We start from the raw sequence: 57,671 nt of genomic DNA, 5'->3' as shown, positions 1-57,671 counted from the left end.
TCTGAACCTATGCCTCCCATAGCAACACCGATATCTGCTCTTGCTAATACTGGAGCATCATTTATTCCATCACCTACGAATATTACTTTTCCTTGAGATTTATTACCATTAATTATCTCTTCTACTTTATCTACCTTATCACCTGGTAATAACTCTGCATATACCTTATCTACACCAACTATTCCTGATACTTTTTCAGCCACTGTATTATTATCACCAGTTAGCATTACAGTTTGTGTAACTCCTATTTCTTTTAATGCTTTTATTGCATCTTTAGAACCTTCTTTGATTTCATCAGAAATAACTATATTTCCTTTATATTCATTATTAATAGCTATATGAACTATAGTTCCAATTGTATCAACATTTTCATACTTAATATTGAATTTCTCCATTAGTTTATAGTTACCAACTAATATTTCTTTTCCTTCTAATAGAGTTTTTACTCCATGTCCAGAAATTTCTTCGTAATTAACTAATTCTTTTGAATCTACTTCTTTTCCGTATTCCTTAATTATAGATTGTGCAATTGGATGGTTAGATAAACTTTCTGAAATTGCAGCTATTCTTATAAGTTCTTCTTTATCTATATTAACAGTATTTACTTCTGTTACTTTAAAAACTCCCTTTGTTAAAGTTCCAGTTTTATCAAATACAATTGTATTAACATCCTTTAATGCTTCTAAATAATTTCCACCCTTAACTAATATACCCTTTCTTGATGCTCCACCTATTCCTGCAAATAATCCAAGAGGAATAGATACTACTAAAGCACAAGGACAAGATACTACTAAGAAAATTAATGCTCTAGATAACCACTCATTAAAGCTTCCATTATTTAATATAAAAGGTGGTATTACTGCTAAAGCTATAGCTGAGAAAACAACCACTGGAGTATAATATCTTGAAAATCTAGTTATAAACTTTTCTGTTGGTGCCTTTTTATTAGAAGCATTTTCAACTAATTCTAATATTCTTGATACTGTAGACTCCTTAAAGTTCTTAGTTACTTTAATATTTAAAACACCATTAGTGTTAATAAAACCTGCTAAAATATCATCGCCTTTAAATACTTCTCTTGGTACTGATTCCCCAGTAAGAGCTGATGTATCTACAAAGCTACTTCCATTTACAATTATCCCATCTAAAGGAACTCTTTCACCAGGCTTTACAAAGATTATTTCATCTATATTTACTGTTTCTGGATTTACCTTTTCTTCTCTTCCATTTCTTATAACATTAGCATAATCTGCTCTAATATTCATAAGAGATGTTATTGATTTTCTTGATCTATTAACTGCATAAGATTGGAATAACTCTCCTATTTCATAGAATAACATAACTGCTACACCTTCTGGATATTCACCAATAAAGAATGCACCTAAGGTTGCAATAGTCATTAAGAAATTCTCATCAAAGACTTCTCCTCTTAATATATTTTTAACTGCTGTTAAAATTACATTTCCACCTATTAATAAATAACTTACTATAAATAAAGCTAGTGTTACCATAGATTCTCTATCTAAAAATACTGCTACTGCAAAAATTATAGCTCCAATTATTAATCTTAAGTTTTCTTTTAAAGTAATAGCCTCACTATGTGAGTGATCATGAGAATGTCCATGAGAGTGTTCATGTGAATCTTCATGAGAATGTTCATGGCTATGAGAGTGTTCATCTTTGGAAGTATGTCCATGTTCTTCATGTGAACTATGATTTTCTACTGAACATGCTTTACTTGTACATATATTTACATTTTCAACTACTACATTTTCATTATCTTTATGGAATACCTTAACTTCTGGCTCTAATTTCTTAATTATTTCTTTGGCCTTTAAAATAATATCACTTAATTCTTTATTTCCATCTCCTTCTATAGTTAAAGTAGATGTGGTAAAGTTTAAATTAGCTTCTTTAACTCCTTCTAAATCATTTACCCTAGTTTCTATTTTATTAGCACAACTAGCACAAGTTAATCCTGATAAAATTAATTTTGTTTCATTTTTATTCATAGTTATCACCACTTTCTATTCTAAAATATGCTTAAATCCTTCATTAAAGATGTGTTTTATATGATCATCCGCTAAGGAATAATATATAACTTTTCCATCTCTTCTAAACTTAACTAATCTATTACCTTTTAATACTCTAAGTTGATGAGAAATAGCTGATTGAGTCATATCTAATAAAGCTGCTAAATCACATACACACATTTCTTCTTTAAATAAAGCATGTAGTATTTTTATTCTAGTTGAATCGCTAAAGGCCTTAAATAGGTCTGCTAAATCATATAGAATTTCTTCGCTGGGTAAACTTTCTCTAACCCTTTCAACAATATCTTTATGAATTACAGTACAATTACAACTTTCAACTTTATTTTCTCCCATTTCTATTCCTCCATTCACTGAAACATATGAATAATTGTTCATATGTTTCTTTTAATATTATTATATGCTTATCCTAGTGTTTTAGTCAACAATATTGAAAAATTTTTATAAATTCCTATAAAACAAAAAAGGAGTTATGTTATAACTCCTTAAATTTTCTATATTACTAGTGCAATATTTTCTTTAATCTTTTGATTTAAGACAACTTCATCTAAAATTAAATTGATTGTTGTATTACATATATGGCTTGCATATTGTAAATCTTTTTCATAAGAAACTATTCCGCTATACTCCTCTTGTAGATCATCTATATATTTTCTTATATCATCACCATTTAAAGAAGTGTTTATTTCCTTCTTGAGATTATAAGATTTATTATACTTATTTAAATCATTTTCATATAAAACATGATCCTTAACTGCCCCAGGACTTTTAAATTCCCACCTTTGATAATGAGGTACACAAAAATAATCACATAAGAAGTGGCATACAACACCTAACTCTTGATTAAATTTACCTACAGTATATCTTATAAATATATCATCTACGGTCATTGAAGATAGAAACAATATTTTGTTTACTATCATGTTAATACTTTCATCAAAATAATGCTTTTTGAACTTATATTTTGATACTGAATCTGGCTTTAGATTTCCCCATACAAAATGCTTATCATTAATTAAAAACTTTTTATCTAATTCAACATTCTTAATAAAAGAAACAGCTAAAGACTTGTGAGTATTCATCATCATAAATTCCTCACCTCATTTCTTTCATAAATTAATAATATAATTTTTTGCTTTAAAAAACAAATTTATTTATTTCATCTTTTACCTTATTAAACAAATAAGGTTGTATATTAGGATAAGTTAAATTATTTGGTATATCTTCAAATTCTCTAATTTCTCCAATTTCAAAATCTGGTAACTTACCTAAAGTATATATATCTGCATAAAATAATGCAGCGTAACTTTTTTCTTCTCCTAATGTTATTGAATAATCATTAACATATGTGATTTTAAAATCCTTTGCTCCTGTTTCTTCGAACAATTCTCTTTTTGCTGTATAATCTATATCCTCATTTGGTTCTCTATGCCCAGCTGGAATCTCCCATGTATCTCTTTCTTTATGCTTAACAAATATCCATTTGTCTTTATATCTAGATACAACTATGGCATAAAGTAACTTATCATTATTCACTATATTTTTATCATAAAATTCTATTTCCAATTTTTATCTCCTGTGTTTTTACTTTATTATTTTAATTTTTCCACTATCATTTAAGTTTTTCAATATTATAACTATAATTGGTAAAACAAATATTCCTATAAATCCAAATAATCTAGCTCCAATAAAGATACAAACTAACATAATTATTGGATGTAAGCCTACTTGCTGACCAACTATCTTTGGCTCAATTATATTTCTAATAACTGTAATAGTAACATAAACTATAGTTAATCCTATTGCAAATGGTATATTTCCTTTAAAAAGTTCTATAAATATCCAAGGTATTACTATTCCTCCTGTACCAAGAACAGGCAATATATCTACACAAGCAATTAAAAGGGCAATAGTTATTGCATTTTCTACTCTTAATATTGAAAGTCCAATGGATAATTCTATAAAGGTTATTGTAATAATTATTGAATATGCCTTTACAAACTTAAATAATGTTCCAACAATGTAATCTTTGACTTCAAAGAAAATACTTCTCATCTTAGGTGAAAATTGCTTTGTTATAAATCCTGTAATCTTCACATAATCCATTGCAAAGAAAAATGAAGATATAATTGTAAATATTATCATAATAAAGAAGCTCGGTACCATTGAAACTGCTGCAGAAACAAAAGTCACTACTCCTGATGATATGCTAGATACAATTGTTCCTAAGGATTTAGCTATAGATGATATCATTTCTCTAATAGTTTCAGTTAGTGTTGGATCTAATTTAATTATCCAAATATCAATGTTATTGGAAATATTAAAAATAGCTGGTTCAATACTATTTTTATACACCTCTGGAAGCTGTATAAATACTTCCTTTAATGCAATAAATACTTTCACTATAATTAATGTAAATAATGCACCTACTGTTGCATAAAACAATAGTACAGTAAGCCCTGCTACTATTTTTCTATTTATTTTTAATTTCTTAGTTATTACATTAATAAGAGGTTTTAACATAAAAGCTATACCGAAGCCTAGTACAAATGGTAAGAACCATCCAAGGGCATATTTTATAGTTATATAAATTATTGCTGCGATTATTAAAAAGTAAATTACATTTATTATAAAATCTCTTTTTCTCTCAACATTCATAGCCTTTTAACTCCTACATTGTTTTCTTTGATTATACACTAAAAAACTTTAAATTAATATTTATAAAAGAAAATTTAATTTAATATTCAGAATTTATTAATTTTTATCGAAATTAAAACAAAGGTGTCAATAAAATACCTTTGTTTTAAATCTATTTATTAAATTTTTAGTCCCATTCTATATCCATAAAGCTATTAAATTTCTTATTATTACAAATAGGACAACTGCTAATTTTTACTTCTTCTAAAGTTATGGGCTCATATTTGCCTTCGCATACATGACATTTATTATCTAATGTAAAAATCTTGTCCTTATCATATTTAATTTTCACATAATTTATTGTAGATAAGTCTCCGCACTTATTACATTTTCCATATGCATTATGATAAATTCTTTCTTCTGTAGTACCTTTGTTTATTATATAATTTATAAATTCTTTATCTCTTTCCTTAAAGGTATTAATGAATTCTTCAAACTCTTTAGTTCTGCTACCTACTCCTTCAAAGATAGTAGCACTATATCCACACTTTTTACATTCAAGACTAATTCCTTTACCCAAAGGTACTTCCCTCCCATTTATAATATTATTATAAATATATTTTAACATATCCTATATAGAATATGTTTATAGAAAATAATAATTTATAGTTAATGTTTCTACAATTAGAAAGAATTGAAAATAAAGATTACCTCATGAATTTTATTAAATTAAGATTACATAGAAAATGAACTATCCTAATTAAAATAGACCCTATATTTTAGACACTCATCATGAAGAGTATTTTATATAGAGTCTTTATATAAGATAACTCATTTCAATTCTACTTCTATTGCTTCATCAAAAATATATTCTCTATTTGCTATCATTTCATCAATAGATTCATATTTTTTATCAGGCACCTTATAGGGAACAATCATTAATTTATCTTCTACTTCAGTATTAAGAAACATATTAGCTTCCATATCTCCAGTTGCCATATTCCCAGTTGAGTTACTTCCATTTTCTTTAACTATAATATTTTTATTAATATCCATAACAGTAAATTGAATATCTCTTGTTCTATCATTACCATTAATTATTTTTTCTTCATACATTAAATCACTATTATATTTTAATGTTATATCTATTGGAGATACTGTTACATTATTTATGTTATATATATATCCATCTCCAAAATCAATAGTCTTATTTATACTTATTTCCTTAGTTTTCTTCATTATTTCTTCTCCGTCATAATTAAAACTAAATGTCCAATTCCCCCATATTCCCTTTTCTATACCATACTGCTTATATTCTCCCCCTAAATACTCTATATCTATATTGGAAATTTTACTTAAATTTAAATCTTCTACATTAACTAAATGGAGCATTTCGTAAGTACCATCTTCATTATAATTAAAGTTTGTTGACCCACCTTCACTCACTTTTTTACCATCTACATATATACTTGGGAAAATTGTAATTACTTGATTATTTTTAAAGTCTCTAGTATCTACCTTTACATTAATTATTGCTTTATCTTTCTTTATTAAAACCTCATTTAAGGTAAATATAATTTTCTTATCTTCTATACTAGTTCCTATAGTTTTTTTGTAGTCATTATACTCTTTATTTTCACTTACTCCAAAGAATTGCTCCAATTTATTTGTTAATCCTTCTATAGCTGCTTGTACTGGTAATGTATTAATGCTTATTCCAGCAATTATTAGTAATGTTGATGCAGCAATTATTATTTTTTTAGTAGTTTTCTTTTTAACATTTATTTTAGATTTTAATCTATTTTTCATTTTCTTCTTTTCCAAATCATTGAGTTCAATATTATCATAATTATCAAAATCAACTTTTACTTCATTTAATAATTCATAATCATTTTTCATGAAATAATCCTCCTTTATTCAATAGTTGCATTCCTATATTTTCTTCTTAATTTTTTACGTCCTCTCGATATTCTGTTGTAAATTACCTCTTCTTTAATTCCTGTTTCTAAAGCCACTTCTTTCATAGATTTTCCTTCTATATATCTTTTTATAAAAACATCCTTATCTTCTTGTTTCAAACAACACAATAATTCTTCTATATCACTTCTAAGTTCATCTTCATTAATAATATTGTTTAGATAAAGTTGATTTTCAACTTGGCTTATATCAACTTCTTCATTAAGTAATCTTAAATACTTACGTTTATAATCAATAGCTCTATATTGAGATATTGCTGCTATCCAATTTTTAAGTGTATTTTTTGAGCTATCAAAACTATCAATGTTATTCCATATAGATAGAAAAACATCATCAATACATTCCTCTTGTTTATCGTAAAGATTATATAAATGTTTTTTTATTATAGAGGTTATTAATCCACCATAATAATCAATTAATAGTTCTAGACCCTTCTCATTTCTTTTTTTTATGAAATATACTATCTTATCATCCATATCTTTCCTCCTGTAAAAGCTTTTACACTTACTAATACGATTAATTAATCCTCTTTCTATCAAGTTCGAATATTATCTCAAATAAATATTGTACAATTTATATATACTTTTAATTATATATCTTAAAATTAAAGTTCCTCTATAAATTTCTAACAAAACTTTTAGTTAGATGTTACAACATACTGTACATATTTTTTAATAATGGATAAATTAAATTAAGGCTGTGATTTAAGTGAAATACTTAAATCACAGCCTTGAATTTCAAAAATTATTAATTAGAATTACATTAAAATGTTATTTATGTTCTTCTATAAAGTTCTTATACCATTGATAACTATCCTTCTTATAGCGTTTATATGTTCCATTGCCTTCATTATCAGCATCAACATAAATTACTCCATAACGTTTTTTCATTTCCACACTTCCTGCAGAAACGATATCGATAATTCCCCACATAAAATATGCTCTAACATCTACACCATCTTTTATGGCTTCTTCAATTTGAGTAAAATGTTCTTGTAGGTATTGAATTCTATAATCATCATGGACAGTTAAGTCTTCATTTAATATATCTTGAGTTCCTAATCCATTTTCTGAAACAATAACTGGCTTTTGGTAACGGTCATAAACCTTATTAAGAGTAGTTCTTAATCCAATAGGATCAATTTGCCAACCCCATTCTGTTGCTTTTAAATAAGGATTTTTAACTGTTGCAACTAAGTTCCCTGCTGTTTGCTCAGCATCTTCAATAGTAACAATACTAGATGAATAGTATGAGAATGAAACAAAGTCAGCAACATTATTTCTAAGAAGTATATCATCTCCCTCTTCCATATTCACTTGAATATTTTCTTCTTCAAAGAAACGATTCATATATGATGGATAGTATCCTCTTGCTAATACATCTGCACAAAACCATTGATTTACGTTTTCATCATGTACTAATTTAAAATTATCTTCTGGTCTAGGTGTTAATGGATAATAGCAGAAACATGAAATCATACATCCAAATTTACCCTTACAAATATCTTTTCCATACTCTATTGTTTTTGCACTTGCTATAAATTGATGATGTAATGATTGAAAAACAAGGGATTGATCATATTTTTCATTTTCTTCTTTAATAAGTCCAACACCATTATAAGGAGAAAAATAACCTGCATTTATCTCATTAAAAGGAAGCCAAAAATCAACATCATCTTTCCAACGATTAATAACAACCTTGGCAAATTTAAAATAAAAATCAACCATTTTTCTATTACTCCATCCACCATATTTCTCTACAAGATGCAAAGGAACTGCATAGTGATTCATTGTAATAAATATTTTAATATTTGCTTTCTTTAACTCTTGAATTATATGATCATAAAATAATAAACCTTCTTCATTAGGAGTCTCTTCATCACCTAAAGGGAAAATTCTTGCCCAAGATATAGAAAAACGATATACATCTAATCCAAGTCCCTTTATTAATTCTAAATCTTCATCAATATGACTGAATCCTTCTACCCCTCTACGGAAAGCATAGTTACCTATATCCTTACAGTTTTTAGCTTCTTCAACAGTATCAAAACTTAGGAGTCTTGTTTTTGTAGTTGCTTGAGAAGTACGTGGTAAGTATGGACGGCAATCTTGTGTATCTAGTCCCTTACCACCTTCATTAAAACCACCTTCATATTGGCTAGCTGCTGTTGCTCCACCCCATAATATTTTCTTCATAGTCTTCTTTAGCATAGTCTAATTAGAATTATTTTAATTTTACACTTCTAATTTCTTTATGCTTTCTCCTTTCTAAAATTTCATTATGTAATTTGCACTTTAATTATTACTAAAAGATTTACTTCCTTAAGTAGTTTATTACTAATTTTATATCTAAATCATTTTAGTAATTTTCTTTCATTAAATTATAACTTAAATGAAATTTTATTTCAAATATAATTCTACTTTATATCCTTTTATTTTCTATTTATCTGTGATATAATTTCCCCTTGTAGGGAATGAAGTTCTCCCTTGATATTTATCAAAACCGCTTATTATAGCTAATGACTTCTACAACTCTTTTTGTTGTAGAAATTATTAGCTTTTTTTATTTTTTAAATATCATTACTTATATTAGTCTACAGGAGGCTTAACAAATGAATGTTTTAGTAACTATTTTAAGTTTAATATTTATAGGACTATTAGCAAATTATACTGGTAAATTGGTTGAGTTTATAAAACTACCCTCACTTATAGGCATGATTTTATTAGGAATGTTTATAGGACCTGCTTTTCTTAATGTTGTTCCAGAAGCTATTTTAAATATTTCTACATATATTAAGGATATTGCTTTGGTAACAGTTTTATTTATAGGTGGTCTTGGTATAAGCTTAGAGCAAATGAAGGAAATAGGTAGGCCAGCAGTTTTATTAAGTATTGTACCTGCAACCCTTGAAGGATTGGCAATTGCATTTTTATCTATGGTATTTTTAGACTTCTCCTTTGTCCAAGGAGCCATATTAGGCTTTATAATAGCTGCAGTAAGTCCAGCTGTTTTAGTACCTTCTATGGTAGATTTAATTAACAGAAAAATTGGGCAAGATAAAGCAATTCCACAAATGCTTTTAGTTGGGGCTTCAGCTGATGATACAGTAGCCATCACTTTATTCACTACTTTTATAGGTATATATATGTCTAGTATTAGTGGTGAATCTATATCTATTGCATCAGAATTAATTTCAATACCTATAGCAATAGTTATGAGTATATTAGTTGGCTTCGTCCTAGCATACATAACTAAAGGGATATTAATAAAAATTAATAATAACAGCCTTAGAGTGATTTTTTCTTTAGGAATTTGTATAGCAATTAGATATGTAGAAAATGAATTGCATTTATCTTCCTTTAATTCATTATTAACTATAATGATTTATGGCTTCTTCTTAAGAACATTTTTAAATGATTTAGCTAAGAAAATTCAAGATGGAATAAATGTAGTTTGGAAGTATGGCAAATTATATCTTTTTGCCTTTGTTGGAATGGCTATAAATCCATCACTAGTGGGTGAATACTTATGGATAGGTGTAGTAATGCTTATAATTTCATTAACTATTCGTTCTATAGGTGTTTCAATTTCTTTAATAGGTACAAATTTAACCTTAAAGGAAAGAATCTTTTGTATAATAGCTTATTTACCTAAGGCCACCGTCCAGTCTGCTAAAGCTGGAGTTCCACTTCAAATGAACATAGTTGGTGGAGAAATAATGCAGGCCATAGCAATCTTAAGTGTTTTAATAACTGCACCAATTGGAGCTATAGGAATAAAGCTTACTTCTCCAAACTTATTAAATCAAGGTTATATAGAAAATGAACTAACCTAATTAAAAAAGGCTCTATATTTTAGCCACTCATAATGAGAGTCTAATATATAGAGCCTTTTTTATACAATATACCTATAAGATAACTTATTTTAATATTACTTCTATTACCCCATCAAAAATATATTCCTTCTTACTTTTACTTATTTAAATTATATATTAGATAACTTTTCTACCATAAGTTTATATTCATTATAAGTATCATCAAGCTGTTGATTTTCTATTAAAGTACAGCATTTATTAACTATAGAGTATATATAGTCATAGTATTTATTTTTAAGATTTTCATCCAACTTGTTTATTTTATCTACTATTCTTGGAGCTACCTGGTAATATTTATCTATATCAGTAGAGCTATTATTTTTCATATAATTATCTCTAAAGTTTCTTAATAATGTAAGCTCCTTACAATTATCTGATAATCCTTTGTATTCCACACATGCTGTTGTTAAATAACACCCATTAGAAGAATCTTTCTCGGAGTGCCCCTTGTAGTTATAATTTTCATCATAGCATCTACCATCTTCATCAGTATGACCCTTGTAATTATAATTCTCATCATAGTATCTACCGTCTTCATCAACATGTCCCTTGTAGTTATACTTTTCGTCATAGAGTCTACCATCTTCATCAATATGGCCTTTGTAGTTATAATTCTCATCATAAAATTTTTTCATAGCAATCCCCTATTCACATTTTTCTATTTATTATTATAATATTGGATCGCAAAAATTACAATAAATGGAATAATTAATTATATATAGAGTTATGTTAATATTTTATGGTCTTTTTCACTTTATTAATATTTTTCAAATTAAATTAAGGCTATAACTTAAGTAAAACACTTAAATCATAGCCTTAATTTTTACAAACCATTATTCTCTATAATGATTTTATTTACATAAATTCTCCATACCTTCGCTCATTAACTATATCATTTAATAGATGCTTTATTTCTTGCTCTTTATTTTTATCCATAATTAAGATAACATCTCCAGCATCTACAACTATTAAATCCTTTAGTCCAAATCCAATAATTAGGTTTTTCTCTCCAAAAACTGCACAATTTTCACTATCTTGAAGGTATACATTATCGCTTACTTTATTATTTTTATCTTCTTCTAAATACCTACTTAAAGCTGAAAAGCTTCCAATGTCATCCCATATAAAATCACTTTTAATAACGTAAGCTTTTCTTGTTTTTTGCATAACACCAAAGTCTATAGATATACCATCTATTAAAGAGTATTGCTCTCTAATAACTTCGTCTTCACTTTCTTCTCCTATATGCTTATATATTTCCATTAATGATTTATATAATTTAGGAAGGTATTTTTCTATTTCTCTTAGTATTACATCTGCTCGCTTTACCCCTTTGAGATGCTTGTACACTTAGAATTTAATCTCTTCCAAGAGGCTAATAGACTCAATCTTTACGAAAAGTATTTTGATAAAGCTTCTGCTCTTGGAGTAACATTAGAAGAATTTTATCATGGAGTAAATATATTTCTTAATAAAAATCAGAATTTAGAATTTGATGAAGGGTATTTACGACCTCATGACTTCTTAGAATTTTGTACCCTTATAAAAGTTCCACCTAAGAAGCTCTATGATAAATATTATAGATTTGTACTGGGTAAAGATTTTTCAAATATAATACTTAACCATAGATTATCTTTTAATTTTAATCAAAAGGAATTTGCTAAACTTACAAGACTCAGTCCAGTTACAATAGGATTAATTGAAAACAATAAAAAATATCCTACTAGAAAGCAATTTTATCAATTAATAAAATATATTCAAAATAACTGTACATAATTAACTTTTATCTTTTACTACTATACTTAATATAACTTTTAAATATAAAGCTTTGTTTTAAAGTAGTGTTGAAATTAGTATGACATGATAGGATATCCGTTTAGACATCCTATTTGAAATGCAATATATATTCAGCTAATATTTATGTAATATTTTAAATCTTATGGAATTATATTGAAGGACTGATGTATAATAAAAATATATTATTACACAATTGTAATATATCACGACTTATTAATATAATTGGAGGATAATAAAATGAAAAAAATTATTATTGTACTTTTGGCATGCATTATGATTATGGCGGTAGTTGGGTGTAGTACAAATTCAAATAAACATGAAGGAGAAGCAAAAACTCCATCAGGTTCAAGTGTTCAAAAAGGCAGAGATTATAATGAGGTTGTTGATGACTTTAAATCAAAAGGATTTAAGAACATCAAAATAGAAAAGATTGAAGATTTAATTACAGGTTGGGTTACAAAAGATGGAGAGGTTGAAGAAGTATCTGTCGGTGGTGATGCTGATTATTCCGCAGATGAATGGGTATCAGAAGATATAGAAGTTATTATTAAATATCATACATTCAAAGAAAAAGATACTGAAAGTGCAACAGAACCTAAGGTAAAAGATACTGAAAATACAACAGAACCTAAGGTAGAAGATGATTTAGATGTAAACAAAACGTCAGAAGAAATATTAACCGTAGATAATTGTAAAGATTTATCAGACATTCTTAGTACAAAAGATGAGTTTGATTCTCGCATTAAAGACTTTGCTCAGAAATATGAGGGGAAAACCATTGAGTTTGACGGTAATACTGCTTATGTAAGTAAACACGGAGATTATAAAACAAGATTTGACTATTTAATTTATGCTGGAGATTATAGTGAAACTACAGCATCAGGACCTTCTTTTCAATTTAGCAATGTTAATTATTCTGATTTACATCTTACTGGAGACAATGTTCCTGATACTTTTGGAGTGGGACTTAATATTCGTATTGTTGCTGTCGTTGGAGAATATGATGAAAATTCTGGTCTTTTTCAACTCAAGCCACTTTCTATTAAAATGAGATAATTTTGATTTAATATATTAGTAATAGAAGTTGGTAAATAAAATAGTATGGTTGCGGTAATTTATAATTTTTAAACTACTACGAATTAAAAGTGGATAAATTTATCCACTTTTATAATTTTTATTTATCAACATTATTTTAAAACAGAGCCAAATATAAAAATAGGGCATATATAATTTACCTTCTTATATATGCCCTATTTTATTAAAGTTTTTAATTATTCATACATCCATCTTTTCGGGGTCATAAATCCCCTTAATAAAAATGCAATAAAAAATCCTATTACTCCACCATACCATTTACCAATATTGTTATAAAAAATTATAGATTGCCCAATAATAAACGAAACTTGAGTAATCATTATAATTCCATCTAAAATTCTTCTTTCATTATTTTCTCCTAATGGTTCTGCTGAAATCATTGTATTTCCAAAACCCAAGATAATCGGAAAAACAATAACTGGCAACCACCATTTATAATTGTATGAAATAATGCTCAAAACAACCGAAATAATAACCTCTAATATTAACGCAATCATATAAATCTCCCTTAAATTTTCCACATTTTACTTATTATGTTAACATGCAGTTATATATTATTCAATATTTATACAATAAAATCCAAAAAGATTTTTTTATTTTAGGTAATTGAGTGGTTGTGGTATACCACAACCACTCAATTGCCTAATTTATATTTATATTTATATTTAATCTTACATTTCCAAACTTTAGAATTTAATTAAATACTTATTACAAACTTAAATTATCAAGAATATGATAAATTGTAGATTTTAAAGTCTTTTTATAACTTATTGAACTAATGGGCTCCCCCTTATTATTTTTCCTATATCCACTTGCACCGTAAACAATATAATCTAATCCATTGACATTAATAGTCTCTTTTCCTGCACCGTCATTCCATTCTAATGCAGCCATTCCCATTTCATAAGTTGGTGACTCCCATAGCAAATAATTATTCGCTCCTACTTCAGATTCTGGAGCTAAAATAATAAAAACTTCACTTGGAGTAATTTTCTCTGTTAAAATTCCACCATCTTTATTTCCATATCTCTCAACATATTTATTAATATCGCAATCAACCTCTAAATACTTATTAAAATCAATATCATAGAATCCTATATTATGCATATTACTATCAGAATAAAGCACCATTAAAACTTGATTTCTATCTCCTGGATATATAAATACATGTTCCTCTCTATCTTCTATATTTAATGCTTTTTTAATTCTAGGAATTCTTTCTTCTAGGTTATCATTATTTCTATCATAATACACCCTTTCTAAATATACATTATACTCTCTTGTATAATCATTAATATTTATAAATAGTGGATTTATTAAATTTAATACAATCCATCCTATTACAGAAAAACTTATTGTATTTTTTAATAAATTTTTCTTACTTTTGACACTAGCTTTGTTACTATCATTCTTCATCTCATTAATATATCCCTCATTTACCACTTTAGTTTAAATTCTTCTAAAATAACCTATTATTCCATTATTTTTTAATAGTACGATTTAATGCTGACATTCATTACTTATAATATTTCATAACAATTTTAAATCCCATAATTATCCAACAACCTTTTGTACTAATTATAAATCCATTCTTATCCCATAATCCCTAAGCCATTCTTTTCTACTTTCATAATCACTCATAACAGAGGCTACTAAATCCCAAAACTCCTGTGAGTGATTCTTGTAATACATATGACACATCTCATGCACCACAATATAATCTATAGCAGTAGCCTTTGCCATTCCACATCTCCAATTAAATAAAAGTTCATTCTTTGATGTACAGCTAGCCCATCTTTTCTTCTGCTCCTTAACCTTAATATCACTTGGTTTTTTTTCAAAAAACTTCTGATAATACTTAATTCTTTTTCTGACCTGTTCTTCAGTCTTTTCTCTATACCAAGTTTCCATGGCTTCTTTAATAAGCTCATCACTTTTCTCTTTAACATAAACATGGAACTTACCTCTAAAGAGCTTAACTTTAAAGTTATTCTGTAAAGTCTCATCTACATGTATTTGTAAAGAATAATTTCTCCCTAAATACATAAAAGATTCTCCATTTACAAACTCTCTATTAATTCTTTTAGCCTCTATGTTCCTAAACTCAAAAAGCTTTTGAACTATCCATCTACCTCTTGATTTTACTATACTTTTAATGTCTTCTTCTAGCGTTCCAATAGGAGCTACAACTAAAATATCGTTAGGTGGCTCTACTGAAATACTCATGGTATCTCTATTTTTAAATTCAACTTTAAATTCTAATTCTTTAGTTCCATATTGCACTTTAAGTTTCATTTTTTACTCCACTTTTAACAAATTGCTTAAGTTTTTTCTTGAATAAATCATTCTCATTTTCCATCTTATTACAATTACCATTGTAAAGACTTTTGTTCTCATAAATTTTATCTAATTTTTCTTTCAGTATTTGGGCTTCATAATTATTTCTTAAATTTTTTTTATATTTTTTATTAACACTTGAGCTACCATAATTGCATCCACAACTTTTACACCAACTACATTTAAGCCATCCACATCTAATACAAAACTCATCAGATGAATCTATGCCTTCCTTACAAGTAAAACAATAATCTTTATAGTTTTTATCTATTACTAAATCCTTAAGTTTTTTTAAGTATTTTTCTCTTGCACTATCTAAAGTTTCAATTTTCTTTTTTAAAATACTAATTTCATAATTATTTAAAGAAATATTATATTTTAACGTTATAATTTCTTTTGATAGCATATTACAGAAACCTTCTTTCACAAAATAATTTTTATGTTATCAATTAAGATAATACATTAAAGTGTATCTTAGCCAAATTAAGCAATGGCTCCATAATTCTTTCTCTAACGCTCTTAGGTAATTTCTTAGAATACTTTCTAATTAGCATAAGCTTTATTGCTCTTTGGATATCATTAGTTTTAGTAGGGTTAGTAACCCAATCTATCATATAATTATCTTTAACTACATTCTTAACATCTCTAGCTATTTCTTTGGATAATTCTATAGTTTCATCACTTACATAAGCTTCTCCATCTTCATTTACAACAAAATCTACTTCTCCATCACTATCTTCATCTAGGTATTTTTTCACTACCTTAAAGAAAGCAAATTCTTTCTCATCAAGTCCTAAATTACTAGCTTCATCTGTAGCTCCTTGTTCTACATCATTATTAATAAACTCTTCAAGCCTTTTCTTTCTTTCAATCCAATTAATTTTAGTTTCATCTAATATCTTCTGAAGTCTTTCCAATAATGACTCATAATAAGCTGGATTTTCCTTCATTCTAATATTTATAGTATGTTTTATAGCATGTTCCATAGCTGATGCTTTAGCTTCATCTGATTTAAGCGTACTAATCTTAGCCTTAAAATCATTTTCAAATAAAGTTATTGGTCGAATCCATGATTGAACTCCTAATGACTTTAAATGACTTTCTATTATTTCTCTAACTTTTTCTCCACAATCAGAAATATCTATTGAATCACTTGGATTAAATTTAGCTTTAGCAGCTGCTCTAATATATGAAATCCATTTTAAATCATTTAATATACTTGTCTCTATATGTCTAGGTAATAAACTTTCTACTGCTCCTGAAAACTTTTTATACATAAGCTCAAATTCTGCTCTTTTATCCTCTGGCTCAATTTTATTAACTAGCTCATCTAAGTTATTTTTGTTTATCCCTCTAAACATGTTCATTATAGCTTCTCTATAGGATAACATCTCATTATATAAATCATCTAATGAATCCATAGGCTTACCTAAGTCAGCTTTATCAAATATAGCTAGTGCATCTTCAAGGTAATTTGATATTCCATAGTAATCAACTACATACCCACATTGTTTTGTGATACTTTCTCTTACTACTATACTAGTATCTAGTGTTCTTTCTACTTCTTTAGTATAGGTCCTATTAACTCTTGCTATTGCTTGTAATAGTGTATGTTCCTTAAGTGGTCTATCAAGATACATAACTTGTTCAATAGGAGCATCAAAGCCTGTTAATAACATATCCTTAACTATTAGAAAGCTTAATTTATCTTTGTCTATAGGTTGCTTAAATCTATTAATTATTGCATCTTGTTCTGATTTTGTAGTAAAGTGCTTCTTTAAATGTGGTAGGTCATTATTATTACCTGAGAATATTACCTTAGCTTCAAAGCCTTCCCCTAATATATTTTTCATATGCTTATTTAAAGCATTATAATACTTAACACAAGCTTCTCTTGATACACATACTATTTGAGCTTTAAATCCATTAGGTAGTATTTGCTCTTTGTAATGATGTAGTAAATCTACTACTATATCATTTATTCTTTCTTCTGATTGTACAATAGCTCTTTTGGTAGCATATTTTTGCTTTATAGCTGCTTTTTCATCATTACTTCTATCTGCGAAGGCTTCATCAAATAAATCTTCTAAGGATTCACCAACTATCTGTAAATCTGGTCTTCTCCCTTCATATACAATCCTTACTGTAGCACCATCATCAACTGCTTCTTTAATAGAATATTTATCTATATACCCACCAAAAGTTCTTGGTGTTGATTTATCTTCTTTATCTATAGGAGTTCCTGTAAATCCAATAAAAACTGCATTTGGCAATGCAACTCTCATATTTGACGCTGTATCTTTATATTGACTTCTATGAGCCTCATCTGCCAGAACAATAATATTTTGCTTTGTACTTAAAACAGGATACTTAACAGCATATTTTTGAATAGTCTTCTCACCTTCAAATAACACTTCTTTTTCTTCAGTTTCATTTTGGAACTTCTGAATGGTTGTCATTATTATTTGTGGCTGTGGATTAGATAATAAACTTTTCATATACTCAATATTATCTGCTCTAACTGGCGTTGTAATCTTAGATAAAGTTCTATTAAAGGTTCCAAATATCTGCTTATCAAGGTCTATTCTATCTGTAACTACAACTACAGTAGAATCCATTAATCCCTTAGTTCGTTTAATTTTTCTAGCTAAGAAAACCATAGTTAATGATTTACCTGAACCTTGAGTATGCCAAACAACTCCACCTCTTGAAAGCTTATCTTTTCCGCTAACAATTCTTTCTATAGCTTTATTAACAGCTCTAAATTGCTGATATCTACAAACTTTTTTAATAACAGCACCATTGTCAGCTTCAAAAACAATAAAATTTCTCATTAAATCAAGTAAGTTTTTCTTTTCTAGAAATCCTTGAAGAAATATATTTTGTCCACAATCTTTATAACCATCAATTTTATCTTTCTTAAATGGATATGGGTCCTTCCATTGTAAGTAATGATTATACTTTGAGCTTATTGTTCCAACGTAAGCGTTATATCTATTTAAAATTCCAGTAAAGAAATTGCTATAAAATAATCTTGGAGCTCCTTCCCCTAAGTCATTATCTCTAACATTCATATATCTTCTTAATTGCTCAAAGGCTTGCTTCTTTCCGATACTTTCATTATTACTTTTTTCTAAAAATGGAGACTTAGCTTCTAAAACTACAACAGGAATTCCATTTACAAAAATAATTATGTCTGGGAAAATAGATTTTCCACTTAAGGTTTGAACTTCAAATTGACGAACTACTAAAAAATCATTATTATAAGGATCTTCCCAATCTATAAATTGAACAGTATGATACTTCTTTTGACCATCACCATTTAAGTCTTGTTCAACTGTAAAGGTTAAATCTACAAGAGTTTCATAAATTTTTTCATTTATTTCTAATAAACTTGTTCCTAAACTATCGGATCTACTAATATATCTTATTGCTCTATCTAAATTACTTTCATTTATCCAAGGATTAAGCTTTTTTACTGCTTTCTTTAATCTATCTACTAATACAACATCAGCTAAGGATTCTCTCACTCCACTTTCAGGAATTAATTCTTTTCCATGAATGAAATTGTAATCTAATTTATCCTCTAAATATTCAATTGCTGGTAATTCTACTAAGGTTTCTTCGTTTCCTAAGTATGGCATTTTTATCCCCCTAAACTCTTATAATCTTAATTAAATTATACACTATTTTACAATTAGCAACCTTATTTATATATCAAAAAAGCCATAGATTTCTCTATGACCTTATATTATTTTTTAATTTTCTTTTCTAAATCGCTTTCTCTCATTTTATATTAAATAAAATTCTTTCATAATTACCTAACTATTTATAATGTCCATTAAATTGAAAACTAATTATTTTTTACTATCTGACTTACTGATTACTCGACTATTTTTTAGTTATTTTCCATAACTTTCATAACATTAAATTTATTATAATAACATAGTTGTATTAATATTTATACTAGTTTTAGCATTCTTATATTTAATAAGTTAAATATATTAATTCCTTCTATTCTATCTTTAGTGTGCCCAGAATTTAAATTGGCATATATTTTAATCATTTATTTGTTTTATTTATTCTAAAAAATATACTTTTATTAATTCAAATAATTGTGGATTTTCTATAATAGCATTTTCATCACAATTTTTTATGTAATTATTAGCTAATATAAACTTAAATCTATTATCATTCATATATTTATAAATTAAATCTCTATTTTTAAGACTATCCATATCTTTTGGATATAAAATTGAATCACTAAGTTCTCCTTTAATCCTTGATACAATAGTCTTTTCATTAAATTCAAATCCATTAAAAATATTAGTTAGTTCTTCATTACCATAATTTTTTATAGATTCTGATAAAGCTTCATATAAAACCTTAGGAATTAAACAATCCTCAATCTCCGTTTGATTATGGTATCCATCTCCGCCTATTTTTTTTAATTCAATTTTATTTTCCCTATTGTGTTGAATTCTGCATATTCTTAACTTTTTATTTCTAGTTTCACTTGGTAAATCAATAGTTTTCACTTCATCATCAGTATCAATTATGCATAATACTTTACTATCCAAGGCATTCCCCTCATCCTTTTCCGAAAAAGGTATGTACAGATATTGATATAACTTAGTAACATTCCCACACCCACCAACACTTAGTAGCTTCAAATTTGGTATATCTTTTAAATAATGCTTTAGGTATAATTTATCATCACTACCTTCACATATTATCCAATTAGTATTATCAGCTCTCATAGAACTTAGAATAGATGATGCTAATTCAAAATAGCTTTTTAGCATTAAATCATTAGGTAAACTCCTTCTATTTTCAAAATAGTTATTAAAATTGAAATACGATATTTTAATTTTTCTATCCTTTTCTAAATATTGCAGATTCCCGTTTGTTGTGACTGGTAATGCACCATACCAGTGTGTTGTTATTACTATTTGATGCTTACTGCTTAAGCCTTCTAACCTTTCAAACTGATTAAAAGCCTTAGATATATGTAAAGAATTTTCTGGTTCATCAATTGCAAAAATAATCTTTTTATCAGTTTTATCATTATGCAATAAAAATGCTGTTGCAATATCAATTATTGCTATCCGTTGTTCTCCTGAACTTAATTCATTTATCTCTTGCTTATCCTTTTTTAATGTTCTAATTGAAAAATATGCTTCTAATATCTTCTTTCTTACATCTGAAGAAGTCAAGTTCTTTTTATAAGCTCCTTCAACCTTAAATGCATACTCATTATCAATATTTTGAATTACATCATTCACTGAATCCATATACTCATTTAGTGAATCATTAATAAAATCTATAACACTAAATTTTCTACGCCCTTCTTCAAACTTTTTGTTATTCAAAATATTATCTATTTCATTTAATACATCTGTATTCATTAAATTTTGAATTTCTTTACTTTCTATTCTTAAAATTTCACTTGGTGTCGTATGAATAGGAATATATATGTATGAATAGTACTCCCTTATTTTCTCTAAGATTATATCATAATTAAAATTTTGCAATTCTTCTGGTATTTTATTTATAACATCCTTATTGAATGTTATAAAATAAAGCTTATTTTTACACTCATATTGAACTCCTAATACAAGTAAATAATATTCTTCTTGTGAATATTTCTCTTTCATAAACTCTTTATACTTAAAAAAGTTAATAAATTCATCAGACTTTAGATTTGAATTTATATTTTCATCAGATTCCCAAAAATAACCACTCAGAAACTCAACAAACTCTTTCTCTTTCGAATTATTACCTAGCACCTCATTTAACTCTTCCTTCTTAACGAGAAAGACTGGGGCTATGAAAGCCTCATCTTTCTTTCCATTCTTATTTTTGTTCCAAGATGTATTATTAAAAAACGTATCAAGTGCCTCTAATACTGAACTCTTACCAACTCCATTATTGCCTATAAGTGTAGAGTATTTATTATTATAATCATTACAAATAGGTATAAAATATAATCCTTGATAAATCTTATAATGTCTAACAAATAGTGCTGTAATCATATTAATCCCCTTTACATACCCTTATTTTTCCTGTTAACAATTGTTGCATTAATCCTTTTTTAATTTCTTCTAGCTTTTGCTTCTTATTTTCATATTCTTCTATCTTTTCATCAACTTCTGATAATATTAATTCTATTTTTTCTTGTTCATTTATTGAAGGTAAACTTATCATTATTGATTCAATCTGATTAGAACTTATATTAGGTTGCCCTGTTGTACTACAAAGTTCACCTACCTTATTTATAAAATAATCTGAGAAACAATATTGATATAAATATTTCCCACTAACCTTGTCTGAACAAATAAATCGTCCGACTCTTTGATTTAATAATGATGGAATATCTGTTTCTTTAACTTTACATACTTTTATCCCCGATGAAATAATTGGACGTGTCATAGCAATTACCACATCACCAAAATTCAGTCTGTACTCTGAATATTTATATAAAAATTCTTTAGGTAAAAAATTTGTATCACTCCATATTAAATCTTTCTGTTGCACATTAGTTATCTTAACTAAATTAATTCCATTATCTATATAGTCACTACTTTTAAAAGCATATCCCCCTTGAAACTTTGCAATATCTCCTATTCTTAGTACTTCCCACGCCTCAGGAATCTCCCCAATTTCCGTCTTCTTAAACTTTGTATGTCCAATTCCCTTAGTTAAAAGTTGTTGCATTAATCCTTTTTTAAGTTCCTTATTTTTTTCAATAAGTTCATCAACATTATCTATTTGCTCATCTACAGTTGTAAGAATTGAAGCTATTTTTCCTTGCTCTTCATAAGGAGGGATTGCTATTGAAATTGTATTTAAATTAGAAACACTTAAACTTGGTACTCCTGTAGCTTCATTGTACTTTTTCAAATCTATATTATCTAAGTAATAGTAAAACCATTTTGCTAAAAAATCATCATTTAATTTAGTGTAAAATAATGTATCTACTGTCCAAAACGGCTCCTCTATATATTGTGGTTTGTCAATAGTTCCCTTTCTACCTATTAGAACTGATGGCTCATTCCAAAGAAAATCATTTGTATATCCAATTATTCCACCTGTTCCTAGTATTTTATATTTTCCATTATCGACCTCAACTTCTTTTTGAGATTTTCCATAGCATATATTAGCAATATCCTTTAACTTCTTTACTTCCCATTCACTTGGTATCTCCCCAAGTTCAGTCATCTTATATCCTTCTTTAATCTTCTTCACTAAATCACCACCTTACACTACATCAAAACCTAATTCTTTTAAATATTCATTAAGCTTCTCTTTAGTCTCAGCTTCCTTCTTTTCTAGTTCAACTATTTCTCCTAAAACCTTTTGAATATCAACTTCTTCTTCTTCTTCAGTAGTATCTACATATCTACTAATATTTAAATTACAATCATTTTCTTTAATTGTTTCAATATCAACAACAGATGCATATTTTTCTACATCTTCAAAAGCATCAAATGCTTCTACTATCTTTTCTATATCTTCTTCTCTAAGTTTATTTTTATTTCCATCCTTAACAAAATCATTACTTCCGTCTATAAATAAAATTTTACCTTTTCTTTCTTCTGATTTAGATTTATTTAAAACAAGTATAGCTGCTGGAATTCCCGTTCCATAGAATATGTTTTGTGGTATTCCTATTACTGCTTCTATTAAATCATCATTAATAAATCCAGTTCTTATTTCCCCTTCAGATGAACCTCTAAATAATACTCCATGTGGTACTACAGATGCCATTTTCCCTTTCATATTTAAGCTTGATAACATATGCTCAACAAAAGCTAAATCTCCATAAGACTTTGGTGGAATACCATAATTAAATCTATGGAAAGCATCACTTTGAGCTTCTTCAACTCCCCAGTTCTTTAATGAAAATGGTGGATTAGCAAGTACTTTATCAAAAACTTTTAAAGCTCCACCTTCTGTATGTTTTGGTTCTCTTATAGTATCACCTTTTTGTATATCTGCACCTTTAGCTCCATGGAATAACATGTTCATTTTGCATATCGCCCATGTAGAAAGGTTTATTTCTTGACCAAAAAGACTTAAGTTCTTTGGATTCCCACCATGTTTTTTAACATACTCTATACTTTGAATTAACATACCACCTGAACCACAAGTAGGGTCATAAATTCTATCTCCTTCTTCTGGCTTTAATATGTTAACTAATACTTTAACTACTTCTGTTGGAGTATAGAATTCTCCACCTTTTTTACCACCTTGGTCTGCAAATTGTTTAATTAAATATTGATAAGCATCTCCTAGCATATCATCTGATTCTAAATTTGAGTTTGCTAAGTTTATTGTACTAAATAGTATCAAAAGTTGAGATAATTTCTTATCTGGAACCTTTTCTTTATCATTATAGTTAGTTGTACTTAGTACTCCAATAAGCTCTGAATTTTTTGGTTCATCTTCAATAGCTTTAAAAGCTTTATCTAGTTCTGGTCCTATATTTAATGTTAAATCCTTAAGTTTTGCCCATCTTGCTTGTTCTGGAACAAAAAAGCTTTCATAAATAGATGAGTCTTCTAAAAGTTCTTGTATTTCGTCTTCATCCAAACCATCTTCAGTGAATTCTTGTTTTCTAGCTTCTCTTTCTTCATCAAATTCATCATTTATCCTCTTTAAAAATAACATACCAAATATATAATCTTTATATTCTGCACCAGTTAATTCACCTCTTAATATATCAGCACTTTTCCAAAGAGTTGATTCTAATTCTTGTAATGTAAGTTTAGCCATAATTTCATCTCCGTTACCTTTATTTCTTCATCTTAACTGTATAATATATTGAATTCTCAATTAATCTCTAATAATATATTATGTAAATATATCCTTATATATTTTACCATATTAAAACATAAATTTAGCAAGTTAAAAATCTTATATTATATATATTTCCTTTCTAATTAACTTAAGGATGTAATATAAGTAATTAACTTACATCACATCCTTAAGTTTTACAAAACATTATTGTAAATATTTTTTAGATTTTAAATAATTAATTGCTTAATTAAACATTTTATTTTAAAAATTCAAATTCAAATAGGAATGGTACTATTTCCTCTAAATAATAGTTTTTAACTAAAAATGATAATGCAGCAATCTCTCCGTTCAATACTGGATAATCATAGATAATTTCACCTAATTCGTTTTTATGATGTGTATTTAATTCATCTTTTATTTGATAAATCCCATATGTTAGTTCTTGATTATAGTTTAAAGTTAATTTAGCTTCTTTTAATATTTCATTCCACAAATCTATTAAGACTTTTTCCTTGTTCTTTACTTTTAATTTATTCAAATCTATGCTTGCAATAGTTTCTCCATTAGTTGTATCAAGGCATATTTCATTTCTATAAAATATGCCGTTTCTTATCATAAAACTTCTCATATGATTCTGACTTTCCAATACACAGAATAAAAGTATTTTAAGTAAATCTTGCTTACCTATTGATGTAACTATATGTTTAAAAAATCTTGCTGAACCATCAGCTGATTTCATAATTCTAGATCTTTCGGTCCAGCTTGCATTATATCTAATATAGCGGCTAGCTGCAAACATAGGAAGCTTTTCTAGATAATTATCTTTTCTCAAGAAAAACCCATTACCATTATATCTACCTGCCACCAACAGACTAGACTTCGTATCTGGGTTATCAAAACCTGAGCTATCAGCTACAAGATATCCAATAATATTCTTATCATACAATGGTCTTATTCTTTTTTTAACACTATCAGGTGCCTCAAGTCCATTTAAACCTACCAAAATCCCCTCTTCTTTTTCTGTAGTTAATTTTCTGTTATCATAATAAACATTACTATATTTAGTTAAAATCTTCTTTATATCAATATTTCCACAATAAACTAGCTTATTATCCTTTATATCATAAGCTTTTAATTCAAAAGAATTTTGTAATGTACAATTCTCATTAGACCATAACGCAACCATAATACAAGCATTTATTTTTGTATGAAAATGTTTCCTATTAAAAGCGTATCCATCTAAGAATTTTTTAGAAATCAAATGCTGAGTTTTCCAATACTTCACAGGTGAAAAAACTATATAACTATCTGTTGGTTGTCTCAAATAATATTTAAAAGCAGACCATATGAATACATTTCCTAAATCATTTATAGCTGTACCTTTAATTTCTTTTTTCATCTGCTCTACAACAAAACTTTTCTTCCAAATAGACGATGTTTCAGCTTTACTCTTTTTTTGATGCTCTATAGATGTAGTTTCTGCATATGGAGGATTTTCAAAAATAATTATTGTACACTTATCATCTTTTATATATTTTTCAATTAATTCATTATACACATAATCTTTACTAAGAGCATTTGCACTTTTAACAAACCCTTTATCGTAAGTTTCGTCAGTTTCTATTGGTGGTATAATAAATCTTACTTTATCTGCTAATCTCTCACAAAGAACCTTATACTCATAATATTCATAGGTTGATAGAATGCAATGTGATAGCTCAACATCAGTTAAAAATTCCTCTAAATTACCTGTTCCAGCACATCTATCTATAATAACGTAATCATTATCTTTTGGAACTCTTTCTATAGCTTTTCTAACTAATTCTATTGCTTTTTTACAATATAACTCTGGTGTATAAAATGCTCCCAAATTCTTTTTATTTAAATCGTCATTTAATCTATCCATTAAATATTTAAACTTCTCATTTGTTTTCTCATTATATGATAATATGTGCCCTGCAAAATGCTTAGGTTGTCGGATTTCACCAATAATTTTTACTCTTCCCTCTAAATCTCCAAGAAAATCTCCTTTATTGGCATTAGGGTTTTCCTTATAATATCTTTCAGCCCATCCTACTATGCAATTTTCATCAATATTAATAGGCATATAATTTCTTGCTCTAAGTATTTGAATCATATCTACTTGTCCACGTTGTATTGAATAATCAATTATTTTTACATATGATTTAGTCATAATAAAACCATCATTATTTTTACTAGCAGATCCATAGTATATTTTATGAATATCATCAAAATAATCTTGACTGTTAAAAATATAGCATTTTTCTTCATTAAGAGATATCAATAGTATATTTGCTGGTACAGATCTTCCCTTAACTCTCATTACTGATAAATATTTAATTGCTTGTAACAAAGTTTTGCTAACATCATTAATATTTAATTTAAACTCTAACAAATTCCCTTTCCAAACGCCATCTGTATTCTCAATTAATACATCATTATTTTTATAGTCTATTCTAAATGTTTTAAAAAAATCTATTTGTCCTTCCTTTTCAATCCTATATTCTCTCAAAATAAATCTCTCCCCAATTATATTATTAGTATTATTATTAAATTGTTTTTTAATATAATATATTGGATGCCTTAATTTCTTAGAATAATATATTGATAATTTATAGGGTAATATGCAGTATATATAAGAAACTTTCAACTAAATATTTGTCATCTAATTCTTTAATTCTACTATGAAGTACGGCTATATACTAAATGTTAAATACACACTATTTTATCTTTTCTATAATAACCCTATCCAATTAAATTAAGGCTATAACTTAAGTAAATACTTAAATTACAGCCTTAATTTTTACAAACCATTATTATCTATAATGATTTTATTTACATAAATTCTCCATACCTTCGCTCATTACTTATATCATTTAATAGATGCTTTATTTCTTGTTCTTTGTTTTTATCCATAATTAGAATAACGTCTCCAGCATCTACAACTATTAAATCCTTTAGTCCAAATCCAATAATTAGGTTTTTCTCTCCAAAAACTGCACAATTTTCACTATCTTGAAGGTATACATTATCGCTTACTTTATTATTTTTATCTTCCTCTAAATATCTACTTAAAGCTGAAAAGCTTCCAATGTCATCCCATATAAAATCACTTTTAATAACATAAGCTTTTCTTGTTTTTTGCATAACACCAAAGTCTATAGATATGCCATCTATTAAAGAGTATTGCTCTCTAATAACTTCATCTTCATTTTCTTCCCCTATATGCTTATATATTTCCATTAATGATTTATATAATTTAGGAAGATATTTTTCTATTTCTCTTAGTATTACATCAGCTCTAAATATAAACATTCCAGAATTCCATAAATAGCTTCCCTTTAGCAAGAAATCTTTAGCTACTTCTAGGTTAGGCTTTTCTGTAAATCTTTCTACTCTAAAGGTTGGTATTTCTGCTATAGTCCGTTGTCCCATTTCAATATACCCATAGCCTGTCTCTGCTCTTGAAGGGGTAATACCTAAGGTTACTATCCCTCTTTTTTTATTAGCTATTTCAACAGCTTGTGATAATGTGTCAATATACAATTTTTCATTTTCTATATGGTGGTCCGAAGGTAAAACAACCATAATAGCATCATTGTCTTTTTTTAATAGTTTTACAGCTGACAGTCCTATACATGTTGCAGTTTCCTTGTTCATTGGTTCAGTGAAAATATTGTTTGAATTAATATTATCTAATTCTCCTTTTACCTTATCCTCATAATCCTTATTAGTAACAATATAAATATTTTCTTTGTTAATTAATGGTGATACCCTATCTACTGTATTTTGTAGAAAGCTTTTATCATTAATAACCTTTAAAAATTGTTTAGGCCTTGATGATCTTGATAAAGGATAAAGTCTTGTACCTTTTCCTCCTGCTAATATTAGCCCGTATATCAATAATTTTCAACTCCACGTAAATTCTTTTATATATCTTATGCTATGTATTTTGTTTTGTGAAAATTAATAAGGCTGTATTTGATTAGGATACAGCCTTACTTGGTAAAAAATTATTATAGTAAAATTATATTATTTTATAAATGGATTTTCAGATTTATACAACATTCCCTTAGGTTGATTAAAGCCTATTTCTTTAACTCCTAAGTATCTAAATAAATTATATATAGCCTTTCCAAAATGTCCAAAGGCAACTGCTCCATGGTGAGGATATCTACCTTGTATTAATACATGTCTATAGAATCTTCCCATTTCAGGAATTGCAAATATTCCTATTGCACCAAAGGATCTTGTTGCAACTGGTAGTACTTCTCCTTCTGCAACATATGCAGTAAGCTCAGCATCTGCATTACTTTGTAATCTAAAGAAAGTTATATCTCCAGGAATAATATCTCCTTCAAGAGTTCCTCTTGTAATGTTTGGTTCTTGATTTGGCTCTAAAGCTCTTGCCATAATCATTTGGTTTTTCATTGTACAGCTTGTTAATTTACATGCTGCTGTATTACCACAGTGGAAGCCCATAAATGTATCTTGTAATGTGTAATTGAACTTTCCTTTAATTTCTGAATCGTACATATCCTTAGGAACTGTATTATTTATATCTAATAAAGTTACAACATCTTGGCTTATGCAAGTTCCAATATATTCACTTAATGCTCCGTAAATATCAACTTCACAAGATACTGCTATTCCTCTAGCTGTTAATCTACTATTAACATAGCATGGAACAAATCCAAATTGAGTTTGGAAGGATGGCCAACATTTATTAGCAAATACAACGAACTCTCTTGATCCCTTATGTGCTTCCATCCAATCTAATAATGTAAGTTCATATTGTGCAAGCTTAGGTAAAATACCAGGCATTTTATTTCCTTCACCTAATTCTTTTTCCATATCTGCAATTACATCTGGAATTCTAGGATCATCTTTATGATCATTAAAGGCAGCATATAAATCTAATTCAGAGTTTTCTTCAATTTCTACTCCTAAATTATATAATTGCTTAATTGGTGCATTACAAGCTAAGAAGTCTTGTGGTCTTGGTCCAAAAGATATTATCTTTAGATTTTTAAGTCCAATTAAAGCAGCTGCTACTGGAGTAAATTCTTTTATCATTTCTGATACTTCATCTGCTGTACCTACAGGGTATTCAGGTATATATGCATTTACATTTCTAAGTGCTAAATTATAACTAGCATTTAACATTCCACAGTAAGCATCCCCTCTTCCCCCTATTAAGTCATCTCCACTCTCTTCAGAAGCTGCTACAAACATAACTGGTCCATTAAATTCTTTTGCTAATAATGTTTCTGATGTTTCTGGTCCAAAATTACCTAAATAAACTACTAAAGCATTTACTCCAGCATCCTTTATATCCTTTAGAGCTTCTCTCATATGAATTTCGTTTTCTACTGTTATTTTACATTCATATATATCTCCATCAAAAGCTTCTACTACTGCTTTTCTACGATTTGCTGATAAATCCATTGGAAAACAATCTCTACTTACTGCAACAATTCCTAATTTAACCTTTGGTGTATTATTCATTTATATCTCCTCCAAATAATTTTTCAATAATTGTAATTTCTGAAATCCCCCTGAAATTACTTTTTGTTTTTATTAACACATTTTCTTGATTTATCAACAACATTTTCTACTGTAAAGCCAAACTTCTTAAATAGTTCATTGGCATTTCCTGATTCTCCAAAGGTATCAAGAGATACTATATCTCCATCTAAGCCTACGTATTTATGCCATCCAAAGGAAGTTAATGCTTCCACTGCAACTCTTGTACGTACTGAATTAGGTAATACACTTTCCTTATAAGCTTCATCTTGTTGGTCAAATAACTTAAAGCATGGAATACTTACTACTCTTGCATCAATACCCTCTTCATAAAGTTTATCAGCTGCTTTATATACTAATTCTACTTCTGAACCTGATGCCATTAATATAATATCTGGAATTTCTTTTTTAGATTCCTTAATTACATATCCACCCTTTAAGGCTCTCTTTGGGCATCCATCATATAGAGGTAATTTTTGTCTTGTTAATACTAATGAAGTAGGTGTTTCATCATTAGTTACAGCATAATACCAAGCTGCTGCAGTTTCCTTTGAATCTGCTGGTCTAAACACAGCCATATTTGGCATGCTTCTAAGAGCTGCTAATTGTTCTATAGGTTGATGAGTTGGACCATCTTCTCCTACACCAATACTATCGTGAGTTAATACATATGCTATTGGTAATTTCATTAATGCAGATAATCTCATTGCAGCCTTCATATAATCACTAAATACAAAGAAGGTTGCACAGTAAACTTTAAGTCCTCCATGAGCATACATACCATTAGCTATAGCTGCCATTGCATGTTCTCTTACTCCAAAGTGAAGATTTTGTCCACTTCTATCTTCTGCTGAAAAGTCACCTTTTCCATTCATATAACTTTTATTTGAAGGAGCTAAATCTGCTGAGCCTCCAATTAAATTTGGAATTATATTAGCTAATCTATTAATAACCACACCTGAAGAATCTCTAGTTGCCATTTCTTTATCGAAGCTCCAGAACTCTTCATTATTTAATAATTCCTCTTTGTCTACTTCATTTTTCATCCATTTACTATACTCATTTGCTAGTTCAGGATAAGAATTTTTATATTCATTAAATACTTCATTCCATTTTTCTTCTTTTTCTATTCCTTCATTAATATAGTTATTCATATTTTCATATACTTCATCTGGAACATAGAAAGAAGGTTCTAATCTCCATCCACAGTTTTCCTTTAAGGCCTTTATATTATCTTCACCTAATGGCTCTCCATGAGCTGATGCCTTTCCTTCCTTAGCTGGACATCCAAAACCTATTATATTTTTAACTATTATAATAGATGGTTTTGAAGTTTCAGCCTTTGCTTCATCTATTGCCTTGGAAATTGCATCTATGTCATTTCCATCATTAACTTTAATTACTTGCCAGCCATAAGCTTCATATCTCTTTGCAACATCTTCTCTAAAAGCAATATCTGTACTTCCTTCTATTGAGATATTGTTAGAATCATAAAGGGCTATTAGCTTTCCTAATCCTAATGTTCCTGCTAATGATGATGCTTCTCCTGAAATTCCTTCCATAAGACAACCATCACCTACAATTGTATATGTGTAGTGATTAACTATATTAAAATTATCTTTATTGAACTTTTCTGCTAAGTAGCTTTCTGCCATAGCCATACCCACAGCATTACATATACCTTGTCCAAGTGGTCCTGTTGTTATTTCTACTCCTTTTGTATGCTTATATTCTGGATGTCCTGGAGTTAAACTTCCAACTTGTCTAAAGTTTTTAATATCTTCTATAGTTATTCCATATCCAAATAAATGTAATAAGGAATATTCAAGCATGGAACCATGTCCAGCTGATAATATAAATCTATCTCTATTATCCCAATTAGGATTTTTTCCATTATGATTCATCTTAGTCCATAAAGTAAATGCCATGGTAGCTGCTCCTAATGGCAAACCTGGATGTCCTGAATTTGATTTTTGTATTGCATCTGCTGATAAAACTCTTATAGCATTAATAGATAGCTTATCTAATTCTATATTCATATTTTCCTCACTTATCCTATAACTTATATATTATTTATTTCCAAAAGCCTTTGCCCAATCTGCTTTAAACTTTTCTAGTCCTTGATCTGTTAATGGATGATATAACATTTGTTTAACTAAATCATAAGGTACTGTTGCTATATCTGCTCCTGCTCTAGCTGCTTCTAAAACATGTATTGGATTTCTTACACTTGCAGCAATTATTTTAGTTTCAATTCCATGTAAGCTAAATATATCTGCAATATCTCTTACTAAGTCCATACCTGTCATTGAAATATCATCTAATCTTCCAAGGAATGGGCTAACATATGTTGCTCCTGCATTTGCAGCAAGTAAAGCTTGAGCTGCTGAGAATATTAGAGTTACATTAGTTTTTATACCTTCACTAGCTAGAACCTTAGTTGCCTTTAAGCCTTCACCAGTCATAGGAATTTTTACTATCATATTTTTGTGAATCTTAGCAATTTCTCTACCTTCTTTTATCATTCCAGCAGCATCTTCGCTAACTACTTCTCCACTAATTGGTCCATCTACTATTTCAGTAATTTCTTTAATTACTTCATTAAAGTCTCTTCCTTCTTTTGCTATAAGAGATGGATTTGTTGTTACTCCACAAATAACTCCCATTTCATTTACTTCTTTAATATGTTCTACATTAGCTGTATCTAAGAAAAATTTCATTGCTACTACCTCTCTTCTCATTAATATTTTTAATATATTTTTGTTAACTTATATATTTGTAAATTTATATATTGTAGTATGGCTATACTTGTCATTTGCCTTTAATAATGAAGTTTCAAAATTCTTGTCATTTATAGCGTTAGGAACAAATTGTGTTTCTAAACATAGACCACTTCTTCTTTCATAAGTTGTGTTATCCTTCCCCTTTTCTAAACCATCTAGGAAATTACCTGTATATAATTGCACTCCTACATTTGTTGTATACATTTCCATTGCAATTCCAGAAGTTTCGTCAACAACCTTAGCTGATAATACTGATAAATCCCCTTTAGAATTTAATAACCAGTTATGATCATAACCTTGTCCAAATTCAATTTGCTCATCTTTATCATTTATATTTTGTCCTATAGTTTTTAATTCCTTAAAGTTCATAGGTGTATTTTCTACACTTCTTATTTCTCCTGTAGGAATTGAATATTTATCATTTACAGTAAAATTATCTGCATTAATAAATAACTTTTCATCTAAGATAAGTCCTGAAGAATGTCCAGAAAGATTGAAGTAAGCATGATTAGTAAGGTTAACTACTGTATCTTTATCACTAACAGCTTTATATTCTATCTTTAATTCATTATCATCTGTTAGAGAATAGAATACATTTACATTAAGGTTTCCAGGATACCCTTCTTCTCCATCTTCACTTAAGTATGATAATTTTAATATATTATTTTCATTATCAATTATTTCTGAATCCCATATAACTTTATCAAAGCCTTTATTTCCTCCATGAAGATGATTAACTCCGTCATTGGCTGCTAAAGTATATTCTTCACCATTAATTGTAAACTTACTATTTTCTATTCTATTTCCACAACGTCCAATTAAAGCTCCATGAAACTTTTTGCCATTTTCATAGCCTTGAATATTGTCATATCCTAAAACAACATCTCTAAAATCGCCTTTATTATCTGGAACCTTAATTTCTGTAATAGCTCCGCCATAAGTTATGATTTTTACTTCCATTTTGTTTTTATTAGTTAAGGTATAGCTTTTTACTTCTAAGCCATTTTTTGCTCTTCCAAATGACTGTTCAACTATAGACATATTCTTCCCTCCACTTAATCTCGTTTTCATATTTATCTTATATTATCCACCATTGATGCTACAAGAAATTACTTATGTTTTTATGGACAATATTTGTCATCTTATATAATAGAAATTTTCTTATGTAACTTATAAATTTACAGGTTTTAATCTTTTATATGGAAATAGGAAATGGTTTTATTTAATTTTCCAACTATCTTATCTAATTCCTTTGAGAAATCAGAAATTTTTTCTATTTCTTTTATTTGCTCTTGAGCTGCTCCTGCTACTTCTCTAGTTGTTGCTTCTGTTTCTTCTGAAATAGCTACTATACTTTCTATGGCAGTTTTAGTTATTTCTTTAGACTCAACTATTCTCTCTATTAATTCAAAGAAGTCCTTTAATTCACTATCAATTTGATCAATTGAATTAAATATCTCATTAAAAGCTAAACTAGTATTTTTTAAAGCAGACATTTGTTGTGTAATTACACCCTTAGAGTTATTTGCCATATTAGCAACTCCCTCTGTTTTCTTTTGGATGTTATTTATTATGTTAGAAATTCTTATTGAAGATTCTTTGGACTTACTAGCTAAGCTTCCTACTTCCTCTGCAACTACTGCAAAGCCTCTTCCAGCCTCCCCTGCCCTTGCTGCCTCAATGGCTGCATTTAATGATAAAAGGTTAGTTTGTTCTGAAATATCCTTTATTATATCTACAATATCCTTTATTTCTTTTACTTCATAATTTAAATCATTTATTTCACTTACAATTTCTAAAGATATTTCATTAGTTTCTTCTGCTCTTAAGTTTAATATTTTCACTGTATCTACTGCTTCATTTTGTATATCTTTGGTCTTTTCTAAATGCCTAACTATATTGTTTGATTTTTCATTAACTATATTTATATCATTTGATAAATTATTCATACATTCAAAGCTTTCAGTTGCACTGGTTACTTGTCCAACTGCTCCTGATTCTATTTCCATCATCATTGCAGATATTTCTTCTGATACAGCATATGAATGTTCTGATGCCACAGAAATAACTTGTGTTCCCTTTGAGATATTCTCCATTAAGCCTTTAATATCTACTATTAATCCACTTATTTTATTAAGCATCTCTTTAAAAGCTCCATTAACTTTACCTATCTCATCCTTATATTCATTTTTTATATAAATGCTCAAGTCTCCCTCTTTTGCTTTATTCATATGACTTATTAATCTTTGTAAGGATTTTGATATATCTCTTGATATTAATATAGAAATAATCATAGCTACTATAAAGGCTATTAAACCAATTATCAGTATATTTACGCCAATACCATTAGCTTCTTTATTTAAATAACTATAAGGAATGTTAGATAATAAATACCAATCATTAGTGTCTATACTGGCAAAGGATATTAATTCCTTCTCATTAGAATCAGAAAAGGTTTTCTCTTTTGCTTCTTCACCATCTAATGAACTAACTTCCCTATTAAGATCTTCTATAATATTACTTGCCTTATACTTTTGTCCTATATTAATCTTGTCAGCATTACCTATAATAGTTCCATCTAAGCTTACTATTGAAACACTTGATGCTTCTCCCAAATCTATATCTTTTAATATATTTGAAAAAATATTAGGATTAATTTCTTGAACTAATAAGCCTATTTTTTTACCATTACTTGAAGAATTAATTGGTGTAATATTATAAATTGAATAAGCATCATTATCTTTTTGTAAAATCCATCTAGTTTCATTAACTTCATTATTTTTTAAGTATTCCATAATACTAAGAGAAGTATTGCCTAAGCTGCTATTTTCATTATCTATAATACTTAAATTTTGTATATTTTTATTTGATAAGGCTCTTAATCTCATTAATTTAGATAAGGAATTTGTTGCATCATATTTTGTGTTATAATCCATAGTTTTATTATTTTGTAGGTAATCTTGAAGTTCTACTTCCATTACTAAAGATTTAGCTAAATCCATATGTTTATCCATTTCATTTGAAATGTTTCTTTTGATTTGAGTTGTAATTTGCGAAGAAAACTTTTTGCTTTTATCATTAATAGCATCTCTGTATTGAACTAATGAAATGACTCCTGTAACTAAAATTATCATAAGTATTAAAAATCCATAGAAAAATATTAGCCTATACTTTATATTGATATTTCTCCAAAAGTTATAAATATTATTTAATTTGAATTTTTTAAAGTTTAAATCACCCTTAATTTTATTAGCCTTCTTAACCCCTTTTTTCTTCATAGCATTCTCCTATATCCATATATTAATAATAACACCTTAAGGACCCTTAAGTAAATATTTACATAACATCCCTATATTATGTATACTAGTACATTTTCACTTATTTAAACAAGAAATTAATTATCTATATATAGACATTTTTTGTCATTTTCTTTAAAGTTTAGCTACATCTACTTTGTATCTTAGGGGAGTTGTACCTTTTATCTCCATAAACTTCTTTATAAAGTAATCTGTATTGTTATATCCTACTAATTCTGATATTTCATAAACCTTATTATCACTATTACATAATAATTCCACAGCCTTTTCTATCCTAACTTCATTTAAGTAATCCTTGAAATTCTTATTATATTTTTTTATAAATAATTGTCCTAAATATGCACTATTAATAAAATACTTTTTACCTAGGGATTTTAAGCTTATCTTATTCATATAATTATCATTTATTTCATTAACTACACAGGTCAATACATCTGAACTTAAGGATTCCTTAGCTTCCTTTATATATTTTGATAATCCTAATAAAAAGTCCTTCAAATATTTATAGCTACCTCTTCTTATTAATATTTCATTTAAGTCATAGGTAATAAATTTAATAATATTATTGCTATGCTCTAAACCTAAATCTTTAAGAAGAATAATTATTTTATATATTAAGTAGTTAAACTCCATTTTTATAACTTCTAAATCAGTTAAATTTATTTTAAAGCTATAATATAATAAATCTATATTTTCTATAATTTTATTTTGGTTATATTCCTGAATTCCATTTATTATTTCTCTTATATAAACCTTCCCTAAACTATAAGAATCAGTTAATTTATCATTGATTTCATTTATATTTTTAATTTTAGAAACTTCATCTAAAACCCTTTGAATAACGGCTGAATTATAGGCTGTAATTATATCTCTAGAATCATCTATTTCTTTTCCTTTATAGATATATACATGGGTATTGATTTTTCTCTCTATATTTCTTTTTAGTGAATTAATATAATCTTCTTCCTTCACATCATTTATTTCTAATAAGTTTTTCTTATATATAAGAGCTATATCATATCCATTTTTATAATCTATTATTTTGAAGTTATTATAGTATTTATCCTTCTTTACTATATCTCTAACTATATTATTTAAATTATATAAAGCTTCTCCTATACTATCTTCTAAATTAAAATCCCTTTTGTAATTTTCACACTCTATTATTAAACATCTGTATTTATTATAATTTTCAGATGGTCTTCTCATAAATATCTCTTTGTATTCCACTAATTCTTCCACTAAGCCTCCTCCTTATTGTTTATTACCCATAGTTCTTTTATACTCCTTTATAGATTGTCCCATATATTTTTTAAACCAATTACTAAAGTAGTTTGGATCTTCAAAACCTATTTTCTTTGAAATTTCATAAGCCTTAATATTAGGATTTTCTAACATCTTAAGTGCGATTTCCATTTTAGTTTTTATTATATATTCTCCAAAATTCTCATTAGTTTTTTCCTTAAAAAATCTACTTAAATAACTTGAATTTAAATAGAAATGCTGAGCTACACTTTTTAATGATAAATCTGGGTTAGATATGTTTTTAATTATATATTTCTTTATTTGATTGATACTTATATATTTATCATTATTTTCTTCTTCTAATTCCATTATTTCTGTAAGGTCACCGATAGCTTCTTTAATGTTTTTTACTTCATTAATTTCTGCTTTTTCTTTTTGTATTTTGTCTTTTAATTTTAAAATAGCTTCCTTTAACTCATCATCATCTATTGGCTTTAATATAAAATCACTTATTCCAAGCTTTACACTTCTTTTAGCATATTCAAATTTATCATAGCCAGTTATTACAATAACTTTAATACCTGGATATTTTTCTATAATATGCTGAGTCATATCTAATCCATTAGTTAATGGCATATTTATATCTGTTAATATTATATCTGGCCTATCTTTTTCTATTAACATTAAACATTCATGGGCATTAGATGCCTCTCCTATTATCTCAACTTCTAATTCATCCCAATCTATGCAATTTCGTATAAGATTTCTTATTAAATATTCATCATCAACGATAATTATTTTTGTCTTCAAGGGAATCCTCCTTTAAAGTAAGTTTTTCTTTAGGAATCTTTATTGTTATCTTAGTTCCTACCCCCAGCTTACTTTCAATTTTAAATTTAAATTTATCCCCATAAAATATTCTTAACCTTTCTTTTGTTGCTCTTAAACCTACTCCAATGCCTTTATTGTTATAGATATCCTCTATCTTGCTTTCCTTTATTCCTAGACCATTATCTTCAACACTTAAGTAAATACTTTCCTCATCTTCATAAGTTGATATTACTATTTTTCCTTTTCCTTCTTTGTTTCTTATTCCATGATAAATTGAATTTTCAACTAATGGCTGTAAAACTAATCTTATTATTCTATACTCATTGCAAGAATCATCTAAGTTATATTCAACATCTAATAATTCTCCATATCTCATTTCTTGAATTATTAAATAGTTCTTTATAGTATCGATTTCTTCTCTTACTGATATAATATTATTTCCTTCATTTAAGCTTACTCTATAAAACTTACCTAAGGATTTTATCATCTTATATATTTTTTTACTTTCTCCAGATAAAGCAAGGGAGTTTATAGAATCTAGTGTATTGTATAAAAAGTGTGGTTTAATTTGAGACATAAGTAAATCTAACTCTATTTGCCTCTTTTTCTCTTCATTTTCTTTTATTTTCTTCATAAGTTCTGTAATTTCTATAATAAGGCCATTATATCTATTTTTCATTTGGCCAATTTCATCATTATATGTTTTTATATTTACTAAACTAAACTTTCCATCACCAACATCATTCATAGATTCACAAAGTTTATTTATAGGTCCTGTAATAAATTTAGATATAATTACAGCTCCTAGAACTATTAATGCAAAGCTAAACAATAAGAAATATACTAATATATATTTTACATACTGATTTTGTTCTAGTAATCTACTATAAGAAGAAACTGAAACTATACTCCAATTAATACCTTCTACTGAAACATTAGATACTATATAGTTGCTTTTTTCTAACTTCTTAGTAATAGTTCCATTACCAATAGAGTAGTTTATTTCATTTTCTAGCTTACTTAAGATTTCTCTACTACTATCCTTAGTTATAAAGTTATTTTCACCATCTCTAATGAATATTTTAGTTGAAAATTTATCATTTGAATTTGTATCAGAGTCAAAAAAATTATCTTCATCTATATTTATGATCATTATTCCCATAGGCTCTTGAGTATTTATATTGTTAACTACTCTAAGAAGAGAAACATAGTTCCTATCTGTTTCTTTTATTAGACCTCCACAATTATATTTTAAAATATACTCACCATCTTTATTTAATAACTCTTCATATAAACTAGATTTCTTTACATCACTTAAATTAAGACCCTTATATAAATAGCTTTCAGAGTAATATTTATTTCCTTCATAATCTAATAGATATATTGATGATATATTTGATTGAAAATTAGTAAATTGAGATAGGTAGTCATTAATATTATTTCTTAATGACTTATCTTCAGTTTCATAATTATTTAATGCATTTTGAATATTACTAGAAGATATTATCATTTTAGAAACATTACTAACATTTCCTACTATTATATTCATATTAGATTTTGCACTTTCCAAAACTTCTAATGAGCTTTGTTCTAACTTTTCTAAAGTATATTTAGTGTTTATTCTTTCATATAAAAAAGTTATTGATAAAATAGAAAAGAGAAAAACTAAAGTGAAATAAATAATTATCTTTTTCATAATACTTAAATTCAAAAAATTATCTTTTATCCTACTAACTATTATCTTCTTACCCATAATACATCCTCATCATAAATCATTCATAATATCTGCAAATTCTTCTGGGGTTATTTCACCATTAATTAATTCATCTACTAACCTTTTATGAACATTTCCCTTTTCTTCTCCTAAGTAAATATCCCAGTAAAGAAAATATTTTGACTCCTTAGTTAATTCTTTTAAATTCTTAGATAATTCATTTAACTCTTCATGCTCTTCAGATTCATTCCATGCTGGTAAGCCTGTACCAAACTCATAAAACTTCTTTGATATATTTTCAGAAATAAATTTAATAGCTTCAACAGCTTCCTCTTTATGTTTGCTATTATTACTTATCATTAAGTAATCTGTTGTTCCACCTAAGAAAACTTTTTCATTAGAATCACCATTTTTTGTTGGAAAATTGCCTATTCTTATATCTTCTTTTATAGTTGAATTTTCTAAGTCACCTATAAACCAATTGCCAGTATAGTACATAGCTACTTTTCCAGTCTTAAATTTCATTTCTAACTCATCTCTTGTTAAATCTATTTCTTCTGCTTTAAAGGCTCCTGCATCAGATAATTCCTTCATTCTATAGGCTGTTTTTAATAATAATTCATAATTTTCACCATTTAAAGCTGACTTTACTCCATGAATTCCACCCTCTTGAAGAGCTAAAATGTCATAATATAGCATGCTAGTCCATTTATCTGTTACTGATGCACCTAATGGTATTATCCCTAAATTTGAAAAGGTTTTTATGCCTTGCAATAGTTCATCATAGTTTTCAGGAATATTTACATTATTATCTTCAAATAATTTTTTATTATAATAAAAAGTACCAATTGAAAGGGTAATAGGTAATCCATAAATTCCTTCATTATACTCAACATTATCAAACATATCCTTTTTAACTTTATTTCTTATTTCATTATCTAAATAAGGATTTAAATTTAAGACCTTTCCAGCCTCTACAAAAGGTTTACTAAAACCACTTCCCCAGGAAAAGAATATATCTGGCAGTTCATTAGTAGCAATTGCAGTCTTTATTTTAGTTTTGTATCTTTCATTTTCTACTATTTCAGATTTTATTTGAATATTGGGATTGTTTTCATTCCACTCCTGTATTACTTCCTCTACTATACTTCCATTTGTGTTGTCAGATTTTTGTGTCCATATATGCCACATTGTTAAAGTAATTGGTTCTTCATTATTCTCCACCTTTTTCTCAGTACAACCATACATATTAATTAATAAAACTATAATTATCGAAAATATGGATACTTTTTTCATAAACATATTCCTTTCTTCTTTTATAAATAAGTACAGCTTTATATTTATAAGGAATGTTTTTTAATTTATATATTAATTATACTATAATAAATATATTTTATTTTACAAAATACTTTTATTTTCAACATTTATTATATTAATTCATATATTTATTTATAATAAACACAATAATCCATCATATAATTGAACTTATGACGGATTATTGTATTAGCCTATATGTTACTATTATTTTGTTTCTTCAGTAAATTGTTTTTGCTTTTCTACTCCATAGTTAATTATTTCATTTGCTTTTATCCATTTAACCTTTACTGGATAGTTATTTTCAACTGTTTCACCTTTTATTTGCTTATCTAAAACATCAATTATTGTTTTTCCAATTTCATATGAATCTTGGTCAACTATACCTGTAATTAATTGATTTTCTATTCCATTTTCCCATGTAGCTGTGTAATCAAATCCAAAGTGATATATTTTCCCACCTTTTCCTTGTGATTTAATAGCTTCCATAACTCCTGTATCTGGGCCTTCTGAACCTAATGAGAATACAGCTACCATATCTGGATTAGCAACTATTTGTCCTTCTAATTGTTGCTTTGAAACTGATGATTGGTCATTATCTTGAACAGCTTCTAACCACTTAAAGTTCTTAGCATCATCTCCCATTACTTTTTCAAAGCCCTTTTTAATACCTTCTTGTCTATAAGTCATTGTTGTTTGTGTTAAGTTTACTGCTGCAAGAGCTATTTTACCACTCTTAATACCTTTTTCTTTTAATTCCTTAGCTCCTTCTTCTCCTAATTGTTCACCAGCTAATTTATTGTCAGTACCTACATAAGCTATTCTATTTTCAGCTGTTTTTACATCAGCATCGAAAGTTACTACTGGAATACCAGCATTTTTTGCTTCTTTTACTTTGTTATCAAACATTTCTGGATCCATTGGTGCAATTGCTATACCTGCAACATTTTTGCTTATTGCTTCATCAATAAAACCAATATGTCTTTCATTTTTTTGTGCTTCACTTGGAGGAGTTGTTTTTACAACTAATTCATATCCTAAAGCTGCTGCTTCAAGTTGTGCTGCATTTTTCATAGGTGACCAATATGCTCCTGTATCAACTATAGGAATATAGTAAATTACCTTTTTCTCCTTAGAATCTCCTGCTGAAGCACTTCCACCATTTCCTGTTCCACATCCAACTAATCCTGTTACCATAATTGCTGCTGATAATAATGCTATTATCTTCTTTTTCATAATAATACCTCCTAAATTAAATCCTTTGATTTCTTAATTTTTGATTTTTTTATTCTATTATTTATTTAGCTTTTTTCTTTAAAACACCATTTCTTCTATAGAAATCTACAACTATAGCTATTATAATAATGCCTCCTGTAACAGCTTGTTGTATAAATGAGTTTACTCCTAAGATTGATAATCCATTTTGGAATACTTGAATAGTAAAGATACCTACTATAGCTCCACCTATGCTACCAATTCCACCACCAAAGGCAACTCCACCCATGATAGATCCAGCCATGGCATATAATTCTGGTCCATTGATTTCACTAGGTGCACCTACATTGATATTTGACATTAATAGAATTCCTGCTATTGCTGCTAAAGCACCTTCAACTATATAAACTTTGATTATGTGTTTATTTACATTTATTCCTGATAATCTACTTGCTTCTTTATTTGAACCAACTGAATAACAATACCTTCCGTATCTTGTATTTTTCATAATAAACATAACTGCTATAAATATTACAAAGAATATTACTGTATTTGTATGAATTAGTGGTGTACCTACTTTTGTATTTGATATATTGTAAAACCATTCTGGTAATCCTTTAATATAAATACCATTTGTTAAAAATAGTATTATTCCACGTATTAAATAGCTTGTACCTAAAGTAAGTATGAAGGATTCTAATTTAAATCTAGTTATTAAAACTCCATTTAAGCATCCCCATAAGGCACCTACAATTAATGCTGCTAATATTGATAATATTGGATTAAAACCATTTACTGATAAATATACTGCAACACATCCTGAAAAAGCTGCGTTAGCACCCATAGAAAGGTCAACATTTCCAGTTATTAATATCATTGCATATGCAACAGTTAATATACCAACTGTTGGAATTTGTCTGAAGAAATTAGAAATATTAGCTATTCCTAAAAAGTCAGGACTTATAATAGAAAATGATATAACTAAAACTACTAATACTAAGTATATTGAGTACTTTGATACTAAATCTTTTACCTTTACTTTTTTCTTTTCATTTGCAATTTTACTATCTAAAACTTTTTCACTCATATTAATTAATACCTCCAAGTGTAGCTAATTTCATAATTTCTTCTTGAGTAGCTTCTTCTCTCTTAAGCTCTCCAGTTACTCTTCCTTCGCACATAACATATATTCTGTCTGACATTCCAAGTAATTCTGGTAATTCAGAAGATATTATAATTACTATTTTCCCTCTTCTTACAAGATCATTCATTATTTCATATATTTCAGCCTTTGTTCCTACGTCTATCCCCTTAGTTGGCTCATCAAATATGAAAACTTCTGAATCTGAATTTAACCACTTAGCTAAAACTACCTTTTGCTGATTTCCTCCTGAAAGAGTTCCTGCCATAACATCAATATTTGCTACTTTTATTTGTATTGCATTTCTAAATCTTTCCCCGATATCTTTTAATTCTTTATGATTTAAACGGAAGGATTTTAAATTAGTTAATGTTATGTTATCCACTACACTCATTTGTAAGGATAATCCTTGATTCTTTCTATCTTCTGTTAATAAACATATTCCATTTTTTATGGCATCCATTGGAGAATTAATTTTTATGTCTTTACCATTGATTCTTATTTTTCCATTTTTAATTGGATCTGCTCCAAAAACTAATCTCATTAATTCAGTTCTTCCAGCTCCAACTAATCCTGCAATACCTAGGATTTCTCCTCTTCTTGCTTTAAAACTTACATTTTTTACTTTATTGTTGTAATCTGATAAGTTTTCAGCTTCTAATACATATTCCTTAGGTTCAAATATTTGTTTTGGAAACAACTCTGTTATATCTCTACCAACCATCATATTTATAAGTTGTTTCTCATCTATTCCCTTCATTTCACATTCATTTATATAAGTACCATCCCTTAAGACAGTAGTTCTATCACATATTTCAAATACTTCTTTTAATCTGTGGGATATGTAGATTATTGCAACACCTTCTGCTTTTAAAGCTTTTATAACTTTAAATAGGTTCTCAACATCTTTTTCTGATAGAGATGTTGATGGTTCATCAAATATAATTACCTTTGCATCTAAACTTATTGCTTTAGCAATTTCAATCATTTGTTTTTTTGCTGTAGGTAACTTTTCTACTAAGTCCCTTGGATTAATATCAACATTTAATTTATTAAGGATCTTTTCTGTATCTGAATATAACTTATTAAAATCTATTATTTTTAGTAAATTATTTTTATATGGTAATCTTCCCATATAAATATTTTCAGCAACCGTTAATGATTCAGATAAGTTTAATTCTTGATGTACAAATCCAATTCCTATTTCTTTAGCCTTATCTGGAGTTATTGTTCCATAATTAGTTCCTTCAACAAATATTTCCCCTTCATCTTGTCCTTGAACTCCACCAAGTATTTTCATCAGTGTTGACTTACCTGCCCCATTTTCTCCTAGCAGTCCATGTACTTCACCTTTCCTTATTACTAATTGTGCTCCTTTAAGTGCATAAACTCCTGGAAATCTCTTATGAATATTTTTCATTTCTAAAAGTACATTACTCAAGCTGTGATCCCCCCTCTTTCATTAATCGTTTTCAATAACTATATTACATTATTCAATTCCTTTAAAATATAAAATATCTTTACCTAATTCTTTGTTTTCTTTACCTCTTTAAAACATTTACATAAAGAGAAGATAGATATTATATTCTTTGCGACCTCGCAAGCTCCAAGTCACCAGAATATAACATCTATCTTCTTCAGTACTAAAGGAAATAATTCCTCCCACCCTCGGAATTATGTGATTCTTTGCGAACTCGCAGGCTACAAGTCGCCATAATATAGCAAAGCTCTTCTAAAGTCCTGAAGGAAATAATAAATGTGTAAAAAGTAAAAAAAAAATCAAAAACTCCAAAATGAGTTTTTGATTTTTACTTTACTTATTTATAGGAAATTCATTAAATTCTTACTTTAAATTTATTTCTTTTTCTAATGGTGCTAATCCAGTAAGTTCAACGCTTCTTACGTCTGGTTGAGAAGTTCCAACAAATAACTTGAACTTTTTACTGTCTAATATTCTTTCACCCTTATCATTTACAACTTCAAATTCTCTTCTTCTTAATTCAAAGTTTACAGTTTTACTTTCACCTTTTCTTAAAGATACACGTTTAAATCCAACTAAGCTATGATGTAATACTGCATATTTAGATTCTAAATCCTTTAAATAGCATTGAAGTACTTCGTCCGTATCATATTCACCTACATTTTTAATATCTATACTTACACTTACAGTTTCAAAATCATTTTTTAATTCTTCTACTTGTAAATTATTTAATTCTACTTTTGAATAAGTTAAGCCATATCCAAAGGGATATAATACTTCTGATTCAACATATCTATAAGTTCTTCCCTTCATTGAATAATCAGTAAAGTCTGGAAGATCATCTGTATTTTTATAGAATGTTAATGGTAATTTACCACTTGGTGAACATTCTCCAAATAATAAATCTGCTACTGCAGTACCACCATGGCTTCCTGGATACCATGCTTGTAATATTGCAGTACATTTATCTTCTAATCCATTAAGGGTAAGAGCACTTCCAGCTCCTAAAACTACTATAACAGGCTTATTAGTATTTAATACACTTTTAAGTAAAATTTGTTGGCTCTTTGGTAGATTAAGTCCTTCCTTATCTCCTGCTGCCTCACTATTTCCTGTATCTCCTTGTTCTCCTTCAATTGTAGAATCTAAGCCTAAGCATAATACTACTACATCAGATCTTTCTGCTACTGAAACGGCTTCCTCTATTCTGTCATTAGGTTGTGCTAAATTTTCTACTCTATCTTTATATAAATGGCTTCCTTCTGAATAGTATACTCTTGTTCCCTTATTAACAGATGCATGTACACCTTCAAGAATAGTTGTATAATTAGATGCACTACCTGAATAATTTCCCTTAAGCATAATTTGGCTATCTGCATTTGGTCCTATTACTGCAATGGATTTTAATTGTGATTTATCTATTGGTAATATTCCATTATTCTTAAGTAAAACCATTGATTTTCTTGATGCTTCTAAAGAAAGTTCATTATGTTCTTCACAATCATTTACTTCATAAGGTATATTATTAAATTCACATTCTTCATCAAACATTCCAAGTCTTATTCTTGTAGCCATTAATCTTTCTGCCGCTATTGTAATATCTTCTTCTGTAATTAATCCTTCTTTATATGCTAATAATAATTGAAGATATATATTTCCACAGTTTAAATCACAACCATTTTTAATAGCTAAGGCTGCTGATTCTGTAGCTGTGCTTGTTACATTATGATATAAATGGAAATCTGCTATTGCCCAACAATCTGAAACTACATGTCCTTTAAAGTCCCACTTTCCTCTTAATATATCCTTTAATAAAGTTTTACTTCCACAGCAAGGTTCTCCATTTGTACGGTTATAAGCTCCCATTACAGATTCTACATCTGCTTCTCTTACTGCTGCTTCAAAGGCTGGTAAATAAGTTTCATATAAATCCTTTTCATTTACAACTGCATTAAATTCATGTCTTAATCCTTCTGGACCACTATGAACTGCAAAGTGTTTTGCACAAGCAGCTGTTTTTAAATATTTACCCTCTCCTTGAAGTCCATTAATAAATGCTACTCCAAGTTTAGAAGTTAAATATGGATCTTCTCCATAAGTTTCATGTCCACGTCCCCATCTTGGATCTCTAAATATATTAATATTTGGTGACCATAATGTTATACCCTTATAAATATCTCTATCATCTTTTTTAGTATTTTCATTATACTTTGCACGTGCTTCTGTAGATACTACATTGGCTACTTTTTGTAAAAACTCTTCATCAAAGATGGCAGCTAGTCCAATAGCTTGTGGAAAAATAGTAGCTGTACCAGCTCTAGCTACTCCGTGTAACCCCTCATTCCACCAGTTATATCTTGGAATATTTAAATGATCTATTGGTGCTGCATTATATGTTAATTGTGAAGCCTTTTCTTGTAAAGTCATCTTGGCTACTAATTCTTTTGCTTTTGTTAATGCTTCTTCATGAGTCATTCTTTTATCTCTATTCATAATAAACCATCCTTCTAATTTATTTTCTATTAAATTACTTATGACTTTATGATACCTATTACAATTACATACTAACAAGAAATTAATTATCTATTTATGGACAATATTTATCCTCTTCAATAATTATTCTTATAAAATATAATTGTTTAACAATTTAATAATTTTAAAGGGATTTATTTTTATTTTACTTAATAGCTAAAGGCTATTAATTATTTATACTGTAAATATTCCCTGTGTAGTAGTTATTTTCTTTTAAAAAGTGTAAAATATATAATTATAGACAAAATTTATTATTAGGAGGATTATTATGTTAACATATGAATCTTACCATTTTGGAGAAATGAATACTTTTTCTCATTATCATAACTATAACTTTGATTTTCCTAAGCATTTACATAGAAGCTTTGAACTTGTTTATGTAAAAAGTGGTTCTCTTCAAGTTAGCATTAATAATAGAACCTTTGAGGTAAAAGAAGATGAGTGCATTATAATTCTTCCCTATGAAATACATTCCTTTGTTACTAATGATTATTCCGATTCATATATTTGCGTATTTTCTCCTGAATATATTAAAACTTTTCATAGTATGGTTTATGGAAAATACCTTGATAATCCAGTATTTTCTTTAAATTTTGATTTTAAATCTTCAATTATAGAAAGTATATTTAAAAGTAAGCCTAATTTAATAGAAATGAAAGCTTATCTATATCTTATTTGTTCTGAAGTATTGAAAAACTCTAACATAATAGAAAATGAAAAAAATGATTATGAATTATTACATAAAACCTTAAATTATATTCAAGACAATTTTAAAAAAGATATATCATTACATGATATTTCTAAAAGGTTTGGGTATAGTTATACCTATTTATCTAAGTATCTTAATAATACCTTAGGTATATCCTTTGTAGAGTTTATTAATGAAAATAGAATAAATTATTCAATGTACTTATTAAAAAATACTGATGATACAATAACTGACATTGCTTATGCTTGTGGATATTCAAGTATTAGATCCTTTAATAGAAATTTTCTAAAAATAACTAACATAACACCTAAAATGTATAGAAAAAATTTAGATATATTAGAATAATTTATTTATCTAAGCTAAAACTTAGATGTATAATCCTACAAAATTTTCAAAATTAAAAAAATTTATTTATTGACAATTTTTTTAATTAATAATAGAATTATATTATAAACTAAATATTCCATTAAAAGGGAGTAGTAAAAAATATAGCATCAACATTCGCGGTCTTTAGGCCTGGTGTTATATACCAATTTGGTTACGAGACTTTTAATACAGTTTTTCACAAAATGAAAATTGTATTAAGAGTCTCTTTTTTATATAGCTTTGGTATATACCCAGATTAATTCATATAAAAGGATTTTTCTATAGATCAAGGAATTTGATAAAAATTATTCTAATGTTTGGAGGAATTATTCATGAAAAAGTATTTTTCAACGCCCTATGAAGAAGTATTAAAAGAATTTAATGTTTCGAAAAAGGGACTAGAGGACAAGCAAGTAAGTTCTAACACTGAAAAATTTGGACTTAATCAATTAACAGAAAAGAAAAGGAAGACTGTATTAGAGGTTTTTCTTAGTCAATTTAAGGATTTATTAGTATTAATATTAATAGTTGCTGCTATTATCTCTGCAATTACAGGTAGTCTAGAAAGTACCCTTGTTATTTTTGCAGTAATTATCCTTAACTCAATTCTTGGAACAGTTCAACATTTTAAAGCAGAACAATCACTAGATAGCTTAAAGGCTCTATCATCTCCTTGTGCTAAGGTATATAGAAATGGTAAAAAAGTAGAAATACCTTCTAAGGAAATAGTTCCTGGAGATATTTTAATCTTAGAAGCTGGAGATATGATTTCTGCCGATGGTAGAATAATTGAAAATTTCTCACTTCAAGTTAATGAAAGTTCTCTTACTGGAGAATCTGAAAGTGTAAATAAATTTGTTGATGTTATAAAAGAAGAAGATATTGCTCTTGGCGACCAAAAGAATATGGTATTCTCTGGTTCATTAGTTACTTATGGTAGAGCTTTAGTAGTAGTTACTGCTACTGGAATGAGTACTGAAATAGGTAAAATTGCTAACTTAATGGAAGAAACTCAAGAAAAGGAAACCCCTCTTCAAGTTAGTTTAGATGATTTTAGTAAAAAACTTGCTATTGGTATATTTGTAGTTTGTATAATAGTATTTGCTCTTAGTCTTTATAGAGGAACTACTCTTTTAGATTCTCTTATGTTTGCTGTGGCACTAGCTGTTGCTGCTATTCCAGAAGCTTTAAGTTCAATCGTAACAATTGTACTAGCTCTAGGAACTCAAAAAATGGCTAAAGAAAATGCTATTGTTAAAAAGCTTAGAGCTGTTGAAGGTTTAGGTTCTGTATCTGTAATATGTTCAGATAAAACAGGAACTTTAACACAAAATAAAATGACAGTAAAAAAAGTATTTCTTGATAATAAATTAATTGATGGTGAAGAATTAGATCCTAATGATGAATTAGCTAAGTACTTAATTAATAGTTCAATTTTATGTAATGACTCTACATCAAAAAATGGTGTTGAAATGGGTGATCCAACTGAAGTTGCACTTGTTAAATTAGGACACAAATTATCTTTAGATGAATTAGAAATTAGAAAGACTTACGAAAGATTAGGTGAAGTACCTTTTGATTCTGATAGAAAACTTATGAGTACTCTTCATAAATTTGATAATAAAGAATTAATGTTTACAAAGGGTGCCTTCGATGTATTATTAGATAGAATAATTAAAATTAAGACATCTTCTGGAGTAAGAGATATAACTTATGAAGATAAGCAAAATATAATAAATGCTAATAAGCAATTATCACAAAGTGGTTTAAGAGTTTTAGCTTTTGCTTATAAGGAATTCGATACTTCACAAGACTTATCCTTTGATGATGAAAATGATTATACATTTATAGGTCTTATTTCAATGATAGACCCACCAAGAGAAGAATCTGCTACAGCAGTTAGAGATTGTATAACAGCTGGAATTAAACCTGTAATGATTACTGGAGACCACAAGATTACTGCATCAGCTATAGCAAAACAAATTGGTATTTTAAGAGATGGCGATAGAGCTATTGAAGGTGTGGAACTTGATAAGATGTCTGATGAAGAATTAAAAGAAAATGTTGAGCATATTTCAGTTTATGCAAGAGTTTCTCCTGAACATAAAATCAGAATAGTTAGAGCCTTCCAAGAAAAGAATGAAATTGTAGCTATGACTGGTGATGGTGTTAATGATGCTCCTGCTCTTAAACAAGCTGATATAGGTATTGCAATGGGAATCACAGGAACAGAAGTATCAAAGGATGCTGCATCTGTTATCTTAACAGATGATAACTTTGCTACTATAGTTAAATCTGTAGCTAACGGAAGAAATATATATAAGAATATTAAAAATTCTATTAAGTTCTTATTATCTGGTAATACTTCTGGTATATTATCAGTACTATATGCATCAATAATGGGGTTAGCAATGCCATTCCATGCAGTACACTTATTATTTATTAACTTATTAACAGATAGTTTGCCTGCTATAGCAATTGGTATGGAACAATCTAAAAAAGACTTATTAAAGGATAAACCAAGAGCTAGAAATGCTTCAATTTTATCTAAAGACTTTATAACTGAAATATTACTTGAAGGTGTAGTTATTACTATATTTACTTTAGCAGCCTTTTATATGGGTTTAAAAACAGATAATAATGTAGCATCTACAATGGCCTTTGCAACACTTTGTTTAGCAAGACTATTCCATGGATTCAATTGTAGAGATGATAAATCTATATTCTCTATAGGATTATTTACTAATAAATTTAGTTGGATGGCATTTGGAGCAGGTTTAGTATTATTAAATTTAGTTTTATTTGTTCCAGTATTAAGAAGATTATTTGAAGTGGCTACATTAACTGGCTCACAAGTAGGATATATTTACTTATTTGCATTTATTCCAACTTTAATAGTTCAAATAGTTAAGGTTATAAGAGATGTTATTAATAACAGAAAAACATCTAGCCTTGATGTTAATGAAGAAGATAATGATATTAGCAAAGTTGCATAATAAAATGCGTTGCATTTTATTAATGAAAGAATGAAAAAATTAAATAATGAAAGAATGTTGAATAAAAATCCTTTCAGGTTTTTTATAAAATTATTTCTATAATTAAGGAGGTTTTGCTGTGCAAAACCTCCTTAATTTTTTTCATTTCTTCATTTTTTCATTTTATCATTTCTATTTCGAATTCTGGCATTCCTGCAACGTATGGAGCTATTTCATAGTATGGGAAGTGTATTATTAGCTTATTATCTTTAATATAAAAGCTTTGGTTTTCCTTAATTCCGTTAAAGCCTTCTTTCCCTGTGAAATAGTATTCTGGGTGCTTGTTTATTTCTTTTGATATTTCACTGTTAATATAGGTCTTATAATCATATCCTTCTGTGAATAAGTCCTTTAGCATTAGCTTATTTCCTGTTTTAGTATCAATGTTGTAGGTATTCCTAGTAGTTATTCCATGAGCTCCACCGCTAAATTGATAATAATCTATATAGAAGCTTAGGATTTCTTCATTATTAGTTACTGTGTATCTAGCCATTAATTCATAAGGTATAGTTGGTTTAAGGCTCTCACTAGTGTCTTTTGTTTCTTTTATCCAACTATTAGTCCAATTTAGGATCTCATTATTAATGTCTTTTTCTTTATTTTCATTACTTAATCCAACTATTTGAGGTATTTCTACATCAATATTTATGAAGTTAGTTTTTTCCTTTATTATCTTATCCACAATACTTGTTTCTTTTACATAATTATCCTCAATACTTATTAACATAGGATGTGGATAAGTGCACCAATTATTTATTAATAATGCCATAATGATTACTGCTCTACATACTATTTTCATAAACTAATTCTCCTAATTACATGTAATTATTTTGAATATTAACACAAATCAAATTTATCACTTTATTATATTATCTACAACGTTGTTAATAATTATTAGGTAGATTTCAACATATTTTTCACAACTTATCCACAAGCAATTGTGGATAGTGTGTGTAACATACATTATTTAACTTTAATTCTTTATAAAACCACTCTTTATTTCTACCTTAATTGCAAGTTATTAAAAATTGTGGATAACTTCAAAGTTTTTAGTTAAACAAACAAAAAAATCATAGCATATTTTGTCACACTATGATTTTAGATTACTTTACTCTATATAATTTTATTCATCAGCTTCTTTAGTTTTTACAGAAGTACTTATTAATGAGTTTAATTTTCTAAGTTCTTCTGAGGATAAATTTCTCCAACTACCTATCTTTAAATTACCTAATTTTATGTTCATTATCCTTATTCTATTTAGTTTAGTTACATTATAACCTAAAGCTTCACACATTCTTCTTATTTGCCTATTCATTCCTTGAGTTAGTATAATTCTAAAGGTTCTCTCATTAATTTTATTAACTATACATTTCTTTGTTATAGTTCCTAATATTCTAACCCCACTAGACATAGACTCTATAAATTTATCATCTATAGGTTTATTCACAGTTACTATATATTCTTTTTCATGATTATTTCCAGCTCTTAATATTTTATTTACTATATCACCATCATTAGTTAATAAAATTAACCCCTGTGAATCTTTATCTAATCTACCTATAGGAAAAATTCTTTTTTCATGATTTACAAAATCAACTATATTAGCCTTTACTTTTTTCTCTGTAGTGCAGGTTATTCCAACTGGTTTATTTAAAGCTATATAAACTAATTTTTCTTCTTTTTTTAAAGGCTTTCCATCTACTTTTACATTCGCATCTAAATTTACCTTCATTCCCATTACAGCCTTTATGCCATCAATAGTTACTCTTCCATCTTCTATAAGCTTATCAGCTTCTCTTCTTGAACAATATCCAGTTTCACTTATAAACTTATTAAGCCTAACTTGTGATCCTCTTTCTTTATGTACAATTATGTATTCCTTATTCTTTTGATTCATATTATCACCTTTATGGACTTACTTTATGCTCATCTCCTGAATTATTCAGCTTAACTTGAAGTCCTTTTTCTTCAATAAATTTTTCTGTTTTTTCTAAGGCATTATATTTAAGTGCCTTACCAGTTATGGTAATTACAATTCCTGTATCAGGAACCATTTCATTATTATTGGCATATCTTAATATTTCTCTCATAGAATTATCAATATTAGTATTAGTTACATTTAATTTACCTAGCATATAATTACCTCTTTCAGTTTTAGAATATGCGTCGATAATCTTATCAAATTTGTTAACTTCTAAAGTTATTAAAGATGTAGTTTCTATTGCAATAGTTTTATCTATCGCTCTGTACTGAAATATACCTATAACAAAAATTATTACTACTATACTAGCAATTATAGAAATTTGAAGCTTATATTTCCTAAAGGTAAAACTTTCTTTACTAATAAAATCTTCTCCTATTCTATTTTCCTTTTTAGATTTAACTTTAATAAACTCACCTTTTGAAGTTAAAATAATAGAATTATATAGCCCCTTAGAAAGTATAATGCCTCTGTGCTCTTCTTCCTTATTAATTTGTATAATTTCTTCTGAACTAGGCACCTCCACAGCTTCTTCAATCTGTAAATATTCCTGTAAATACTTATAATTAGGATTTGATAATATAACAACAAAGGTTACTATATATTCTTTCCAAGTTTCATAAAATTCTTTATCAATCGGTGTTCTTTTTAAAAGTCTATTTATAGGAAATTTTTTAGTAGTGCTTAAATAATCAAAAAGTTCAATATCTTCTATTATGAAATATGCAATATTTAATATTTTATTTCTAATTATATAGGATGGCTCATCATGAATTAAATCCTTAATTAGTATCTTATAGTCTAAAAGTTCTTCTTTTAGTCTACCAATCTCTTCCTCACGCTTTTCAACTATATCATCTAAAGCTAAGCTTGCTGGAGCCTTAGTTGAAAACTTGTATTTATCGTATTCAAAGATACCCATTGTCAATACTATCCCCTACCTTACATGTCTTTACTTTCTACTAATTTTCCTTTTACTATAACTCTTTCTTTTGCACCTACTGTACAAGTAACTAATGTTATGGTTGCTTCATCAGTATTATTTAAAACATCTACCCTATCAGGAGATACTATAAAGCTATCAGTCACTTCATACACATACTCCTTTTTATTTGCCTTAACTAATACTTTATCTGCAATTTCTATCTTATATAAATTAACAAATGCCTCTGAATAGTCTGAAACTCTATGACCTGCAACAGAAAAGTTTCCTTTTTCTCCAGGTTTAGCTGAACCTTCAAAGTGACCTAAATAGTATTGCAGAACATCATCATTAATTCCTTCAACTATTCCTTGAGATAGACCTATACTTGGAATTTCCATTAAAGCAATAGGCTTATATCCATTTATTAAATTTTCTTCTTCTTCCTTTGATAATTCCTTAGGTTCTTCATTTATTACTTCTTCTAATATATTTTGAAGTTCCTTTTGCTTTTTTGATGTATCTATTTTTTTATAAACTATAGACCCAATAATAGATAAACCAACAATGATTAAAATTAACCCTGTAACTCTTCTAATCTTTTCTCTCAAATAACCCAACTCCCAATAAACTTTTATATTCATTTATCATATATTATATCATAAAGATCTTTAATCATTAATCTTTTAGGAGTAACTTATGAATAGAAAAATTATTTATGTTGACTTTATGTTTAAACGAAAGAAAATCTCCTCTAAACCTTTGCTATTAATTTATAAAATTAAGATAAATGTTAAGAGCCTTTTTAATAGCTTATTTAAAATTAATCATACTAAAAATACAAATACTGAAAATAATATTAAGCTTTATCCCTTTAAAAGAGTGTTATAAGTCTTATTAACTTCATAAGTTTTATATAAATCCTTGATATTATAATTTCCTATAGAGTAAAATGGTCTTAAATAATAATCTTGGAGGTATAAATATGAGAATAGGATTAGGATATGATGTACACCGACTTGTTGAAGGAAGAGATTTAATAATTGGTGGAGTTAATATTCCCTTTGAAAAAGGATTACTTGGACATTCAGATGCTGATGTATTACTTCATGCAATTATGGATTCCTTACTTGGAGCATCTGCACTTGGTGACATTGGAACTCTTTTCCCAGACACTGATATAAGGTTTAAAGGTATATCTAGCATAAATCTTCTTAAAGAAGTAGGTAAGCTATTAACTGAAAATGGTTATGTAATTAATAATATAGATTCTACTATAATTGCTCAAAGACCTAAAATGGCTCCTTATATAAAAGAAATGCGTGATAACATAGCAAAAGCTTTAAATATTGATTTAATGAAAATTAATGTAAAAGCAACTACAGAAGAAGGACTAGGATTTACAGGAACTGGAGAAGGAATATCTTCTCAAAGCATATGCCTAATTGAAATGAAGAATGTAGAATGTAAAATGTAGAATTTAGGTGAAAACTCCTTCGGAGTTTTTGAAATGACTGAACGAATGAAAGAATGAAGCTTCTCTTTTGCATTCGCAAAATCGAAATGAAAGAATGAAAGAATTAAGGACTAAATTCCTTCGGAATTTATAAATTTCACAACTCAGCTCACCTGAGTTATTTCATTAATTATGCATTATGCATTAAAAAAGACCTTGCTTTAAAAGCAAGATCTTTTTTTGTTATATTTTAATTTTACAATAGCCTTATTTATTTCTCCAATGAATGTATATTGATATTATAGCACAAATTCCCATAAGATAGGGATAAAATAAAAATTTCATTATGGCAATTGGGGAAATTGTAGCTAGAGCTGCTGCTGAAATTAGTTGTGCTCCATAGGGGATAATACCTTGGAATACACAAGAAAACATGTCCAGAATTCCTGCAACTCTTTTTGGCTCTAAATCATATTTATTGGATATGTCTTTTGCGATAGGTCCAACAGTAACTATTGCAACGGTGTTATTAGCTGTACAAATATCAACTAAGCTTACTAAAGTTGCTATTCCGTATTCTGCTCCTCTTTTGCTTTTAAAATTCTTAAGTCCTTTATTTAATATAAAGTCTATTCCTCCATTATACTTAATTATTTCTATAGTTCCTGCTATAAGTAATGATATTATTATAAGCTCACTCATACCACTTATCCCTGTTGAGATAGAATTGAAAAATCCTAAAATATCAAAGCTTCCATAGATAAATCCTATTATACCTGAAGATAATATACCAAGTAATAATACTATTATAACATCTACTCCTAACAAAGCTGTGATTATTACCATTATGTAAGGAATTATTTTTATTAAGTTATAACTTAAAGCTTCTATTATAATTGTATCTGAATTTCTTGTTAAAATCATAAATATTAATGCAGTAATTATTGCTGCTGGTAAAACTATAATAAAGTTCATCCTAAACTTATCTTTCATTTCGCAGCCTTGTGTTCTAGTTGCAGCTATTGTAGTATCTGATATTATTGAAAGATTATCTCCAAACATAGCTCCACTTACAATTGCTCCTCCTGCTAAGGCACTTTCTATTCCTGTCTTTGAAGCAATTCCAACTGCTATTGGAACTAAGGCTACTATTGTTCCCATTGAAGTTCCTATAGATACTGCTATAAAGCAACTTATAATAAACATTCCTGGTATTAATAGACTGCTAGGCAGTAAAGAAAGTCCTAAGTTTACTGTTGAATCTACAGCTCCCATGTCTTTAGCCACTTGTGCAAAGGCTCCTGCTAATATAAATATCATTACCATTAAAATAATATTAGAATTTCCTGCACCCTTGCAAAATATCTCTACTTTATTTTGAAATTTTTCTTTTCTGTTCATTAATAGAGCTGTTAATGCTGCTGCTAAAAATGGTACTATGGTTGAAATTGCATAAAAATCTTTTGCTAATATGGAACTTCCTAAATAAACTACCAAAAATACTGCTAAGGGA

44 protein-coding genes, 1 pseudogene and 1 riboswitch (2 of these 46 cut by a window edge) are annotated in these 57,671 nt (G+C 27.8%); of the genes and pseudogenes, 6 read left to right on the top strand and 39 right to left on the bottom strand.

All coding sequences use genetic code 11. From position 1 onward, the window contains the following. From ACFYH6_RS02360 to ACFYH6_RS02320, 9 genes are all read right to left on the bottom strand, one after another. Positions 1 to 2,012, bottom strand: partial view of a heavy metal translocating P-type ATPase gene (locus ACFYH6_RS02360; protein WP_416179266.1) — the 5' portion only. 244 nt of this gene lie to the left of the window's left edge; 2,012 of the gene's 2,256 nt are visible here — the first part of the coding sequence; its start codon is at positions 2,010 to 2,012; its stop codon lies off the left edge, out of view. Positions 2,013 to 2,027: 15 nt separating this feature from the next. Next, on the bottom strand, positions 2,028 to 2,387 hold the full coding sequence (locus ACFYH6_RS02355; RefSeq protein ID WP_416179267.1) for an ArsR/SmtB family transcription factor: 360 nt from the start codon (positions 2,385 to 2,387) through the stop codon (positions 2,028 to 2,030). A 158-nt stretch (positions 2,388 to 2,545) separates the two neighbouring features. Continuing rightward, the gene (locus ACFYH6_RS02350) at positions 2,546 to 3,139 is read right to left on the bottom strand and encodes a zinc dependent phospholipase C family protein (protein ID WP_316344876.1); all 594 of its coding nucleotides are present in this window, start codon (positions 3,137 to 3,139) and stop codon (positions 2,546 to 2,548) included. A 49-nt stretch (positions 3,140 to 3,188) separates the two neighbouring features. Beyond that, positions 3,189 to 3,617 (bottom strand): NUDIX hydrolase, encoded by a 429-nt coding sequence (locus ACFYH6_RS02345; RefSeq protein WP_316344875.1) that lies wholly within the window; start codon positions 3,615 to 3,617, stop codon positions 3,189 to 3,191. An 18-nt stretch (positions 3,618 to 3,635) separates the two neighbouring features. Continuing rightward, positions 3,636 to 4,709, bottom strand: a complete 1,074-nt coding sequence (ytvI, locus tag ACFYH6_RS02340) for a sporulation integral membrane protein YtvI (protein ID WP_416179268.1) — start codon at positions 4,707 to 4,709, stop codon at positions 3,636 to 3,638. 166 nt (positions 4,710 to 4,875) lie between these two features. Next, complete coding sequence (locus ACFYH6_RS02335) at positions 4,876 to 5,268, bottom strand: hypothetical protein (RefSeq protein ID WP_416179269.1); 393 nt, start codon at positions 5,266 to 5,268, stop codon at positions 4,876 to 4,878. A 251-nt stretch (positions 5,269 to 5,519) separates the two neighbouring features. Then, positions 5,520 to 6,587, bottom strand: a complete 1,068-nt coding sequence (locus tag ACFYH6_RS02330; RefSeq protein WP_416179270.1) for a DUF4179 domain-containing protein — start codon at positions 6,585 to 6,587, stop codon at positions 5,520 to 5,522. A 14-nt stretch (positions 6,588 to 6,601) separates the two neighbouring features. Next, entirely contained in the window at positions 6,602 to 7,141 is a 540-nt protein-coding gene (locus ACFYH6_RS02325; RefSeq protein ID WP_316344870.1) for a sigma-70 family RNA polymerase sigma factor, read from the bottom strand. A gap of 294 nt (positions 7,142 to 7,435) precedes the next feature. Next, a complete protein-coding gene (locus tag ACFYH6_RS02320; protein WP_416179271.1) occupies positions 7,436 to 8,860 on the bottom strand; it encodes a glycoside hydrolase family 1 protein in 1,425 nt (474 codons plus the stop codon). Positions 8,861 to 9,125: 265 nt separating this feature from the next. After that, a riboswitch (Fluoride riboswitch) is annotated at positions 9,126 to 9,200 on the top strand. 76 nt (positions 9,201 to 9,276) lie between these two features. Between ACFYH6_RS02320 and ACFYH6_RS02315 the strand changes: the two genes are divergently transcribed. Beyond that, the gene (locus ACFYH6_RS02315) at positions 9,277 to 10,500 is read left to right on the top strand and encodes a cation:proton antiporter (RefSeq protein WP_416179272.1); all 1,224 of its coding nucleotides are present in this window, start codon (positions 9,277 to 9,279) and stop codon (positions 10,498 to 10,500) included. Between the two features lie 149 nt (positions 10,501 to 10,649). Here the strand turns inward: ACFYH6_RS02315 and ACFYH6_RS02310 are convergent, their stop codons facing one another. Both ACFYH6_RS02310 and ACFYH6_RS02305 read right to left on the bottom strand, forming a co-directional pair. After that, positions 10,650 to 11,174, bottom strand: a complete 525-nt coding sequence (locus ACFYH6_RS02310) for a hypothetical protein (RefSeq protein WP_416179273.1) — start codon at positions 11,172 to 11,174, stop codon at positions 10,650 to 10,652. 220 nt (positions 11,175 to 11,394) lie between these two features. Next, a pseudogene (locus tag ACFYH6_RS02305) lies at positions 11,395 to 11,862 on the bottom strand (mannose-6-phosphate isomerase); the annotation flags it as partial. Positions 11,863 to 11,877: 15 nt separating this feature from the next. On the opposite strand from ACFYH6_RS02305, the gene ACFYH6_RS02300 reads away from it, so the two are divergent. Continuing rightward, entirely contained in the window at positions 11,878 to 12,315 is a 438-nt protein-coding gene (locus tag ACFYH6_RS02300; RefSeq protein ID WP_416179274.1) for a helix-turn-helix transcriptional regulator, read from the top strand. 258 nt (positions 12,316 to 12,573) lie between these two features. After that, positions 12,574 to 13,392, top strand: coding sequence for a DUF4839 domain-containing protein (locus tag ACFYH6_RS02295; protein ID WP_416246471.1), 819 nt, complete (start codon positions 12,574 to 12,576; stop codon positions 13,390 to 13,392). A gap of 215 nt (positions 13,393 to 13,607) precedes the next feature. Here the strand turns inward: ACFYH6_RS02295 and ACFYH6_RS02290 are convergent, their stop codons facing one another. The 23 genes from ACFYH6_RS02290 to ACFYH6_RS02180 all read right to left on the bottom strand — a co-directional run bounded on the left by ACFYH6_RS02290 (position 13,608) and on the right by ACFYH6_RS02180 (position 47,650). Beyond that, positions 13,608 to 13,928, bottom strand: coding sequence for a hypothetical protein (locus ACFYH6_RS02290; RefSeq protein WP_416179276.1), 321 nt, complete (start codon positions 13,926 to 13,928; stop codon positions 13,608 to 13,610). 211 nt (positions 13,929 to 14,139) lie between these two features. Beyond that, a complete protein-coding gene (locus ACFYH6_RS02285; protein ID WP_416179277.1) occupies positions 14,140 to 14,847 on the bottom strand; it encodes a hypothetical protein in 708 nt (235 codons plus the stop codon). 162 nt (positions 14,848 to 15,009) lie between these two features. Then, positions 15,010 to 15,726: a M48 family metallopeptidase gene (locus ACFYH6_RS02280; protein WP_416179278.1), complete on the bottom strand. Its 717-nt coding sequence runs from the start codon at positions 15,724 to 15,726 to the stop codon at positions 15,010 to 15,012. Beyond that, on the bottom strand, positions 15,716 to 16,174 hold the full coding sequence (locus tag ACFYH6_RS02275; protein WP_416179279.1) for a hypothetical protein: 459 nt from the start codon (positions 16,172 to 16,174) through the stop codon (positions 15,716 to 15,718). Before ACFYH6_RS02275 ends, ACFYH6_RS02280 begins: the two co-directional genes overlap by 11 nt. Positions 16,175 to 16,217: 43 nt before the next feature. Next, positions 16,218 to 19,412 (bottom strand): type I restriction endonuclease subunit R, encoded by a 3,195-nt coding sequence (locus ACFYH6_RS02270; protein WP_416179280.1) that lies wholly within the window; start codon positions 19,410 to 19,412, stop codon positions 16,218 to 16,220. Positions 19,413 to 19,847: 435 nt separating this feature from the next. Continuing rightward, a complete protein-coding gene (locus tag ACFYH6_RS02265; RefSeq protein WP_416179281.1) occupies positions 19,848 to 21,803 on the bottom strand; it encodes an AAA family ATPase in 1,956 nt (651 codons plus the stop codon). A gap of 1 nt (position 21,804) precedes the next feature. Beyond that, entirely contained in the window at positions 21,805 to 23,016 is a 1,212-nt protein-coding gene (locus ACFYH6_RS02260) for a restriction endonuclease subunit S (RefSeq protein WP_416179282.1), read from the bottom strand. 12 nt (positions 23,017 to 23,028) lie between these two features. Then, positions 23,029 to 24,546 carry a type I restriction-modification system subunit M gene (locus tag ACFYH6_RS02255; RefSeq protein WP_416179283.1) on the bottom strand — a complete coding sequence of 506 codons (1,518 nt, stop codon included), beginning with the start codon at positions 24,544 to 24,546 and terminating at the stop codon, positions 23,029 to 23,031. Between the two features lie 280 nt (positions 24,547 to 24,826). Continuing rightward, positions 24,827 to 27,103 (bottom strand): hypothetical protein, encoded by a 2,277-nt coding sequence (locus tag ACFYH6_RS02250; RefSeq protein WP_416179284.1) that lies wholly within the window; start codon positions 27,101 to 27,103, stop codon positions 24,827 to 24,829. A gap of 323 nt (positions 27,104 to 27,426) precedes the next feature. Then, a complete protein-coding gene (locus ACFYH6_RS02245) occupies positions 27,427 to 28,494 on the bottom strand; it encodes a mannose-1-phosphate guanylyltransferase (protein ID WP_416179285.1) in 1,068 nt (355 codons plus the stop codon). A 129-nt stretch (positions 28,495 to 28,623) separates the two neighbouring features. Next, entirely contained in the window at positions 28,624 to 30,099 is a 1,476-nt protein-coding gene (locus ACFYH6_RS02240; protein ID WP_416179286.1) for an L-fucose/L-arabinose isomerase family protein, read from the bottom strand. Between the two features lie 56 nt (positions 30,100 to 30,155). Then, complete coding sequence (gene tkt / locus ACFYH6_RS02235; protein ID WP_416179287.1) at positions 30,156 to 32,156, bottom strand: transketolase; 2,001 nt, start codon at positions 32,154 to 32,156, stop codon at positions 30,156 to 30,158. Between the two features lie 30 nt (positions 32,157 to 32,186). Continuing rightward, complete coding sequence (gene fsa, locus ACFYH6_RS02230; RefSeq protein WP_316344365.1) at positions 32,187 to 32,837, bottom strand: fructose-6-phosphate aldolase; 651 nt, start codon at positions 32,835 to 32,837, stop codon at positions 32,187 to 32,189. 48 nt (positions 32,838 to 32,885) lie between these two features. After that, positions 32,886 to 33,941 (bottom strand): aldose epimerase family protein, encoded by a 1,056-nt coding sequence (locus ACFYH6_RS02225; RefSeq protein ID WP_416179288.1) that lies wholly within the window; start codon positions 33,939 to 33,941, stop codon positions 32,886 to 32,888. Positions 33,942 to 34,087: 146 nt separating this feature from the next. Further along, entirely contained in the window at positions 34,088 to 36,178 is a 2,091-nt protein-coding gene (locus tag ACFYH6_RS02220) for a methyl-accepting chemotaxis protein (protein ID WP_416179289.1), read from the bottom strand. A gap of 153 nt (positions 36,179 to 36,331) precedes the next feature. After that, complete coding sequence (locus ACFYH6_RS02215) at positions 36,332 to 37,459, bottom strand: helix-turn-helix transcriptional regulator (RefSeq protein WP_416179290.1); 1,128 nt, start codon at positions 37,457 to 37,459, stop codon at positions 36,332 to 36,334. A gap of 12 nt (positions 37,460 to 37,471) precedes the next feature. Beyond that, complete coding sequence (locus ACFYH6_RS02210; protein WP_316344370.1) at positions 37,472 to 38,272, bottom strand: response regulator transcription factor; 801 nt, start codon at positions 38,270 to 38,272, stop codon at positions 37,472 to 37,474. Further along, positions 38,247 to 40,046, bottom strand: coding sequence for a sensor histidine kinase (locus tag ACFYH6_RS02205; RefSeq protein WP_416179291.1), 1,800 nt, complete (start codon positions 40,044 to 40,046; stop codon positions 38,247 to 38,249). The genes ACFYH6_RS02210 and ACFYH6_RS02205 overlap by 26 nt, the downstream gene beginning before the upstream one ends. Before the next feature lie 12 nt (positions 40,047 to 40,058). Further along, on the bottom strand, positions 40,059 to 41,309 hold the full coding sequence (locus ACFYH6_RS02200) for an extracellular solute-binding protein (RefSeq protein WP_416179292.1): 1,251 nt from the start codon (positions 41,307 to 41,309) through the stop codon (positions 40,059 to 40,061). Between the two features lie 219 nt (positions 41,310 to 41,528). After that, positions 41,529 to 42,557, bottom strand: a complete 1,029-nt coding sequence (locus ACFYH6_RS02195; protein ID WP_416179293.1) for a sugar ABC transporter substrate-binding protein — start codon at positions 42,555 to 42,557, stop codon at positions 41,529 to 41,531. Between the two features lie 61 nt (positions 42,558 to 42,618). Next, positions 42,619 to 43,623, bottom strand: a complete 1,005-nt coding sequence (locus ACFYH6_RS02190; RefSeq protein ID WP_316343970.1) for an ABC transporter permease — start codon at positions 43,621 to 43,623, stop codon at positions 42,619 to 42,621. A gap of 1 nt (position 43,624) precedes the next feature. Next, on the bottom strand, positions 43,625 to 45,118 hold the full coding sequence (locus tag ACFYH6_RS02185) for a sugar ABC transporter ATP-binding protein (protein ID WP_316343969.1): 1,494 nt from the start codon (positions 45,116 to 45,118) through the stop codon (positions 43,625 to 43,627). Positions 45,119 to 45,520: 402 nt separating this feature from the next. Further along, positions 45,521 to 47,650: a glycoside hydrolase family 3 C-terminal domain-containing protein gene (locus tag ACFYH6_RS02180; RefSeq protein WP_416179294.1), complete on the bottom strand. Its 2,130-nt coding sequence runs from the start codon at positions 47,648 to 47,650 to the stop codon at positions 45,521 to 45,523. A gap of 307 nt (positions 47,651 to 47,957) precedes the next feature. Here ACFYH6_RS02180 and ACFYH6_RS02175 point away from each other — a divergent pair, with 307 nt between their 5' ends. Then, positions 47,958 to 48,743: an AraC family transcriptional regulator gene (locus ACFYH6_RS02175; RefSeq protein ID WP_416179295.1), complete on the top strand. Its 786-nt coding sequence runs from the start codon at positions 47,958 to 47,960 to the stop codon at positions 48,741 to 48,743. Between the two features lie 353 nt (positions 48,744 to 49,096). After that, positions 49,097 to 51,760, top strand: a complete 2,664-nt coding sequence (locus ACFYH6_RS02170) for a cation-translocating P-type ATPase (RefSeq protein WP_416179296.1) — start codon at positions 49,097 to 49,099, stop codon at positions 51,758 to 51,760. A 157-nt stretch (positions 51,761 to 51,917) separates the two neighbouring features. Here ACFYH6_RS02170 and ACFYH6_RS02165 read toward each other — a convergent pair whose 3' ends face one another. The 4 genes from ACFYH6_RS02165 to ACFYH6_RS02150 form a co-directional block, all read right to left on the bottom strand. Continuing rightward, positions 51,918 to 52,598 (bottom strand): DUF3298 and DUF4163 domain-containing protein, encoded by a 681-nt coding sequence (locus ACFYH6_RS02165; protein ID WP_416179297.1) that lies wholly within the window; start codon positions 52,596 to 52,598, stop codon positions 51,918 to 51,920. 324 nt (positions 52,599 to 52,922) lie between these two features. Continuing rightward, positions 52,923 to 53,696, bottom strand: coding sequence for a 23S rRNA pseudouridine(2604) synthase RluF (gene rluF / locus ACFYH6_RS02160; protein ID WP_416179298.1), 774 nt, complete (start codon positions 53,694 to 53,696; stop codon positions 52,923 to 52,925). Positions 53,697 to 53,706: 10 nt separating this feature from the next. Beyond that, positions 53,707 to 54,702, bottom strand: coding sequence for an anti-sigma factor domain-containing protein (locus ACFYH6_RS02155; RefSeq protein ID WP_416179299.1), 996 nt, complete (start codon positions 54,700 to 54,702; stop codon positions 53,707 to 53,709). A gap of 20 nt (positions 54,703 to 54,722) precedes the next feature. Further along, on the bottom strand, positions 54,723 to 55,313 hold the full coding sequence (locus ACFYH6_RS02150; protein WP_316343962.1) for a class D sortase: 591 nt from the start codon (positions 55,311 to 55,313) through the stop codon (positions 54,723 to 54,725). A 374-nt stretch (positions 55,314 to 55,687) separates the two neighbouring features. Between ACFYH6_RS02150 and ispF the strand changes: the two genes are divergently transcribed. Next, complete coding sequence (gene ispF, locus ACFYH6_RS02145; protein WP_416179300.1) at positions 55,688 to 56,179, top strand: 2-C-methyl-D-erythritol 2,4-cyclodiphosphate synthase; 492 nt, start codon at positions 55,688 to 55,690, stop codon at positions 56,177 to 56,179. A 246-nt stretch (positions 56,180 to 56,425) separates the two neighbouring features. Here ispF and ACFYH6_RS02140 read toward each other — a convergent pair whose 3' ends face one another. After that, positions 56,426 to 57,671, bottom strand: the 3' portion of a protein-coding gene (locus ACFYH6_RS02140) for a Na+/H+ antiporter NhaC family protein (RefSeq protein ID WP_416179301.1). Its footprint extends 32 nt past the window's final position; the window shows 1,246 of its 1,278 coding nt (coding positions 33-1,278); the start codon falls outside the window, past its right edge; its stop codon occupies positions 56,426 to 56,428.

Source organism: Clostridium sp. HCS.1 (assembly GCF_047900555.1).
GTDB lineage: Bacteria > Bacillota > Clostridia > Clostridiales > Clostridiaceae > Clostridium.
This window is presented reverse-complemented; position numbering and strand designations above follow the sequence as displayed.

Coding starts and splice junctions, on each gene's coding strand:
- ACFYH6_RS02190 (WP_316343970.1), bottom strand. CDS start 43,623: ATGAGTGAAAAAGTTTTAGATAGTAAAATTGCAAATGAAAAGAAAAAA.
- ACFYH6_RS02275 (WP_416179279.1), bottom strand. CDS start 16,174: ATGCTATCAAAAGAAATTATAACGTTAAAATATAATATTTCTTTAAAT.
- ACFYH6_RS02300 (WP_416179274.1), top strand. CDS start 11,878: ATGCTTGTACACTTAGAATTTAATCTCTTCCAAGAGGCTAATAGACTC.
- ACFYH6_RS02315 (WP_416179272.1), top strand. CDS start 9,277: ATGAATGTTTTAGTAACTATTTTAAGTTTAATATTTATAGGACTATTA.
- ACFYH6_RS02200 (WP_416179292.1), bottom strand. CDS start 41,309: ATGTTTATGAAAAAAGTATCCATATTTTCGATAATTATAGTTTTATTA.
- ACFYH6_RS02325 (WP_316344870.1), bottom strand. CDS start 7,141: ATGGATGATAAGATAGTATATTTCATAAAAAAAAGAAATGAGAAGGGT.
- ACFYH6_RS02310 (WP_416179273.1), bottom strand. CDS start 11,174: ATGAAAAAATTTTATGATGAGAATTATAACTACAAAGGCCATATTGAT.
- ACFYH6_RS02195 (WP_416179293.1), bottom strand. CDS start 42,557: ATGAAAAAGAAGATAATAGCATTATTATCAGCAGCAATTATGGTAACA.
- ACFYH6_RS02165 (WP_416179297.1), bottom strand. CDS start 52,598: ATGAAAATAGTATGTAGAGCAGTAATCATTATGGCATTATTAATAAAT.
- fsa (WP_316344365.1), bottom strand. CDS start 32,837: ATGAAATTTTTCTTAGATACAGCTAATGTAGAACATATTAAAGAAGTA.
- ACFYH6_RS02320 (WP_416179271.1), bottom strand. CDS start 8,860: ATGAAGAAAATATTATGGGGTGGAGCAACAGCAGCTAGCCAATATGAA.
- ACFYH6_RS02240 (WP_416179286.1), bottom strand. CDS start 30,099: ATGAATAATACACCAAAGGTTAAATTAGGAATTGTTGCAGTAAGTAGA.
- ACFYH6_RS02285 (WP_416179277.1), bottom strand. CDS start 14,847: ATGAAGAATGATAGTAACAAAGCTAGTGTCAAAAGTAAGAAAAATTTA.
- ACFYH6_RS02155 (WP_416179299.1), bottom strand. CDS start 54,702: ATGGGTATCTTTGAATACGATAAATACAAGTTTTCAACTAAGGCTCCA.
- ACFYH6_RS02270 (WP_416179280.1), bottom strand. CDS start 19,412: ATGCCATACTTAGGAAACGAAGAAACCTTAGTAGAATTACCAGCAATT.
- ACFYH6_RS02225 (WP_416179288.1), bottom strand. CDS start 33,941: ATGTCTATAGTTGAACAGTCATTTGGAAGAGCAAAAAATGGCTTAGAA.
- ACFYH6_RS02330 (WP_416179270.1), bottom strand. CDS start 6,587: ATGAAAAATGATTATGAATTATTAAATGAAGTAAAAGTTGATTTTGAT.
- ACFYH6_RS02355 (WP_416179267.1), bottom strand. CDS start 2,387: ATGGGAGAAAATAAAGTTGAAAGTTGTAATTGTACTGTAATTCATAAA.
- ACFYH6_RS02295 (WP_416246471.1), top strand. CDS start 12,574: ATGAAAAAAATTATTATTGTACTTTTGGCATGCATTATGATTATGGCG.
- ACFYH6_RS02205 (WP_416179291.1), bottom strand. CDS start 40,046: ATGGGTAAGAAGATAATAGTTAGTAGGATAAAAGATAATTTTTTGAAT.
- ACFYH6_RS02175 (WP_416179295.1), top strand. CDS start 47,958: ATGTTAACATATGAATCTTACCATTTTGGAGAAATGAATACTTTTTCT.
- ispF (WP_416179300.1), top strand. CDS start 55,688: ATGAGAATAGGATTAGGATATGATGTACACCGACTTGTTGAAGGAAGA.
- ytvI (WP_416179268.1), bottom strand. CDS start 4,709: ATGAATGTTGAGAGAAAAAGAGATTTTATAATAAATGTAATTTACTTT.
- ACFYH6_RS02255 (WP_416179283.1), bottom strand. CDS start 24,546: ATGGCTAAACTTACATTACAAGAATTAGAATCAACTCTTTGGAAAAGT.
- ACFYH6_RS02280 (WP_416179278.1), bottom strand. CDS start 15,726: ATGAAACTTAAAGTGCAATATGGAACTAAAGAATTAGAATTTAAAGTT.
- ACFYH6_RS02265 (WP_416179281.1), bottom strand. CDS start 21,803: ATGATTACAGCACTATTTGTTAGACATTATAAGATTTATCAAGGATTA.
- tkt (WP_416179287.1), bottom strand. CDS start 32,156: ATGAATATAGAATTAGATAAGCTATCTATTAATGCTATAAGAGTTTTA.
- ACFYH6_RS02180 (WP_416179294.1), bottom strand. CDS start 47,650: ATGAATAGAGATAAAAGAATGACTCATGAAGAAGCATTAACAAAAGCA.
- ACFYH6_RS02170 (WP_416179296.1), top strand. CDS start 49,097: ATGAAAAAGTATTTTTCAACGCCCTATGAAGAAGTATTAAAAGAATTT.
- ACFYH6_RS02350 (WP_316344876.1), bottom strand. CDS start 3,139: ATGATGATGAATACTCACAAGTCTTTAGCTGTTTCTTTTATTAAGAAT.
- ACFYH6_RS02220 (WP_416179289.1), bottom strand. CDS start 36,178: ATGAAGAAAAAAGGGGTTAAGAAGGCTAATAAAATTAAGGGTGATTTA.
- rluF (WP_416179298.1), bottom strand. CDS start 53,696: ATGAATCAAAAGAATAAGGAATACATAATTGTACATAAAGAAAGAGGA.
- ACFYH6_RS02290 (WP_416179276.1), bottom strand. CDS start 13,928: ATGATTGCGTTAATATTAGAGGTTATTATTTCGGTTGTTTTGAGCATT.